Raw genomic sequence first — 57671 nt, forward strand, 5'->3', positions numbered from 1 at the left:
CGTAGCTTTGCAGCCCGTAAGGCGCCAGGAACTGGGCGAACAGAGCGCCGGCGTAGAGAATAGCCAGAACAATTAAGCTGATCCGAGCTAATTTATGCTTCTTGAATCTCAAATACATGAGCCGCCATTGCGAACTATATTGAACATCCTTACTTTCGAGAGGCTTGGAAATATGCACTTTCTGTTTTCTGTAAATCGGCAATGTTCTCATAGGCTAGTTACCCCTGAACTCTGTACGAATTTTTGGATCTAGCCATGCCAGTAAAATATCCGACAGCAAAGTTCCCAGTACCGTTAACAATGCCATGAACAACAACCAACTGCCAGCCAAATACATGTCCTGACCCAGTAAGGCATTAAACATTACCGGCCCCTGTATGGGCAAATTCAATACGATAGCGGTAATTGTCGAGCCGGTGAAGATGTGGGTCAATGACCAGCCGAACGTACTGACAATAGGATTTAAAGCTGCGCGCATCGGATACTTAAAGAGGATTTTCCTCTCCGACAGCCCCTTGGACCTGGCCGTTACCACATTAGGCTTATTCAGTTCGTCCAGCATTTGTCCTCTCATAACCCGAATAAGGTCCGCTGTGCCCGATAGTCCGATGACAATTACGGGGATAATCATATGCTTTGCCAAATCCATTGCCTTGTCCATTGACCATGGCGCATTCACGTACTCGCCCGAAAATAAACCGAGCAACGGATCGCCGAACCAGGTGTAGGAAAGGAACATTAATATAACGGCGAGCAGGAAGTGAGGCGTGGCCATTCCCAGAAAACTTAAGCCCGAGAAGAAATAATCTCCTTTGGAATATTGCTTTACCGCACAATAGATGCCGACTGGAATCGCCACGGCGTATTGAAAAACCATCGTCACCAGTGAGACGACCAGCGTCAATCCCATGTACTGCTCGATCACTGCTGTAACGGGCTTGTTATAGTTGAAGGAGTATCCGAAATCCCAATGCACAACAATATCTCTAGCCCAAATAAAATATTGTTCGTAAATCGGACGGTTCAAGCCCAAATCCGCCCGCATAGCCTCCATGTCTTCTTGCGTAAACACTTCGCCCGCAACGGACATTTGCGCCGAATAATTGGATACATAATCGCCGGGCGGAAGCTGAATGATGTAGAAAACGATAAATGAGATCAATATCACGACAGGTATGGTCAACACGATTCTTTTCAAAGTATACTGGAGCATCTCTTGTCCTATCCTCTCCTTGACAATTCAGAGATATGAATGCCTTCAAAATCTTTGGAATAAAACCGATAATGGAGAGATCTTTCCCCATTATCGGTTTTACGGTATAATCCGGCTGCTATTGCTTGATATAGAATTGTGCAGGATGGCCTGCGCCCAAAGAGCGGAACTCATCGGCCCATATCATGGATTGCGGTATGTTGCGTATATTGTTCGATGCTGCAATCAACGTTGGCGTCGGGCCTGCATAACCGATCACCCATTGATTTTTCATATGCAATTTAATAATTTCATTACCCCATTGGGTAATTTCCTCTTTTGAACTGGCTGCCTTAAGCTTATCCCAATCCTCCAGGAGCAAAGCAACATCGCCTTCCGGCTTAACTCCCTCTTTGCCGCCCGATGAGGTATACAATCCGTATTGGCCATACCACGGGGTAAGCACACGGAGCGGTACTAGCGCATCAGGCCGGAATGCCACATTAACAACAGATATGTTTTCTATGTTCGCAGGGACTTGATTCGAATACTTCAACTCCTGCAGAGTTGCCTGATCGACAACCTTAAGATTGGTCTTAATCCCCATCTCCTCGTAATACTTCTTGAGCAGCTCCAGGTATTTCGCCGAATCTTCAGAGGAATCCATAATCGTGATCGTCACATCCGAACCGTCCGGGAATAACCGGAAATTGTCCTTGTCCCGTTTCGTTAATCCGAGCTCATCCAACAGCTTATTGGCCTGGTCTGGATCATATTTAGCCCATTGATCTGCCCAGCCTTCCTGATATCCGACGAGACCTTCCGGTACTGAAGCCTGAATCGGGTCGGCAATTCCGTTAGTTACGATCTCTGTGATCTCTGTACGGTCTACCCCGAGAGAAAGCGCTTCCCTAAATTTGATGTCCTGGAACAGCTTTCGCAGGTTAGGATCCTCGATCGTCTGATTTAACTGAATTCCCGATGTTGACCACGCTGGCTGCTGCCATGGAATAACCCGGTAATCACCCTTCTTCTCATTTTCCTTCAAGACAGTGAAGTCCTGTGCGCCAAACGTGGAGAGATTGAAATCTCCCGCCAATGTGCCGAGCACTCTTTGACTGGGATCCTGAATTTTCGTCGCGATGAGATTATTCATATAGGGGAGCTGGTGACCGTCGACATCCGTTTTCCAATAATAAGGGTTGCGTTCCATAACGAACTGGTCACTCTCGGGATCATTCTTGGCTACCCAAGCCCGAAGTGTCGGGATCTGCGGATAAATCCAGTAATAATAACCCGTTTCCTTCAGGAAAGATGCCGTATCCGCGAAGCCCCACTGTTTGGCGATTTCGAGTGCTTTATCTTCGCCTACAAATTCCGGCAGGATTGTCTTCTGGAAATGTGCCGGTGCAAAGAACCACTTATTGTCGATCGCAACTCGCTCAAGGAACTGGACGCTTGGATATTTATGTGTAATCTTGAACGTGAAGTCATCAATCTTTTCCACTTTGGCCAAAGCTTTTTCTCCACTTACCGGATCAATCGAGTAGTAAGCATCATATATTTTTTTGCCGAAGGTTTCTTTGGTCAGCATATGCTCCCAATAGAACAGGACATCATCTGCTGTAAATGGTACGCCATCCGACCACTTCATGCCTTTCCTGAGGTGAATGGTAAATTCCGTGGAATCTGCGTTCACTTCATAGCTTTTGGCTACATTAGGTTCAACCCCGCTGCCGTCCTTGTTGAAGCGGAACAGCGCTTCTTCGGTTGGCTGCCCAACAGCCCATTTGTCACTGGATCCCATCCAGGCCATTTTCCAATCTCCGCCGTATTGTCCGATCTCATCAACAACAGGCTCAACCATGATATCTGCCGGAGCTGGCATACGATCTGCCAAAGCAGGCAGTTTGCCTGCGGTTACAAGGTCAGTCAGCATAGGAGCCTCTTTGGCATCCGATTCCGTGGTTCCGACCGGTGCATCCTTGACCACTGCCGTTTCGTTGGTTTCTTTAACAACATCAGGTTCCGATGCATTATTTGTGCATCCTGCAGCAATAATGGCAAAAACGACTAACAGAACTATAAGGAACCTCTGCTTTTTCAAGTTAACCCCTCCAAAAATCTATTCATTTCCATTCCGTTGGCCCTGCTGTTACCATTGCTGTTTTCTTCCTCGCTGGCTCAATGCAGTCTCCGCAAACTCACCTCCGCCATTTATTAAACCGGTTTAATTCGTAGATGTCTATTTGTATTCATTAGGTAAAATAATAGTATGTATTCTGCATTAAACCGGTTTAATGAAACAAGGAATTGTAAGCGCTTTTATTGTATTCGATATATAAACAAAACACAATATTTATTTAGCAACCTTTCCAGTTGCTGTGAGGTCACATGCCAGGCTCTAAGACCTCGGGAGAGCTTTTTCCTTTGCCCCATTGCTTGCTGGCGCCGCAAAGAGACAAAAAAAGATCACTCCCGCTAAGAGGAATGACCTTTTTCTCCGTTCCTTGCTGTTGATCGCTTCGCGTTTGCGCCAAACACTTCCCTTTAACCGGCCTTCTGAATCGACTCCAAGTGCTCGACCAGTCTGTCCCAGGTATCCGTGATGCCCTCCAGCATGCCCATATCCAGAACCTGCTGCAGTCCTTCAACCGTTGCGTATTCAGAACGGCTAATGATCTTTGTCCCGCCATCCGTCTCGATAAAGGTCATGTCTACGACCGTTGCCGGCATATTTTCCGCCACGTTTCCTTCCGCATCGGAGAAATAATCCACATACCCGATCTTCTCAGGTACGATGATTTCACTATACACACCCTTCCCCCATGATTCCATGCCATAGTATTCGCCCTGGTTCTTGTCCTCGCATTTCATACAATAATGCCAAACTCCCCCAACGCGGAAATCAATATGGCATACCGGGAGCGACCAGCCTCTTGGCCCCCACCAATGCTTCAGATGCTCAGCCTGCGAGAACGCCTCGAACACGAGCTCCCGGGGTGCCTTGAATTCACGCTCCAGAACAAGCACCTTTTCCTCTACCTTGGATACCATTTGATTTGTCATTTTAACATCCTCCTCGATTAGAATAGTTGATCGAAATAGTCCTGCTGCTCTCTCCGTGTTTCCTTGCCCTGCAGCTTCAGCAAATAGTCATCCAGGCGGCCGAACCGCCCCTCCCACATGACACGGCAGCCCTCCAGCCAATCGTCCAGCTCCCGAAAAGGATCCGGCCGCAGCCCGTAAATCCGGCGATTCGCGTCCACATGAGCCACCACGATGCCAGCCTCGCCGAACACACGCAAATGCTTGGATGCTTGAAGCTGGTGCAGCTGTTCAGCGATTTCCCCTACAGTGAGCGGACGTCCGCGTAAAAGCTCAACAAATTTCAGGCGGTGTGGCTCTGCCAAGGCTCTCATGACGTCAGCATTCATCGTCATCATCCATTAGTAACTGGAGTTTTTTGCTGAAATAAATATACCACGACAGGAATATTCCTGTAAAGGAATATTCGAAAAGAATGTTCATTAATTTTTAAACGAAAGATTTAACCCTTTATAGGAACCCTAACTCGGAATACAAGACAAGCTGACTTTGTGTTTTTTACATTTTCCTCAAAATCCGGACGCCTTCAGCTCTTGATGAGGAGTGGCATGAAGCTATTCCCTTTCAATTAGACGAAAACAACCAATTATGGATGCGCTGCCCTCTTCGAATAAAGTTAAAAAAAAGAGACCCGGAGTCTCTTTTTTGGTATCCGTATCCTGTCGTGCGGAAGTCTATTCTGCAGATCCGGCACCCGCCGCCGCTCGCTTGGAGCCTGAACGAGAGTGTCTTCCAGCTGCAGCTGCAGGTTCGCGGAAACTAGTCCTTCCCTTCCCGCTTCTCAAAATAGTGGATAGGGCGGACCTCAATGCGCCAGCCGAATTGCTCGCCCGCACCTACTTGCGTGGCTGGATGCAGCGAAGCAATCCGGATGGCATCCTCCATGTCACTTGCTTCAATGAGAAACGCGCTGCCAATCATCTCCTTGGTTTCGATAAAAGGACCGTCGGTAACCTTCACTTTCCCCTTTTCACGTCGCAAGACTTTGGTCTCATGGGCGAGGCCTGCATCGATGATCACTTGGCCGCTCTTGTAGAGTTCCTCGAGATGGGACCCGCATTCGCGCATGACAGCATCGATCTCCTCCTTGGGGCGGGAATCCATTTTCTCTCGATCGAAGTAACCCAAGCACAGGTATTTCATTTTAATTCTCCTTTACATGGGGATTTTGTCATTCAATCATTCTAGTACAATTAACGAGCGCCTCCACACTTTCAAGCAGCAAGGTTCCCTGGTCAATTCGACTGGTTTTATTATTGCCTCTATATAAGTCGACGAACAGCATACAGCAAAGTCGACAGATCCTGAAATAATTTTTAAGTACCCTCTCCAAAATCTTCTGGTCATAGCCATCAACACAGGAGCACCGCAGCAATGCATCCCGAGGACTGACACATTGCAGAACCTGAATCGTTTGTCGGGTTATTCCATGCGGGTTATCGTTGAATTATTATAGGCTCGGTATGTACTTTTCTCGAATGACATTCAGGTGATGAAGAGCATGCCCGATAATGAAGTATACGATTGCAGCGGCTGTGGTTGTGGTATTGTTGATCACCCCGGCACGGCGTAATTCTTCCTCGTTCAGTCCATTTACCAGTGATAGTGTAGCTGCCCGCACGGCTTGAAAATCGGCGATCAGCTCGGTGTGAGGACGGCAGTCGAAGCTCGTGCCGTTCACGAATAAGTCCTGATGGCGCGGCAGCGGTGTCTTGTCTCCTCTGGCAACACAGAGAAGCCGATAACTCATAATCCGTTCAGTGTCGTTAATATGGCCAAGCACCTCTTTAAGGCTCCATTTCCCCTCGTCGTAACGGTACAAACTTTGCTCTTCAGTGATGGAGCTGTATAATGATTCAAGGTCCTGCTCTTGGTCTTTGAGCAGCTGCGCCAGGTCGCCTTCTGGCACTCCGTGGATGTAATTGCCCCAGTGCGGGTTGAAGTCTCCTTCTTTCGGCTTGAGTATATGCATGTTTGTGTGCCTCCTGTTAGATTCAGATCCCAATAACCACATAAAGAAATAACATAAGCCCGATTGTGATGAACTGAACTGCCCTGTCGTTCAATAATACCTATTTTCCCCTGCGCCGTGAATAGGGCCTTTTGACCGGTGGGGCTGAGTTCCGAACGTGTAAAAAATCTGCTGCCAAGGTAGTCTTCCTTACTGGCAGCAGATTATGGGCTTTATACATATATTCAAATTGGCCTTATTCGCCGTTTTGGTGTTTTTCAAGAGCGATCCCTATTCTGCGATGGAGCATGCTGTCTCATCAAATGCTGTAAATCTCCAGTTTATTCAGACTCACTATCCTACTTCCCCATCATCCTGCTCAAATCTAAATTCAAAATATAGTTGTACTTGCTTGCATGTTTCAGTTCATCCGTCAATATTTCAAATGCCATATCCCTGTAAAACCGGTCCGGTAGACCGGCGCGTATATCACGGTAGCGTTCAACTGCCGCAAGCTCTCCAAATAACGCCTTCCTGATTCCGTCTACGTATGATTTTGGTTTCTCGAACATGATATCAGTCGGAGCCATTATTGCTTGACCCGTAAGATCCTGATAAATCGTCCGAAACATTTGATTATGTTTTCGTTCATCGTTGCGGATACTTTGAATAATATCCTTTTCTTCCTGGGACGGCGCCACTGAAATCAAATAATCATAAAATAATTCGTCTTCTCTTTCGCCTGCGACAGCCTGCATAATGAGAGTAAGAGCTTCTTGCAGCGATTTATAGGACATCGGCTGTTGCCTCATATTTCCGTACTGATAATACTGTCTTGCTGGATAGTTTAAAGGTTTATAAGGAATGGACATGCTATATGCCGATTTATACAAATGATTCGCCTCCGTTATGGTTACTGCTTCATTAACATATTCAGAATAAATCCTTTTGTATCGCGTCCAATCCAAATATCTTGGTTCAAGAAATATTTAATTTGATCCCCAGCCTTCAACCCGAAACAGCCTTTGCCATCCAGTGGACAGCAGAGGCTGTTTTGTTTCTGCATCTATTACTGAATGGCAAAAAATTATCGTTTATTATTCAAATTGCATGTTTCATAAATCAGCAGAGATCCGCGATCGTCATCCGGCACGGCATAAAGCCGCAGCTCCTGACCCGCATTCTCAAGGAATACCGGATTTCGGGTAATCACATGCCCTTGAGGAGAAAACTCAGTGATGGGCACCTCATGAATCGTATTCAACGTATTCATTTCGATCAGGGCTAATCCGCCCAGCTCGTACGGCTTGGAATTGCCGCTTGAAGAATGGGCCAGTTCAGAGATGCCACTCAAAATCATTTTCCCTTCGCCTGCATATTGACCATCTTGATAATCAACAAAGTGACTCGAATTTTCTTTCACAAGCAGCAGCTGTCCATTTTGGTCCCATTTATAGAACTTGCGCGAACCCCAGCTGTTACCTGTAAGCTTTCCGTCTTGGCCATCGCGGACCATCCCCCCGATATGATCTGGGACTCGAAAGAACTCTTCTGCTTTCATAGTCGTGGGATCCACTTTGTAAACTATGGACTCGCTGTCAGGCCGGTATTCGGCAACTGGCACCCAAATCTTATCGCCATCAAAATCAATACCGCCCGGGTGATAGATATCCCCCTCCCCAAGAAGAATATCCTGGACAAGCTTCCCCTGTATATCAAAGACAAACAGATGACCGATTCCTTTTCCTGGAGTGCGGTCGTAGCCGAGCCGAGGCTTGTCAAATCCAGCGGGCTTTTCAATAAGTTCTACCGAGGACAGATAGAAGAGGTCCCCAATCCGAACCATCCCTTGTGAATGGTGATTGTTGAACTGCAGATCAATCTTATTGGTTAGCTCCCATTTCGTGCTTCGTGCAAGACTTTGGAATTGGGCAATGAGCTTCTGATTATTCATAACATTTCATTCCCCATTCCTCAATTATAGAACGCATCGAATCTTCACTGCCTTCCATTATATACATCGACTCTGACTGAAACGGTGATGGGCTGGTTATTGTTTGGATTGAGCCAAACGGATGACATTCCACGATTGATGCGGAAGCTCGGATATCAGGACGCCGTCGCTCAACCGCGAACCCGTATAAGACACCGGACTTACCTGTTCGTCCTTCGCTGTGTTCACCGCCTTCAAATCGTCATGCCGGACAACGAGATGCTCGATTAGACGATAGCCTTCGAAATGACGAAGATCGCACTCCAGTGGGAGCCTCTCCTGCAAATGACGGTTCACGGCGAAGATCGTAAGCTCGTCCTTCTCTTCATTCCAGACGACGGCGGTCTCAAGATACGGCACATCCGTAAATTCCTTGCTGTCATATTTGGGAGAGGAAACCATCGGCCTTAGCGCGATACCCCGGCCATAGACGGAAGCATGCAAATACGGATAGAATATCGTTTGCCTCCAGGCTTCCCCATTGTTTTCCGTCATAATCGGTGCGATGACATTCACTAATTGTGCCATGCAGGCAACCTTGACCCGATCTGAATGTTTCAGAAGCGTAATCAGAATACAGCCGACAAGCAGCGCATCTTCGAGATTGTACTCGTCTTCCAGAATAGGAGGCGCAATCTTCCAGGGCTCGCGCCGTATCCAGCTTTTATCCTGCTCTTTGGAATGGTACCATACATTCCACTCGTCAAAGCAGAGATGGATCGTTTTTTTGCTTCTTTTTTTGGCTTTTATATAATCGCATGTGGAAATAATGGTATGGATAAAATCATCCATATTCATCGATTTCGCCAGGAAATTGGCGGAGTCCTCCTCGTAATTCCCATAATATTGATGCAATGAAAGATAATCCGCATGCTCGTAAGTATGGTCCAGTGTTGTCGCTTCCCACTCCGGGAAAGTAGGCATCTTGGAGTTCGAGCTGCCGCAAGCGATCAGCTCGATGCCGGGGTCTACAATTTTCATCACTTTTGCCGTTTCTGCCGCCAGCCGGCCATATTCTTCTGCCGTTTTATGACCGATCTGCCAAGGTCCGTCCATTTCATTGCCCAGACACCACATCTTAATGCCGTGCGGCGTCTCGCAGCCATGCTGCTTCCTTAAGTCACTCCAGTAGGTTCCTCCCGGATGATTGCAGTATTCGAGCAAATTTCTGGCGGCATCGATACCGCGTGTACCCAAATTTACAGCCATCATGACATCCACATTTGCTTTCCTTGACCAGCTGACAAACTCATTCGTCCCAACCTGATTCGTCTCCACTGATCTCCAGGCCAGATCAAGCCGGCGGGGACGGGTTTCTTGAGGTCCGACACCGTCTTCCCAATTATACCCGGAGACCATATTCCCGCCAGGGTAACGTACGACAGGGACGTTCAACTCCCTGACCAATTCGATGACATCGTTACGGAATCCCAACTCGTCGGCCAGCGGGTGATCCGGCTCATATATCCCTCCATAAACCGCTCTTCCCAGATGCTCGATGAAGGATCCGTATATTCTCGGATCTACCTCTGATATACGAAATTCCTTGTCAACGATCATAACCGCCTTAAACTGAGTCATCCTCTCGCCTCCATGGTTAATATAAATGTTATTTAATTAACATTTTAACAGTATGATACACGACTTTAGTTTGTCAATTCATGAACATAAACACTTTCGGAACACGGATCAACATGATTCCACTCAACGCGAGATTTCCGAAATTGTGCATCAAGTCATTATTGCTGCCGCAGGCCGGTTTTTAGTTTCCTATGCAAAATGAACGAAAGCGGTTCGTCATTGTACATATGGTGCATGCAAGGGAATCTTGTTTGTTGAACAATAGATCCAGATTCCTTATCGTAATGGAAGTACGGAACAACTAGCGAAGGAGGGAAGCCTTGTATGGAGAAGGCAGACATGGATTTGGATCTCCTCAGTACGGACCGGGTGAGCCGGTCCAAGGGGCGGTCGGACTCCTCGTCGTTATGGAAAGCTTGCGTTAAGAATAAAACCTTATACTTGTTCTTGCTGCCGGCCATCATCTGGTATATCGTGTTCTATTACGTCCCCATGTACGGAATTACAATCGCTTTCAAGGACTTCACGATTGACAAAGGAATTTTGGGCAGCCCCTGGGTGGGCATGGAACACTTCAAGACGATGTGGAACTCGCCTGAGTTTACCAGGGTACTTAGAAACACGCTTGTCATCAGCGGATTAAAGTTACTTTTTGTGTATACTTCCGGAATTGTATTGGCGCTGGCCCTGAATGAAATTTTCCATGAGAAGTTCAAGAAGCTCGTACAAAGTGTCACTTACCTGCCGCATTTTCTGTCCTGGGTCATAATCGGCAGCATCATGGTTGAGCTCCTCTCTCCTTCCAGCGGACTGATCAATAAAATCATCATGCTTTTTGGAGGGAATCCCATTTATTTTCTGGCGGAAGAGAAGTGGTTTGTGCCTATTCTGATTCTGTCGGACATCTGGCAGAGCTGCGGCTGGGGCTCCATTATTTATTTGGCCGCTATTGCAAGTATCGATCAGCAGCTTTACGAAGCGGCTACCATGGATGGCGCAGGCAGATTGAGGAAGATGATCAGCATCACACTGCCGTCCATTGCCAACGTTATCGTAATTATGATGATCTTCAATATCGGCTATATCATGAACAGCGGCTTCGATCAAATCTTCAACCTGTACAATCCGCGCGTCTACGAGGTGGGCGATATCCTTGATACCTATGTCTACCGGGTCGGGCTCGTCCAGATGAATTACAGCTTCTCGGCGGCGGTAGGCGTCTTCAAGAATGTCATCGGTCTGGTGCTGGTTCTGTTAGCCAATCGATTGGCTCGACGTTTTGGGCAAAAGGGATTATGGTGAGGGGGATATGACATGTCAATTGCCGGACAGCGGCAACGCATGAATGTGCTGGATTATCTGAATTATGCGCTGCTTATTTTTTTATCGCTTTCCGTCTTATATCCGATCCTGTATTTGTTCTTCCTGTCACTCAGCTCGCGGGAAGCGATGGCGGGTTCAGGCGGCAGCGTATGGTTCTGGCCGCAAGGCTTCACTCTCGAAGCGTATAAGGGCTTTTTAAGGCAATCGTTTATCTACTCCGGTTATTTCTATACAATTTTCAGGACGGTGGTCGGAACCTTCCTGTCCGTACTGCTCATGTCGTTTGCCGGTTACGCCATCTCCAAGGCCATTCCTTTCCAGAAATCCGTTACACTGTTTTTCGTATTTACAATGTTCTTTACCGGAGGGCTTATCCCCACTTATCTCGTTATTAAAAGTCTGGGATTGATCGACAATCCATTGGTCTATATATTGGCGCCCCCCTTTCTGTACAACACGTTCTATATACTGATTCTGAGAAACTTCTTCATGACGATTCCGGATAGTCTGGAGGAATCAGCCCGGATAGATGGAGCCAGCGATACACGTATTTTCTTCAGCCTGATCGTCCCGCTGGCAGCACCGGCCATCGCAACCATTAGCTTGTGGGTAGGCGTTAATCACTGGAACTCCTGGTTCGATTCCCTGATCTATGTCCAGAACCCGGACCTTCAGGTTATCCAGGTTCATATCCGTAAGCTTGTCATCGAACAAAGCGCCTTGCTCATGAGCGACGCCTTGAGTTCCATAGACAAAAAGAATGTCCCCTCGCCGGAAAGCATGCGGGCAGCAGCTATATTGATCACCATGCTTCCGATTTTGTGCATTTATCCGTTCATCCAGCGTTTCTTTGTCAAAGGGGTTGTCATGGGAGCGGTCAAGGGCTAGACACGTCCCGTCACGCCGCTTTCGCATGATCTGAAGGAGGTGATGCCTGGCAAGATAGACGCAGCGCTGCACTGAAGCAGATGTACAGATTGAAAAAGGAGGGGAACAAGCCGCGGCTAAACTGATTCCATCCTTTCGGATCTTTCAGGAAAAGCCGGTCCGAAGCACTATAAACAAGAGCGCCTCATACAGACAATGCGGCTGTTTCAAATCGAAAGCACCACTGTTGCTCCCAGCAAGGATATCGACAAGGTATAAAAATTCAGTCCACACCAAAACGGAGGAATCACGATGCCGAAAATGACAAAAAAATCAATGATGATGCTGTCGTTAGTCGTGTTCTTAATCTTCCCCGCTCTGATCGGCTGCTCCAACAGCCCGGGTTCCAACACCGGCTCCGGCAGCACCGACAGCGGGACGGAAGCAGCGCCGGATGCAGAAGCCAAAGACCCCGCAGATCCGCTCTCCGAAGCGGCCGACAACAAAATCATCGAAGCCGATCTGGCGAAGGTCGAGACACCCGAATATTTTGCAAACAGCCCGCAATATGAATATACGATTCAGCTGGGGCCTACCCCGCTCAGCGAAGGAACGTATGGGCAGCGCTATTTTGAGAAGAAATTTAATGTGAAGCTCAAGTTCGTCAATATTGACGAATCCAACCGGAAGGAACAATTGAATTTGATGTTTGCGACAGGCACGATACCAGATATCGTTCAAGTCGCGCTTCCGGATGTATCCGATTACAGCAAGCAAGGTCTGTTGGCCGAAATTCCGGTTGAGATGACCAAGGAAAATATGCCGAACTATTATAAAGTCATAGAGAAGTACGACCCGCAGCTGCTCTCGATCACCAATGTCGATGGGAAGAACATGGGACTTGCCCGCTTCAATCCCAACGGCGGAGTTCCGCGTCCTGCAAGCATCCGGGCGGATTGGCTCAAGAATGTCGGCATTACCAAAGTGCCGCAGACCATTCAGGAGCTTGAAGATGCCTTTGTGAAATTTCGCAACGACGACCCGGATCAAAACGGGGCAAAGGATACGTATGGGATGTCCAATCCCAGCGATTTCGCCGGAAACCAATGGTTTCAATCGATATTCGGCGCCTATAATACCAATCCGTTCAACTGGGTGGAACGCGATGGCAAGCTGCAGTTCGGTCTGACCACGCCCGAAACCAAAGAAGCGCTGAAGCTGCTCAACAAATGGTATAAGCTGGGCTTAATTGATCCGGAATTTATCACGGATAAGGGACGAAGCAGCGATGCTCTGGATCTGGCCACCAAGTTCGCACAAGGAAAGCTCGGATACATCGATAATCTGAATTTCGACGACGTTCAGTGGGATAACGACGGACACCTCAGCTTCCGCTGGGTAGCCAATCAACCGGACTGGCAGAAGTGGTTCGAAGCGAATAAAGACGATAAAGCCAAACTGTATTCAACCAAGATCTACACCGATTTTGACGAGAATGCTCCAGGACCGATCTACATTACCATGCCTCCGGTCAAAGGGCCAAGCGGAGCAAGCGGTTATCAGCGGGAAGGGTATCAAAACTCCGTCCTCGTGTTCGGCAAGCAGCTGGCAACGGATCAGGACAAGTTTGTGAAGCTGCTGAAAATCATGGAATACCAGCATACGGACGCGGACGCTTATCTGCATCTAGGCTATGGTCCCGAGGGCTTGATGTGGATTACCGACGATAAAGGCAATAAACTGTTGAATACCGATTGGCCCAAGCATGAGCTGTTCCATCCGCAATTCAAGAAACTGGGTGTCAACTGGATCACCAACATCATGACATGGACCAATCCGGATTTCATGGCGATCTGGGGTCCTCAGACAGAGCAGCGCTACGAGCTGACAGGCGACATCATCCGCGAATTCCCTTATTACGAGAACCAGCTGAAGGTCGTTCTGCCGTCTCAGGGAAAATATACGGAGCTGCTTGACACGAGAGTCAAGGAATACGTGATCAAAACGGTTACCGGCGATCTGGATATCGACAGCACCTTCGACAAGACCGTGGAACAATGGTACAAGGATGGCGGAGAGGCGCTTACGAAAGAAGCAAATGATTGGTACAGCACGGTCAAATAATCCGATTAGTGAGGTGCAAAGCAGTGAAAGATACGTTAAGCCCCGAGGAGTTCAAAAAGAAATATCCGAATATTCATATCACAACCAAGGATCACAAGCCCTATTCGGGGGCTCATGTACTGGATAATCCGCCGAGTTTTCATGAGAAGCTGCTCGATTACGGTGAACGGCCCTACTGGTCTCCGGACGGCAAAAGAATAGCATTCGTCGGAAGCAATTACGGGGACATATGCGAGATTGATTTCGAAACAAGGGAAGTCCGCAACCTCACCAGGGACCTGGGAGAGCATCACTCCTTTCTGCGTGTCCTCTTCCTGCCCAACGGAGATTACCTGCTGATCGGACCGAAGAAATTTAAAAACCGCAGCATCAGCAGACATGTGGAATCGGAGCTCTGGATTATGGATAAAGACGCATCGTCTCCGCCCAAAGCACTCGGGAGAGCCATGTATGAAGGCTGCGGCGTCTCCGCCTTGTCCAACAAAATCACATATTCAATGAATGGCAATCATGATCCCCGGCTCAAATCGCCGCTGGACTTCGAGGTTCATGTCACCGAGATCGAATATGGGCCGAACGGACCTGAGCTTGGCCTTGATAAGATCATCCACCGAACCGACAGCGGAGGCCGGCCCGAGCCGCAGGATTTCCGCCATAACGATACGGAGGTGATTATGGCGGAGTATTATAATAACGCTTCCACTTCACCCGAGGACTGGAACGCCAAGGTAAAGGGTATCAACATTGCAACGGGGGAAGTGCGGACCTATATAGACGAAGCGTTGACCCACAATGAGTGCGAAGGAATCTTCCCGGATAACGAGCATATCTGTCTGGAAAGCTCACGGGATTTCGAGAACTCCTTCCCTCCCATCGATCTCTGGAAAATGAAGCTTGACGGAACGGGCCGCCGGGTAAGGATGACACGTATGTTCGAGCACCCGCCATGGCGGATGAACAACTCCAACGTTAGCCCGGATGGAAAATGGCTGGCTTACATGGTCAATACGCTGACCGATGAACCCGGCTATGGCAGAGGACTGGGACTGTTGAATCTGGAGGAATGGGAGAAGAGCGATTGGGCTCAGCAGTGGGAGCTGCCCATTCCGAGAAAATAGCCATCATAATCGCATCATTTTAAGGGCTGTCCCCTGCTGGAGCAGCCCTTTTCATTATTTCCGGTAATCCCCGGGCGTGATGCCCTCGTTGTTCTTGAACATCCGGATGAAGGAAAAGGCATGGATATATCCAACCTTCAAGGCCACCTCATGAACGGGATCTTTGGTTTCCCGGAGCAATTCTTTGGCCTTCTCGAGGCGAACCCTGACAAGATAATCCACAAATTTCTCGCCGAATTCATCTTTGAACAGACGGCTCAAATACCGGGTGCTCAGATTAAATTCATCACTCAGCTGGTTGAGCGAAAGATCAGGATTTGCATAATTATCTTTGACGTACTGTTTGACTTTGTGGATGATTTGGTGCGTGCTTCTGTGCTCCCTGAGCTTTCCGATTTCCTGAAAGCTCATGTTCAAAACCAGCCTGGCGCTGGCTTGAAATTCTTCCAGCGTATCGAGATTATCGAGCAGTTTGTTCAGCTCAGGCAGGCTGTCCTTTTTCCAGTAATCGCAGATGGATTCGGACAATCCCATTACTTCACGATCTAAATTATAAATTAGGTTGTGCAGGATATTCGTCACATCGTCACGAGAGATCATGCTGATCTGGATCGTGTGAAACAGCTCCTCGAAGCGGGCTTCCCATTCCGATTCGCCCAGCTTGAAGGAAAGAGTTACGGTCCTGATCAATTGGATGGGCTGAAACATATCCGTCCTGCGTTTGGATGGCATCTCCTGACTGAGAATAATGCGGGAGCTACCCAGCACAGCTTTATATTTCAGCGCCTCCACCGCATCCTCGTAAAGGAGGGGAATATCATCAACCAGATCTGAAGTCCCTCCCATTCCGATTGTAACGGTAAATTTCAAATGACCGGTCACCCAGTGAATAAATGCAGTGCAGGCCTCCTCGATACTGTCTTCTTCGATTTGCTGTTCATTCTCACCGGCATGCTCCAGGAGAAATACAATTCCGAGACGGGAGCTGCCGATATATTGGGTCCATGCCCTGATTCTCCGCTCCTCTGCAAGCTCGGTAAGGACGCTGCTTATGACAAATTTAAGCAAATACTGGTCGCGTTCAGAATAAGAGCTGCAGAAATCGGCATACTTGTCGATCTCCATCACGGCGACCTTCGCCCGTTTGAACTCATAATTCAGTTCCAGCCGCTCCATCGCCAATTTCCATTCTTCAGCACCAATCTGTCTGGTGCCGTCAAGAAGCTCATTAAAAAAATGCCGCCGCATGCTGACTTGATCCTCTTCAACCCTGCTCTGCAGCTTGACTGACTGCTCCAGCAGCTTGTCGATGGCTGTAGATATGAACCGCATTTCATCATCATTGTTCCTGGATAAAAGCTCGCTGCTCTTATTGACGAATATTTCATTGATATGCCCGACAATCGATTCAATCGGTTTGTAGTTCCTTCTGGTTACATATACGATAAATACTGATCCGGCAACAATGGATAAGAACCCCAAGGTTACCCAAATATACGGAAATGAAGAGAAAAACTCAAAGGCGTGTCTTTGCTTCAAACCGCTTTGCACATTCCATCCCAGATAGGGGGAATGAGTGAGTGAAACTTTATTACGCGGATTGTCCTGTACCTGTGTGCTTCCTTCTTCCGTACTGACAATCAGCTGCTCCTGCGCATCGATAAAATCCACATAATTGATTTTCAGACTTGACATATTCATTGTAAAATCACGAATCGAATTTGTACGTATGTTGACTACAAACAATCCCTGCTGGCCGGAAATGATCGGAACTCTCCGGACGAGCGAGACGACATCCTTGGTGGTAAAGGTTCTCGGGTCCTGATAAGACCTTTTTCCCGTCCAGGAAACAATGCTGGAGGTTTCCAGCTGATCCAGCAGAAATTCGCGGTCTGCAAACGTATCCGCGTGTGTGAACATATTATTGGTCAGAACCAGTTGGTCCGACAATCGGTACACATAGATGGAATCAATGATCGGGTAGCTCGCAATCATATTATTGAGCGCCTGAATGCTTTGATAGATCATATAAGAGCTGTTTTCATCTTCAAAAAATTGGCCGATCGTATCATTCGTCATAATTTCTTTTATGATCAGTTTATCAACGGGCTTCAGCAGGTTTTCCACGGATTGGGCGATTTGTACATTAAAAGCCTGAGTTGCTTTATTGGTGGACTCCTTGACATATTGGCTGAAAGCCAGAAAGAACAGCAGGAACAAAATCGAGGTTATGACAAAAAATATCGGAAGATATGAAAATAAGGAGCGATAAAACCAGGTTCTGCTGTTGCGCATTCTGTTATCTCCTCTTATTTAACCTCCCAATCCTGGCCACTCAACCCCCGAGCCGGAGAACAAGGTAATGGTATATCATTCTATTTTCGACGGAAAGTTTTGGAATCCTCCATTCCGGGGCCGTGAGTCTTGCCTGCTTAACGGTTGAAACTAGAAGAAACGGTTATGCCATCCTTTTGGCGGCAGAGTGAGTTTCTTCCATTAGAAATAGAAGCAAAGTATAGGTTAAATTTTATATTTCATCTATTTTTTTAAAAAAAAGGCGACAACCGGCTCCTTACAGCACGGTTGTCGCCTTTTACTTTAACGGGCCGAATCGTCCGCCCTCACCTGAGCTTGATTTCGCAATCGGCCATCCCCGCTTTGATAGCCTCCAGTCTTTCTATCGTTGCGCCGTCGTAAAAGCCGTACGCCAGACCGTCTGCCCCGCCCAGCGCAACCGTACGTATTCCTTTGCGGATCAGGTCCGGTGTTGCCTTGGCGCGGGGAGCGATGCTGTCGATGATGATCTTATCCTCGCCCACCTGACGTCTGACATTGGCAAGCCATTTGCCTTTGTTCAGCACACGCTCTTCATCGCCGGTCTGCTCGGCATAGTCCATGATCCGGATCGAATCCACATATTTGCCGATCTGCGTCAAGTCCTGTCCGATGAATTCAGCCTCTGGCCAACAGGTGTTGAACCGGAAGTCGACCTTCGCGTTGGCGGCATGGATGGCCTCCGATAATTCCTTGAAGTAGCGGGTAATCGAATCGCAGCGGAATTTAAGCCATTGGTACAGCTCCGGGCTTTCCAGCAGGAACATGACTGCTGACGAGCTGCCCCTCTGCAGCAGAAGCCAATCTTCATTCGCCTCCAGGGTCGCTCTTTTCATAATATCCGCATAATGCCGGACCGTGGCCCTGATTTTGTCCCAGTCCAGCCCCGCCTTGCGGGCTTCCCGCTCGCAGTTCTCACAGAAGCAGCCGCCAAGCGTAACGCCAAGGAAGGGATGGATGGATAGCTGCCCTTGATTAAGCAGGAACGAGCATGTCTGAATCATGTCGATATCGTAATGGGTGACCAGGTCGGTCGCAATCGCACACATGTACGCCCTGGCATCCGGGCTGTTCCAGCAAAGCTGCTGGTTCGAGAAATAGCCGTGACCCGGCGGATTTCCGTAGATGTCGCGCTGGATGCAGTCGGCGAACTCTCCCGCTCCCCGCACAGAATCAAGCGGCGTATGGGAAATTTCGGCTCCGGGACTCATCCCCCGTTTGCGAAGCGCCGTAGTGAAGATTTCCAGCCAATCCGTTCCCTGCAGAAATTCGCGGTCGCTTGGCAGCGGCTTGATCCGGGAATTTGTGTACGATTCCGGGTGAATGGTGAAATAGCTCCGGCTGTCCTCGGCCAGATAGCGCTTGCGCACGGGGTTGTGATGATAATAATTGTCATGAAGCGGACGTTTCTCATGATGCATGACGGCGAGCATATACGCTGCGTTGTTGCCTGCATGGTTTTGTAAATGATCTAAGATATTTTCAATCCCTTCGTCGTGCATATCCCATGGATAAATTCCGGTTGTCAGTTCCTTCCAATACATGCCGATTACCTCCGATGGATGATCTGGATTTTCTTGGCCCATTGACTCCTCAAGGTCTATTTCGCATTAAACTTGGACGGCGTAATCCCGTAGAATCTTTTGAAAATTTTACAAAAATAATAGTAATCGTGATAGCCGGTCATACCGCTGACCGTATCAACTGAATATTTGCCGGACTGCATCAGCTCTGCAGCCGTCTCCATCCGCAGCTTTGTTACATAGTAACGGAATGTATAGCCGGTCGCTTTTTTGAACAGCTCGCTGCAGTAGCTCATGTTCAGGAAGAATTTGTCGGCCAGCTCGCTTAGCGAAAGCTCCTTGGCATAATTTTGATTCACATGCTCAAGCAGCGCCATAAAGTTCCCGTTGTAGCTCATATGACGGTCCGGCGCTTCCGCCGGATGGCAGACGTTTCTGATCATACCCGCAATGGCAGCGCACAGGGAGGACAGGCTCCCAAACCGGCTGACCAACTCCTCATAGTCAAGAAAATCATTGACAGCGGCAGCCTGACCGCATTCCTGCCTCTGACTGATCATGACGGCGAACTGATTCCATAAGCAGGCGGCGTGATAGATGCCATAATTCTCCTCCCGGAAGAGACCGGGAAGACTCTCCATGATTGAACTGATCTCCTCATCGTTTTTAGCCAGCATCAATCTTTCCGTCTTCCTGACCACTTTATCGAGTCCGGCGCTGCCGGCTGCGGTGAATTTGACGGCACCCGGCTGCCCGCCGACAAAGTAATGGGATGCCGCCATATCAGCCTCTTTGATCAGCCTTCCCAGATTCCCGATGTCATCCGCGGCGCTGCTGATTCCGACATACGCGCTTGTCCCTCTGGCCCAGCTGTCCATAATCGGGATCAGCTCCTCTTCATCCTCCTGCCTGTCGCCATTGAGGATCATCATGGTCCTGGCATCCCCGACCGCAACGGCAAGATGATGGACAGACGTGATGAATGGCGGCAGCTTGCCGTTGTCATCGGGCGATTTCCCTGAAACCATGATAACCTGCCAGTATTTCCCCTTCGGTATAAATCCCCTTGTCTTCAATACCTCCAGCGGGCTGCCCGAACCGGAAGTCAGCTCTTTCATCATGTTCGCACCGGCGCTCCGCTCCTGCTCCAGATTCAGATCGAGCTGCGCCTTCAGCTTCTGAAGCAGCAGGCCGGCTTCATCCGGATCGATTGGCTTGAGCTGATAGTCGAAAGCGCCTCGACGCAGCGCTTCCTGCGCATATTCGAATTCGGCAAAGCCGCTTACGATCACAAATTCACTCTGTATTCCAGCCTTTCTCGTCTTGGTCAGCAGTTCAATGCCCGATATCTCAGGCATTCGGATATCGGTAAATACGACATCCGGTTTGGTGCTGCATATGAGATCGTAAGCTTCTGACGCATCGGTTACCTGAGCTGTCACTGTAAAGCCTTGTTTCTCCCAGTCAAACAGCTTTCTTATTCCTTCCAGGGACCATATCTCATCGTCAACCAACAGAACGCTGTACATATGCAACCCCCAATTTATTTTCTGATTTCGATTCCCGCCTCCTGCATTCCCTGCTTCACCGCATCCAGCAGCTCGAAGGTTGCGCCGTCATAGTGTCCCAGCGACAGCCCGTCGACGCCGAGCGTACTCAGAATCTTGATGCTTTCCCGCACCAGCTCCGGCGTCGCGTTCGGTCTTGGGGCGAATGCCGCGATCAGATCCTTGTCGTAGCCGATGCCGCGTCTGATCTTGAGGATCGTATTCTTCTTTCGCTTAAAATTGTCGGGAGCGCCGTACTGCTCCGTATAATCGGAATCCCGCACCGAATCCAGACTGTCCTTCACCGAAGCGAAATCGAGTCCGGCAAGCTCGGGATACTTCAGGTAATTGTTGTAGCGGAAATCGACATTCTTGTTGGCTGATTTAATCGATGCGTTAATTTCGGTGAACAGAGCGGCAATGGACTTCATCCTGAACTCCAGGAATTGATAGAGGGACGGATATTCAAGCAGCAGGCCCGTTTCCAGCAAATCGCTTCCCATCAGCACATGGGCATCCATGACCGCATCAAGGTTGTTATAGGCGCTTGCATGTACAAAACGCTCCAGTTCCTTCAAGTCGCTCACGATCTTATCCCAATCGTAGCCCATATGGATGGCTTTCGCCTTGCAGTGGTTGCAGAAGCATCCGCCTTTCAGCACGCCGAGCAGGGAGCCGACCTTGTTCTCGGGATCGTTCTCCATGAACCAGGGGGCTTTGACGGGTTCGCCTGTCGCGAACAGCATCATGCAGGTCTGGATAAAATCGATATCATGATTCTTGACCGTATCGTAAAAGATAGCTTTCATGTAGGCTTTGACATGGTCGTTATTGCAGCAGAAATGGCGTTCAATAATGCCGCCGTGTATATTTTTTTGCAGCACATCGGGAAAATCGGTCTTCGCTTTCTCGCAATCGTAGAAGGTATGGGAAATTTCGGCCCCGGTTTTCAGGTTATTTTTTCTTCCGTATGCGGTAAGCTCGTCAAGCCAGTCTTTCTCCTTCAGAAAATCCCTCGTCGAATACAGCGGCTTCAGCGGTGTATCCGCAAAATTAGTCTCATCCATTCTGTAATAAATGCGGCTGTCCTCGGGCAGATAGAATTTCCGCTTCGGATTATGCGTGTAGAACAGGCTGGTGAGCGGTCTTTTCTCCTTATGCATGATGCCTACCAGATAGACACTGTTGACAAGGCTGTGTTCCATTACATTGTTCACGCAGGTCTCGACTCCTTCGTCGGCGAGGTCCCACGGATAGAGGCTGGATGCTACTTCTTTGATATACATAACGCATTTCTCCTGTCTGTTTTTATTTTTGTCCGCCCGGGAAGAATTGATCGTAGCTGGCGGCAAATTCGGTTGCGGACTTGATTACATCGGGATCCTGCAGCAATTTCTCTTGATAGGCCCTGAATTCATCCATGGATATCGCGCCGGTGATTGCCTTTGCCTCCATGGATTCAAACTCATCCTGCACTCTGGACCATGCGCTGCTCCACGAATCGGATTGCAGCACATTGAACAGTTCCACCTTTGCATCGATATCGTAAAGAGCCTTCATCTCTTCCCGGGTCTGCAAATTGTAGGACATCGGGGCAAGCGGGCTGTCGACCTTGGCGAATTCGGCTGTGGAGAAAATAAACGGCGCGTTAAACGAGCTGTTGACTTCCTTCTTGCCCAGATCAGTCAGCGAAGGGAAGCCATCCTGCATGGTGTAGTTGACGCCTTCAATTCCGAAATTGACGAAATTATAATATTTCTCGTCTGTCGTCGCATTGAAAAATTGCAAAATCCGCTGCATTTTCTTCTCGTCCACTTTCTTGGAGATTACCATCCCGCCAAAGTAACCCAGATCATAGATGTGCGCGTAGCCCTTGGGCCCTTCCAGATAAGGAATCAGCGTCAGCTTCGCTCCCGGCTGGGTTTTCTGCAGATCCTGCTCCATATCGTATTTATGCCAGGCGTTCTTGACAAAAGTAGCCGAACGGCCTGTCGTGAACATCTCCTGCTGCTGCGTGCCGTTGATCAGAGCAAATTCCTTGGGAATGGCCCCGTCCGCATAGAGGTCTCTCATGTACTGAACATAGTCCGCATAATTAGAGGTTAAATTCGCATGGATGATGCCGCCGTTGCTGTCCCGAAAGGGATCTCGCGTGCCGAAGGCGGCTGCGAAGAAGCCCGAAACCGGTATCGTGCCGATCGTATCGATCTTCCCGTTGCCGTCCGGATCGCTTTGTGCAATGACCTTCATTACATTCTCGAACTCTTCGATAGTGGTCGGTACCTGCAGATTCAACTTGTCGAGCCAGTCCTGCCGGATAAACAAGGCGGAATCGAGATTTCCGCGGGTCCGCGGGATAAAATAATTCTCCCCGTTCACCTTGCTGAGCACCCAGGCATTCTGATTGGTGTACTGCTTGAAGTTCGGATACTTGCTAAAATCGCCCAATTCCGTGGTCAAATCCCAGAATGCGCCTGCTTTAACCGCTTTCAATACACTTGGCGCCGTAATGCTGGTGACCTGCATAATATCGGGTATGTCGCCAGATGCCAGCACCAGATCCAGCTTCTGCTGATAATTGTCCGCCGGTACCCAGTCCACCGAGTAATCCACATTAAACTCCTTCTCCATGCTCTTCCAGAAGTCGCTGTCCTTGGCAGGCGCCTGCTGGTAGAGATTGGCCATTCCTTTGAGCACGAGCGGAGCCTCCTGCTCGCCATTCTCCGCTGCCGCGCCTGGCGCATTCGTTTCCTTCGGATTGTTGTCCGAGGCGCTTGGCGTGTTCGTCGATGTCGAGCTGCAGGCCGCCAGGATGGACAACGTAATCGTGATGCATGTCACAAGCAATAACCTTTGCCGCTTCTTCCCCATTTCGCTTTCTCCCTTCGTACTTGAGATGAAATTCATATCGAGCTCAGCCCTTGATAGAGCCAAGCATGACACCTTTAATGAAATACCGCTGCACGAAAGGATATACCGCCATAATCGGCAGCATGGCCAGCACCACTGTCGCCATCCGCACCGTCTCGGAAGGAAGATTCAGCATATCCACCGAACCGGTGCTGCCCGCACCGCTTGTCGAAGCGTCGACCAGGATGGATTTGACGTAAAGCTGCAGCGTTGTTTTCTGGGAGTCGGTCAGATAGATAAGCGCACTGAAATAGGTATTCCAATGGCCGACCGCGAAGAAGAGCGTAAGGGTGGCGATGGAGGCCTTGGACAGCGGAATAATAATGCGGAAGAACGTCCCGATCTCGGTGCACCCGTCGATCTTCGCGGAGTCCTCAAGCTCCTCCGGGAGGGCATCGATGAAGCTCTTGGCGACGATCAGGCTCCATGAGTTCGTCAGCACCGGGAGAATCAGCGACCAGAGACTGTTCATTAATCCAAGATTTTTGATCAACAGGTAATTCGGAATAATCCCCGCGCTGAACAGCAGTGTGAAAATAACAATGCCCATGAACAAATTCCTGTGCGGCATCTCCTTCTTCGTCAGCGCATAGGCCATCGTGTAGGTAAACGCAATATTGAGCGCCGTTCCCACTACCGTTATGAACAGGGTGTTCTTCACCGAATTGATGAAATTCGACGTCGAGAGAATATACGAATAGGATGCGAGCGATAATTTTTCCGGGATAATATACAGCTTAAACGGTACATAGATCGATGGATCGGTTAACGACACGCTGACAATGTAGAAAAAGGGAGCGATACAAATCAATGAGATCAGGCCGGACACGATATAAATGACGACATCCGCAACCGACATTTTTTTGGAATGCATATCACCTCATCTCCTTCAAATCCATTATCGCTTTTCAATAGATACCGGTATGCCCCATTCTTTTGACAATGCGGTTGGAGATGATGACCATGATGAGTCCGGCGAGGCTCTTGAATATGCCAACTGTCACCGCAATGCTGAAATTCCCTTGATTGATCCCCTGATTGTACGAATAAGTATCGAATACTTCCGCAACGTCCCTTACGAACGGATTGCCCATCAGCAGCACCTGCTCGAAGCCTACATCCATGACCTGCCCGAGCCTCAGTATAAAGAGCACGATAATGGTGGGCAGTATCGATGGCAGCGTAATCCTCAGCAGCCTCTGCATGCGGGAAGCCCCGTCAATGGTCGCCGCTTCGTACTGGGAGGGGTCGATCTGTGTGATAGCCGCCAGAAAGAGGATCGTTCCCCATCCGACCTCCTTCCAGGTGTTCTGAACCAGCAGCACCCACCAGAAAAGCTTCGGATTGGAAAGGAAGGCCACGGGCTCGCCGCCCGCATTTACAATAAACTTGTTCACCAGCCCGATATCGGAGCTGAGCATGAAGAAGGTAATCCCTGTAATCACTACCCAGGATAGAAAATGGGGCATATAAATAATGGTTTGATTCAGCCGTTTGAACTTGGCGGAGCGAATTTCATTGATGAGCAGTGCAAGAATAATGGGAGCCGGGAAGTAGAAAATAATATTCATCAGGCTGATGACCAGCGTATTGCGGAACATCATATAAAAATAAGCGCTGGAAAAGAAATCAACAAAATATTTAAAACCAACCCACGGACTGCCCCATATCCCTGCGAAGGGACTGTAATCCTTGAAGGCGATAATCAGGCCCCACATCGGCGCAATTTTAAAAATCAGGAAATAGATTAATCCGGGCATGACTAAAAGATAGACATAGCGGTATTTGTAGTACAATCCTTTTCGTTTATCCCATTTATTCTTCAAGATGCGCTTTTCGCTGCCTGCACGTAACGGATACACCTATACTTTTCACCTCCATTCATCTATGGTCATGCCATCAACGTATGAAACCGCTTTATTAACAATCTAATCCAATCCGGGCAGCATTAAAATGTACGGTTTTCGGAACTATTGGACAGATTTCGGTTTTCGGTTTTGGCAGGCAGCTCGATCACCACCTTGGTTCCTACCAGCTGGATGCTATTGATCGACAGTCCATAACGAGTGCCATACAACAATTTAATCCTCCTGTCGATGTTAATAATGCCGATGCTTTTCTTTTTCATAGCGGCAGGCAGCTCATCCAGCATGTCTTTTTCAAAGAAGCTGCTTCTTATCTGCTCCAGCACCTCCGCGGACATTCCCTTTCCGTCATCCTCGATAGTAAACCGGATCGTGCCGCTGCCGTCCGCATGCCCTCGAATAATCAGGGTCCCTGCTCCCTTCTTCTGCTCGAGACCGTGGAATACGGCATTCTCCACAATGGGCTGCAAAATCATCTTTGGGATGATGCAGTCCATGATCGCTTCATCTACCTCATAGATGATGGTAAATCGGTTCCTTTGGCGGATCTGAATGATTTTAAAGTACTCCTTGATACAGCCGATTTCATCTCCTACCCGCACATCGTTGTTTTCCTTGATGCTGTACCGGAAGATCTTCGCCATGGCGGTTGTAATCTCGATAATTTCCGGCACCTCCCGGGTTAAAGCGATACCTCGGATGCAATCCAGCGTGTTGTACAGAAAATGCGGATTGACCTGACTCTGGAAAGCCGAGAACTGCGCATTCTTCTTGGCCAGCTCCGCTTTATACAGCTTCTCCTGCGAGGTTACCACCGCTCCGGTCATCGTATCGATATTATCCAGCATTTTATTCAGCGCTCTGGCCAGCAGGCTTATTTCATTGGCCGTATGGATGGTCAGCCGCTGACTGCTGTACCTGTGCCCGATCGAATTCATGAAGCGGGCCATTTTTATGATCGGCGTGGCAATGCTTTTGTTTATCGCAAGTCCGAATCCCGTCAGGACGATGACAATTACAACTCCCATGAGAAGCGCAAACTGCTTCAGCGCGAACAGATCCTTGTCAATCTCGACATTAGGGATAATCCCGATAACCCGCCAGTTCAAATTGCTGACCGATCTTTGGTATACCAGCGAATTTTTACTGCCGTTAAACCCTCCGTCGAGGCTAGCCGTCTTCTTGTCGGCCAACGCGGCGCGGATCAGCTCCATGTCCTTCTGCTTCAACTGCTTGTGGTTGGAGGCCACAATGTTATCTTCGGCATCTGCAATAATAAAGAGTGAATTATAATCGGGCTGCAAGCTTGAGACGGTACTGATGAAGCTGTCCGCGTTATAAATGACGACGGTAATAAATTTGTCGTTCGTTACCTCCGAGATGAACGACTTTGTTATACATACATAAAATGCTCTGCCGTTCTCGCGGTCGTTCAGCAAATAATGGGTAGGCTGCTCTAACTGGATAGTGCCGTTATTGAAGCGTCTCTTGATTTCATTCAGCACCCGGAAGTCCTCGCTTCGATTCGCGCCGATATTGATCATATCGAGATCACTAATAATAATGCCGCTGATACTCCTGTTCGAGAGCATGATGGATTCGATCATGAGCTGCATGTCATTGCTGAATTTGAGCAGCTCATCGATACGCTGTGTGTTTATAAATTGGTTGGTAATATTGTTATAAGAGGTAATGTTGGCAATATTGTTAATATCCGTTGTAAATGTAACCGCTTTCGTAACTAATTGGTTTGAGGCCTCTTTCAGAAATTCCGAATAGTTTCTTCTGTTGATCGAGTCAAACCAGCTTAGCGATATCGCCTGGAGCATGATAATAATGCCGATGGATATGCATATCAGAATCAGCAGCTGAGACTTCAACTTGATCTTGCTAAACATTCATGCGCTCCCTCCTCTAACGCTGACACCAGTTTGCTGACGGGGACATGCGGGAATTTAATCATCTCCATTCCGGGACTTGGCTGTAGAGGCGGGCCGGACAGGCATTGAAGCCGGCAGCACGCCCCCCTATCCCTTGGCTGCATTTGACAGGGGTCAGACTGATGTGAGGCCAAAAAAGAAAAAGCTCCCGGCCTTTGTGAAGGATCCCGGGAGCATGAACAATTTGACAAGACCAAAATACTATCTTTCGAATATTCTTGCAAGACTTATTTTCCATTTTCGTATTCCGCGACTGCCGGCTGCACCGTTATTCCAAACAGAATTCCACCTGCGCTTTAAGTCCAGTCGCCCAGAAGGTCCCGATAAGCATTCATATAATCCCCGACAAGCCCCTTTGCAAGCGAGTACGAGTTGACAAGCGGATGGACGGTGAGCGCCTGAACCGCCAGCTCGCGCGAGCGCCTGGCCACAGCTTCGACAGTCAGCCGCTCGAACAGCTTCACGTTTTTCATCAGCAGCGTCATATCCTCCGGTACCGATCCTATGAACACGGGCCTCGCCCCGTCCTTCGTGATCGTACAGGAAATCTCCACTACATCGTCGTCCGCGAATCCCTCGATGGCGCCTTCATTCGGCACCGACAATACGATATTATTCTCTCTCCCCGTCTGAAGCGATTCGACAAAATCCAGCATAACGCCGGCATAGCCCAGCGAATCCGGCAGCTCCAGCTTCTCTGCCGCGGGAATGGCCCTGGCTTGCGAATTGGTCTCGATTGCCATATAAGACGCTTCCCGTTTCTGCGTATAGTACAAATAAGTTTGAATGGCGGCGTCGGGATTAGCCCCGATATCCATGTGGCGAAGCTGCTCCAGCATGGCTCTGTTGTTCTCGGCAATCATTCCGCCCCGCGTCATCTCCGCGTCCCGGATATTCGCAAAAGCCTTCTCGCGATGATAGTAATAGTACAAATATTCGTTGGGCAAATACGGCAGCGTATGCAGCAGATCGGGATCGAACATCGCAAATTCGCTGACCCGGCTTGTGAACCCGATATCGTTCTTCAGCTCCGGCAGCAGATCCCGGCCGCGGTATACAGCCTTGCTCATCCATGACAGATGATTCAGCCCGAAAAATTCAACATGCAGCTCCCGCGGATCGAATCCAAGGGTTTCCGCCATTCGCAGTTTGGTATGGCTGGGCGTATCGCAGATGCCGATAACCCGGTCGTAACCGGCACTTCGCAGCGCCTGGGTTACAAGCCCGGAAGGGTTGGAGAAGTTGAAGATCCAGGCGTGCGGAGCAAGCTGTTTGGCAATTTCACAATACTCCATCAACACGGGAATCGTCCGGATGGCCATCGAGAAACCGGCCGGACCAGTCGTCTCCTGCCCGATGACGCCGTGCTTCAGCGCAATCCGCTCATCGGTGTAACGGGACTGCTCTTTGCCGACACGGACGGTCGTTACGATATAATCGGCGCCGCGAATCGCCTGCCGGCTGTCGGTCGTCATCGTCAGCTTCAGTGCGATGCCGCTCCTGTCGATCACAATCCTGCACAGCTTGCCGATAATGCCGAGCTGCTCTTCATCTGTATCGTGCAGCGTCAGCTCGGTAATTCCGGCATCCTCGGCTTTGAGCGTCAGACTTTTTGTGAAAAGAACAGCCCGCACACCGCCTCCGCCTATCAATGTCAGCTTCATGAGGAGACCTCCTGGTTCACCGATTGATCCTGGTTTGCGCGAATGAAAGCCTCCAGCTCCGCCCGGTCGGGCGCCCCCCCGCTTCCTCCGTACGAAGCGACCGAAAGCGCACCGCATGAATTGCCATAGCTGAGACAGGTGCCCGTGTCCAGCCCGTTAAGGAACCCGTACAAATACCCGGCGTTGAACGAGTCTCCCGCACCCGTGGTATCTACCGCTGTTACCGGATATGCGGGACGGTGCATTCTGATACCGTCCTTATGTGCAATCGCGCCCTTGGGTCCGAGCTTGACTACAATATGATTGCTGAATGCCGACATATGCTCCAGGCTGTCTTCAACCTGTTCAAGACCCGTATAGTGCAGCCCTTCGGTCTCGTTCATCAGAAAAACATCCATATAGGTCATCAGCTCAAAAACGCCCTTATTCCATTCGCCCGTATCGTCCCAGCCAACGTCGCAGGACAGCGTTACGCCCTTCGCCTTCAGCGCCCTTGCCAGCGCAATGACCGCAGCATGGTTGCGCGTTCCTTTATAGCAGGTCAAATGAACGTGCTTGCCCTCCGTAATCCGGTCGAGATCAAGCTTGCCGACGTCGAGCTCCTGATTCGAGCCTGCGTAAGTGATGAACGACCGGTCCACCTGCGGATTGATGGCGATCGTAACGCCGGTATTGTAAATTTGACTGGTTCCCAATAAACTGGTATCGATACCATATTGAACGAACTGATCCCGGATAAAGTGTCCGTAGCCATCATCTCCGAGAATCCCGTTGAAAGCAACCTTCATGCCGAGCTTGGCGAAGGAGATGGAGAACAATGCAGCTCCCCCGCCAACGTGCATCATCATGTTGTCCACGAATATTTCCTGCCCCGGCTGGGGGATTTCATTGCATCCCACCACTACCAGGTCGATATTGGCATCGCCGATCACAACCGCATCGAATTTTTTCACTGCACTCTCCCTCTTCCGCTCCAGGTCTTTGTATGACCCCAGTTTTTCATGTCTCTTGCTGTTTGACGACGGGTCTGCAGCTGTCCCGGACAACCAGGCGGTGCTTTAAAATCAGATCCTTCTTGAAGCCCGTTTGTTGTTGCGTCATGAAGTCGATCAGGGAAAGAACCGTCACCTTGCCCATTTCCTCAATCGGCTGCTCCATGGAAGACAATCGCGGTCTTACCAGCTCGGTCAATTGAGAACCGTCAAATCCGATCACGGAAATATCGTCAGGGACCGAGAGCAAATGGTCGTTAATACAGTTCATCGCGCCTGCCGCCATATCATCGCTGACCGCGAATACCGCCGTCGGACGGACGCGGCTCGCCAGCAGCTCCTTCATCCGCTCGTAGCCGCTCTGCGGCTTGTAATCGCCGAACCGGATGTAATCGTCCTCAATGGGAATATTGTTGTCTTCCAGAGCTTTCCGGTATCCGGCATATCTGCTTTGCCCGGACGTTACGTCCCGCATATCGCCTCCGATAAAAGCGATCCGCTCATGGCCAAGGCCGATCAGATAGCAGGTCGCGTCGTAAGCCGCGCTGTAATCGTCGATTATGACCGACATAAACTTCTGGTCCGCCGGTCGGACGCTGGAAAAAATAACGGGTATATCCAGCTTGTCGAGGAACGCGCGGATCTCGTCGTCCAGCTTCTCGTGCATGATGACGATCCCTTCCACACGCATTTCCTTGAATATGTTCAAATATTTCAATTCTTTGCCGGTGTCCTCATGAATATCGCATACGAGCAGAAAGTAGCCAGCTTGGCTCGCCGTCTGTTCGACGCTGCTCAGAATGGTGGCGTAGAAGCTCGAAGTCAGATCCGGAACGATGATCCCGATCAGGTTTGTCTTCTGGCGGACAAGGCTTCTGGCGATATGGCTAGGTGAATAGCCCAGCTCGTCAATAACGCGCTGCACCTTTGCTTTCAGATCATCCTTGACATATTTTTCACCGTTCAGCACTCTTGAGACCGTCGTGGTCGATACTCCAGCCTGCTTGGCGACATCCTTGATTTTCGGTTTCAACCCTCTCATCCTTCCCGTCTAAGCACTACTGACAAACAAACTATATTTTACTCCAGATTATTCCTTTATGGAACCAATCATTGCGCCTTTGGCAAAATACTTTTGAATAAACGGATACACGCAAATGATAGGCGCAACGACGACCATAATGGTCGCCATCTTGAGCGAATCGCCCGTAAGCTGGATTTTGGCAAGCAAATCCTGTTGATTGGATCCCGCCGCCGTCATCAAATATTCGCGGATCGCATCCTGCTTGGTCAGCATCTCCTGCAGCAGGGTGGATAGCGGCCGGAGATCGGCTTTTCGTACGAAAAAAGAGCCCGTAAACCAATCATTCCAATGGCCCACCGCCGTAAATAGGGAAATCGTCGCCAGAACCGGCTTGCTGAGGGGCAGGATGATGCGCCAAAATATGCTGAAATCGTTGCAGCCGTCAATTCTGGCCGCTTCCTCAAGACTTATGCCGATTTGCTGAAAGAACGTCCGCATAATGATGATATTCCATGCGCTGTACAAGCTGGGGATGACATAAACCCATATCGTATTTGTCAGATGCAGACTGCTGAGCAGCATATAATACGGAATAATTCCACCGGAGAACAGCATGGTGAAGAAGATCATCAGCGTGATAAATCTCACGCCCGGCAGCGTTCTGCTCTTCAAGGCGTATGCCGCCATGGCCGTCAGGAAAACGCCCGCTGCTGTACCCAGCACCGTCCTGAACAGGGAGATGGCAAAAGCTCTGCCGATGTTCGCGGAGGTGAATACCTCCTGGTAGTTCTCAAGCGTCCAGACCCGCGGCCAGAATGAGATGCCTCCGCGTTCCGCATCTTTGCCCGCATTAAAGGAAAGCGCCAGAATGTTGAAGAAAGGAAGCACAATTGACAGGCACAGGAGAATGATCAGCGCGTAATTGACGAACTTGAACAGCTTCTCTCCGGTTGTGAGCTTGTAAAATTCGTTGCCCACGTCTTTCCCTCCTCATGCGATCGGCTGCGTTCCCGGCGTTGCCCGGACAGGAACGCAGCCCTCTTTAGGCTTTTATGATGAACCGGTTACTGCAAAATGAGCTTTGTTTTCGGATCGGAATCTTTTTGATCCAGCAGCTTCTCGTAATCTTCCAGTCCGGCCGCCTTCAGCTGCTTCGCTGCCGAGTCCATGATTTCCTTGGCTTTATCCATGCCTTTCGCATAGAAAGCGCGGATCATGCTGTCATTGTAGTTGTCCAGCGCCGTCTGCAGATCGGTTCCCGACGGGAATTCGTTGATAAATGAGAGCGGACGGTAGCCGTCGACCACGACCTCCTGTTTCTTCTTCTCGTCATAGCCCCAGTAATCCGCGATTTTATTTTGCGACTCGTAGAGATTCGGCATAACCGACAATCCGTATTCCGCCTCGCCGAAGTCATCGAACCGATTGGCGTCGGTCAAGCCCAGGTACTGCCCCCAGTTGTTACCCGCTCCCTCAAACCCCAAGGCCTTGGCTGCTTCCGGATCCTTTGCCTTCAAGTCGAGAACCTCCTGCTTTACAACCGGATTGCCCTTGGCATCAAGTGTATAGTCTCTGCCTTCAAGGCCGTATTGCCAAAGCAGCTTGCCTTCGCGGCTTGCAAGGAAATCGGCGAAGTCCATCACCTCTTGCGGTTTTTTCGTCGTGCTCGGAATCGCCCATATGAAGGAACCTTCCTTGTACGTCCTCGTCATCTGGAACGGACCGTCGACGTAATTGATCGGTCCAAGCGGAAGATAGGTCATATCTTTATTGAAGTCCAGGTTGTTGTGCATTTCGCTGATGATGCCGAACGACCCGTTGATCGCCCCTTCTGTCGCCTTGCTGCCTTCCATGGCGTAATAATCAGGCGCCATCAGCTTCTCGCCCAGCATCTTCTGAACCAGCTCGATGCGTTTCATCATATAATCGGTCTGGCTTTCGTGAATGATCTTGCCGTCCTTGTCCTTATAAAACTTCTGGTCAACCTTGCCCCAGGTAACATCCCGGAAGAGCGTGCCGACCTCATGGTTGCCATTCCCCCAGTACTGCGGACCAACCGGAATGACCGCCTTTCCGTTTGCATCCTTGAAATTGCCGGCCTTGATTTTCTGTGCCAGCTCGTAGACTTGCTCAGTCGTCGTAATCGTGCGCGGGTCGATGCCAAGCGCATCAGCGATATCTTTCCGGATAAAGGGACCGCCGAAAAATTTGAGGCCGTCATGGGGCTCGCCCTTGGCTATGCGCATATGGATGAAGTAGCTCGAGCCATTGAACTCGGGGCGGAACATGATTCCATATTTCGTATCCAGCGGCAAGTAGTCGTCTTCCAGATAATTCTTGTAAACCTCGGTGTTTTTCATCAGGGGCGTCAGGTCAGTGAGAACGCCTTCCTTGGCTGCCTTCGCAAGGACCGGCATTTCCGGACGGGCGCTGTTGTCCAGGTAGGAGACGATAAAGTCCGGCAAATCGCCGGAAGCGAATCCGGCAATCATCCCGTCAACCGCGCTGCTCGCATTTACGGCTTCCAGCTTGAGGGTAATGCCGGTCTTCTCTTTGATGACCTTCGCAATGTCCGGATTGATATCTTTGCTCACATCGTCGCTGTCGATGAACAGCAGCCCCGTTACTGTCCGGTCGGCAATCCATGTCGCCGGCTTCCCGGCATTGTTCTCGGCCGTTTGACCCTCATTGTTTGCCGGCTTTGCCTTGTCCGTACAGCCGGCCAGCAGCATGACGGCCGTCAGCGGCAATGCAATCCATTTGCCCCATTTTGTAAGCATACTCATCCTCTTTCCTGTCATTTTTTTATGATGATTCGGAATGGTATCGCTACCATATCGATTCGTCAAGAAATTTTTTGGAGGCGCGATTGGCCGAAACAACCAAAATCAGTCCGATCAACCCCTGCATGAGACCAACTGCCGTGGCATAGCCGTATTGTCCATTTTGCAGACCAACCCGGATAATATAAGTATCGAGGATATCCGCCACTTCCATATTGCCCGGCGTTCTCATCAGATAAATCTGGTCGAAGCCCGCCTGCAGAATGCTGCCCAACCCGAGAATGAACAGGATCGCAATCGTCAGACGTATGCCCGGCAGCGTAATATGCCAGATTTCATGCCATTTGTTGGCTCCATCAATCTTGGCTGCTTCGTACTGCTCCGGGCTGATGCCGGCAATGGCAGCCAGATAAATGATCGAATCCCAGCCGATACTCTGCCAGATATGGCTGCCGAACATGAGCGGATAGAAATAGCTGCTTTCCATCATGAAGAAGGTGCTGCCCTCTCCGCCGAAATACTTGATCACTTCGTTGACAATGCCGGTATCCGGAGCGAACACGCGCTGCATCAAGCCGATCACGATAACCCAGGAAAGGAAATGCGGCAGATAAGCGATGCTCTGCGTGATGCCCCGGAACCGTTTGCTCCGTATTTCGTTGAACATGAGTGCGAGAAGGATGGGAAACGGCAAGCCCAGGAACATTTTGACGCAGCTTATAATAAGGGTGTTGCGGATCAGGGCTCCACTTTGATAGTTGTCGAAGAAGGATTTGAAGTAAGTGAACCCGACCCATGGACTTCCCAGAATCCCCTTATTGAATTGGTACTCCTTGAAGGCCAGAATAACGCCGCCCATCGGGATGTAGGAGAAGATAATGAAGAATGCGATACAAGGCAGCAGCATCAAGTATAAAATTCTATGCTCAAGAATTCGCTTCATCAGCTTTGACTGGATCTTCATCTCCGCTTTGCTTCTGCCCCTAACCGGCAGCTCGGTTTGCATGGTCGATCACCGTCCCTATTTTGGTCTGCCTGGCAATGGTAGCGATTTCATGTTGCTCAACAGCTGCCTGGCTTTTGTGAATCTGTCATAATTCAGATCGAAATCCGTATCCTTCCGTCTCTATCGTTGACTCCCCCAGGATGGGACAAACGCTTTAACCCGTCATGGACAACACCTCCCCAATAAAGTAAATAAACGCAGTCCGACAGGATAGAAGGATACTGGAATCGATACCAAAAAAAAGCGGCAGCGGGTTATATCTTTAGATTACATAGGCTGTAAGGCTGCGGCTGCGGATATTGAACACGAATGTTACAACAGTATTCTCGCATTCGATTTCCAGTGTTGACCGGGTTTCCGATCCGCTGCGCGGATAATTGTCGATCGAATAGAGCTGGGACAGCGTTCCGTATGGCGCTACGGCATATTCGAAGGATCCCCGGAATGGAAAGACGAAGGAGCGTTTATAGATGCCGTCTCCAACGTAGTACATCCGTGTTGTTTCACTGTTGGAGTCATGGTTGATCGCGCCCAGGTGATGCTGGAAGCTGCCGAACAGGATGACGCGGGCAGGCAGCTTGATGCCGGTTTCCGGGTCATAGCTGTCCTCGGCTCCATAGGAAGTGTTTGGCAACGGGTTGCCAGCCCTCTGCCGCAGGTCGGTTTCCGATTGCCACAGTCGTTTAATCGTCTCTTCCTGTCCAAAACCGAGCGGACATCCTTCGCCTGGCGTATTCGCCTGATAGCAGCTGCTTGAGCTCTCTTCTCCCGTACCCCAAGCGGTAATCTGAATCCGGCAGCTGCCCAGTGTCCTTCGCACGGGCATTTGCAAATACGCGTTGGTATTGTTCACAGCCGTCCATTTCAGGGCATATTCGAGAAACCGGTTGCGGCTCTCGTCATCCTGTGAAGCAAACCATGAGATCTGATCATAACCCCACCATTCCATCCATGCCCGGCGCTCTTCAGGAATCCCTTCCTTCTCATCGAAGAATTGTCCGCCCCAGTTGTCGAGCTCCATTATCACCGGCAATGCATCGCAGCTCCAGCCGCTTGGCGTTAACCCGCCTTCGCTGAATCCTTCCTGCACCAGCGCGAGCTTGTCGCCCGGCTTATCGAGGATCGGCATCCGCGAATACGGCATGGAGTGGAAATCAAACAGAAGTCTGCCCTTCACATTCACCCCGTGCGTATGCGCGTCGAGCAGCACAATGCCGCGTCTCGCATTGGATTTGGCATAGTCCCGTATTTTTTCGAATAACGCCATTGTTTTCGTGAATCCGGTATCCTCGGCGGTGTACAGATGAATCTGTCCCATATGAATGGCCTCGAAACCGGCATCGATATAGCTCGCGGCCCTATAGAAGAACCACAGCCTCGTCTCCTGCTTTTCAATATTCGGAATTCCGCCATTATCGTCCCAGACGTATCCATGCGGCTTCCCATCAAATAACATATCTGCAAAACGGAACGTCCGGCGTTCAACCGGCAGCTGGAATGCCTTGAACACCCAGTCCGGTATTTCAATGTTTTCTACCCCTTTGAATATGGCCTCAAAAATGCATGTCTGCAGCATAATGTCCGGATCAACCTCATGTACGCGTTCCGCCAGTGTCCTGGACTTTCTGAAATGCGCTTCATCATCGGGCTCCAGCGTCCATACACCGGAAGCGCGGCCGAGAAACTTGGCTCCGATGTTCCTGATCATTCTCAAGTCATCGTCCAATGTGTCGCTGTTGACCAGATCTGCGGCCGTAATCGCCCTGGAGAGATATCGTTCCAGAGCTTCCCGGCTTATGCTGCCGTTAAAATTAGAGTGGTTCATAGATGCCTCCGTTTATCGATTTGGTAATCACCCTATATGGTATCGATACCATATAGAGCAATATAAGAACATTTTACCTTAGATCCAGGTTTAAAAGAAGAGAATGATAGGAAGTTGGTATCGATACCATAAAAGCGTTTTCAGTGGGAATTGATTTTAGTATAGGTCACCTTTATACGCTTGTAAACATTTTTTTTCTATGCATTTTACGATGCTTATGATAATACTGGCATGCAGCTGCCGTGCGACCGGCTGCAGTTTGAAAAAAAGCGGACAGCCTTATGCAACATACGTTGCTTTCAGACTATCCGCTTTAGTTTCATCTATAGATTTCACACATGCAGAACACCTGTCCGGAGTACTCTGCGGTCGAAACAGCCTTTCATCCTGAAATGGTTTGCAACGAGATTCGGGAAGGATTAATTTGATCCATACAGCTGCCCGCAGGCTGCATTAATATCTGATCCAAATTGGGTTCTGACCGTGACATTGACTCCCCTTGACTTCAGGATCTGAACGAACTTATTGACACTGTTCCGGTCAGATTGGCTGTAGCTTTGGGCTGTCTCATCGGTCGAATTGTACGGTATCAGGTTAACATGATAAAGATGCTCCCATGCCCCCCTTCCCCGCAGCAGCTCAGCAACGGCTTCCGCATGCTCTGTTGAATCGTTGATTCCCCTGAGCAGTATATACGCAATGTACACCTTTCTTCCTGTATGCCGGATATGATTATCCAACGCATCCATCACTTCTTGCAATGGGAACCGGTCATTGATGGGCATCAGCCCGCTTCTTTGCTTGTCGAAAGGCGAGTGCAGCGAAAAGGTCAGGTTGACCTGCGGGAAGTCCTTCATCAGTCTGTGTATTCCCGGCAGTAAACCGATTGTAGAAACCGTAATTCTGCGATGGCCTAAACCAAATAGTTGCGGATCGGTCAGCATTGCCAGCGCGTCAAACAGATGCGGATTTGCAAGCGCCTCCCCCATTCCCATAAAAGAGACACTGTCCAGGGTATGGCCGTTCAAGTGAAAATGCAGCAGCTGGTCGGTTATTTCATCGGTTGTCAGATTTCTTTTCAAGCCGATCGTTCCTGTAGCACAGAAGCTGCAGCCAAACCCGCATCCACACTGGGAGGATATGCAATACGATTCCCAACCGCGTTTATAACTTAACCGGACTGCCTCGATACGCTCGCCGCCGGCTATACCGAACAAAATCTTGCTGACCTGGTTTGACGATTTCTCGATTAATGGCGTGACGCTGGATACCTGATTTCCAAGCTCATGGATCAATTCGTCACGCAAAAACTTGGGTATCATGGTCATGTGCTCAAATTCACCGATTCTTTGCTTGAAAATAGCGTCAGTGACTTGAAGATATCTGTAGCCCGGCTGTTTCAGGGCGGCAATTATTTGCTGAATCTTTTCATATTTTGATTTTGGCTTCATTATTTTCTCCCTCTTGCACGGAGAAAAAGCGCAAAAACACCAGCATACCCGGTGTTTTTTGCGCTTTACATTAACCAGACTATACGATTAAAAACACCAGGCGAATATCGATGTCATCGCGTAGTGAATCTATATATAGAAGGATAAAGCTCCGGTAGCTGCATCGTTATTTTGTGAACCATGTCAACGATCATGTTAAATGACAGGTCCACATAAACATCTACAACCTCAATCATCGCGTTCATCCTCCTTTAGTAGTTGCATTGACTAAATACGTCAACAACCTAACATGAATCCTCACCATAGTCAAGCTTCAAAGAAACTTAATGTTCATCAAAATCACATTAGAGTTCAATAGTTTTTGTAGCAATATTTTTGCAAAATTCACTGTCATGCTCCACAAAAAGAATGGTTGGCGAGTACTCAAGCAGCAGCTCTTCAATTTGCATGCGGGAAATAATATCAATAAAATTAAGCGGTTCATCCCAAATATGCAAATGAACCTTCTCACAAAGACTTTTGGCAATCAGCACTTTCTTTTTTTGGCCGCCGCTAAAGGCGGAAATATCCTTTTCAAATTGAACCCGGGAAAAATCAAGCTTTCTTAAAATCGATTTAAAAAGGCTCTCCTCAATCCCGTTCCTGGCAGCATAATCAGATAAATTGCCCTGTAGATGGGATGTGTCCTGTGAAACGTAGGATATTTTCAGCTGACTGCCCTTTCTGAAAGTACCCGTATAGTTGATATCCTCACCGTAAACAAGCTTGATAATGCTTGATTTTCCGGAACCGTTTTTACCTGAAAGCGCAATTCGGTCGCCCTGCTCAATCGTAAAGCTTATATCGGCGCAAACCATCTTCTCATCGTAGTAGATCGATACATTTTCAAGCTCAGCAAGCTGGTTTTTGTGAAAAGCAAGCTGCGAAATCTTTAAGCTCTCCGAGCCTTCGATATTTCTAAGAAGCTTGGACTTTTCGTCAATGGCAGATTGCTGCCTTTGCTCCATCGATTTGGAGCGTTTCATCATTTTAGCAGCCTTGTGGCCAATATACCCTTTATCGACCTTGGAACCGGAATTTCGTGTTCCGTTTTTTGTCTTTTCCACCTCATGTGACCAATTGCCCGTTCGTTTGGCGGATTCTGACAAGTGCTTGATGTCTTTTTTCAGTTTATCGTTCTCTGCAAGCTCAAAGTTATCCTGACGCTTTTTATTTTCCCACCAATCGGAGAAATTCCCTTTTTGAATTTCTACGTTGGTTTTATTGATCGACAGTATATGGTCCACGCAGTTATCAAGAAAGGATCTGTCGTGAGAAACCAGAATAAATCCGCTTTTGGTTTTGAGATAATCACTGACAAGTTTTCTTGCATCCATGTCAAGATGGTTGGTTGGCTCATCAATTAACAGGAAACTGTTTTCCTTAAGGAACAATGCAGCCAGCAGCACTTTCGTTTGTTCTCCGCTCGATAGTGAATCGAAGGGCCGGTATAAAACATCCTCAGAAACCTTCAGCAAGGAAAGCTCACGCATTAACTCCCAGTGAAGATAATCCGGAAAAATGTCGTTGATTACATCAAGGGTATTGTTTTCCTTGTTTTGGACATGGAATGGAAAATATTCAAAACTGACATTAGCAGAAATATTTCCGCTGTATTCATATTTGCCAAGCAGCAAATGAAGAAAAGTCGTCTTGCCTCTGCCGTTTCGTCCCGTAAACCCTAATTTCCAATCGGTATCGATTTGAAAATTGACGTTTTCAAATATGTTATCGTAGCTGCCATCATAGGCGAATGTCAGGTTGGTAACATTTATTAATGACATGAAATACATCCTCCTGTATACAAAAATAAAGAGCTGCAAGAAAGTTACTTCTCGCAGCCCAAATAAATACAGTTAATCCAACCCCCTGTGGAGGTAGATAAGGATATATTGTTTGAGTGAAAAGAATGTAACTTTCTTGCCCATAAAAAATAAAACATGCGCAAAATACCGCTTTTATTGTTTTATTATTTGTTATGGTTAGCAAGAAATATTACATTATTCTTTTCAACTCCAATCACTAAATTACAGGTATCTTATCATACCCCTTTTTCGATTTCAATAAATAAATCATGGGCATTAGCGGATTGTGACCCCATGTTAATTCTTTTTTAGATCAATTTGGGCAATCGAAGCACCGATTCCCGGTTGATTGGGCGAATTGGTTCCACGGTCGACGTCAAAATTGCTTGCGTATAAGGTACGGCCCACAAAATGAAGGCTCGCCGGGAACTCCAAGGGTCCATTATTGTTGTTGGACGTTATCTCCGCTACTTTGCCCGACCGCGATATTTTTACAATCGCATTCCGTTCATTGGCTGCGACATACAGCGCGTCATGGGGACCAAAAGCAATGCCGTCAGCTCCGTAAAGCAAAGGACTTTTCGCAAACCGTTCAACTTCTCCGAAAGCACCGTCCTTGCCAATCCTGACGCGATTAATTTCACCTGAGCTGGTGTTGGAAATGTACAATCGCCCGTCCCGGCCAAAAGCCAGTCCGTTGACCACGATTGGCTGCTCCGGTCTCTCCGCCGTAATTCCGCTCGCCCAAACAGTGCGTTCACCTTCAGGAGTCACAACATAGATATTGCCGGTAGCTCCGCCGCTGACGTATAAATTCCCTTTCCGGTCAAACGCCAGCCCGTTTGCACCGTCTACACCTTCGGCGAACGTTTCCACTTTATCCGGACTGAACGGTCCTTTTTTCAGATTCTCTGAAGACACGCGGAGAATAACCCCGCCTTGTCCTGCTCCTCCACCGCTTGCCATATACAGATTTCCTTTTTTATCAAACGTCATGCCTGTAGCCTGTCTTGGCAGAACCGTCAGCGTTTCCGTCGTGCCTTTGCCCGGCATGATCCGCAATAATTGCCTGGAATCCAGGTCAATGGTATAAAGTCGTCCTTTCTTGTCACCGGTAAGCCCTTCAATTCTCATCCCTGCCGCACTGGCCGGATCCAGATCTGCTGCAATGGACACTTTAACCTTATCCTGCTTGTTTGGACCGCCGGAAGCAAAAATTGCGGAATTTAGCGACACCAACCCTATCAACGCCACCACCAATACCACCATGACCTTTTTACGCACTTCCATCATCTCCTCCTTCAAAATGAGAGTTAAAATCCTGATTACCATTTTACCCGATATCCATAAATATGAAACGAAAGCCGCAATCAATCACATACTTGAAAAACAGGGTTATGGATGATCTCATATCTTTGTGGATCATATGACCGCTTCCCAAGTCTTGGATAAAGCCGCTTGTTTCGAGTATATTATGAGGAAACCTAACACATGAGAAGGTGGATAAACAATGACTTTAACCAAATTGCCCCCGAAAGAGAAAATTCATGAAGCATATAGCGCGATTGCAGATGGCAGAGTCATAATTGAAGGAAATTCAGCCAAGGTATCATCATCCGATCATACCAAAATATACACCGTACAATGGGACAACGAAGTTTATTCATCCAATGACAGTGCTTCCTATTGGCAGGGATACCCTGGTTATCCGATCCTTGCTGTTTTAATGCTTCAAGGTAAACTGTCTCTTCATGCAGCCACTGCAGGGTATTTCAAGGGGATCAATTGGAAACAACTGAATGCCGAGCATAAAGCAAATTATGCTGCTGCGGTTTCGGTCATTATGGAGGATCTTCGGCAGACAGGCGTGGATGGCACTGCGATTCAAGATGAAGTTGAGAAAGTATACAGTGAGTTAAAGGAATTAGACATCAAAACGAAACGAAGCTCAGCCCGTCCGCCACATTGACAGGCAAGGGAGACATTCTAATCATTTAGACTTGCTTCGTGTAATTGGACGGTAGAAGCTCCCCGAGCATGCAGACAGGCAAGCTGAGGAGCTTTTATAATAACGAACCGTAAAGCGAAAATGTTCGGCTACACGACTTTAATAGAGGTTACAAGACCGTTGGTAAGGGTAAGCTCGACTGATTGTCCCAATTTCAGCAGGGCCGGGTTCCCGACAATAACGACATCAGGAGAGACGTTCAGCACAATCGCTGATGTACTGTTGTTCGCGTTCTTGGTGATCGACAGCGTGTTAATCTTACCCTTATCATTGAGTGCGATCGAATTATATTCCCCTGTTTCAGTGGTTACAGTCGGTTGGACCGCCGTTTTGGTCACTTCAATAAATACGGCTTTGTTCAAGTAAGTACGGACGAGCACTTCATCGCCTGCGGCCATAGCCGACGGTGCCGACTTCACATCATGACGGAATATGAACACGCCCGGGTCGAGCGGGATTGCCACTTCCGTATTGTCCGGCTTTACGATTACGATCGAGCCGTTGGCTGGAGCCGCTTTCAACTTTCCGGTAATGGCTTGTCGATCGTTGTCCGGCAGCTGCTCGTCCGTACGGTCCAGCAGTGCAGCCAGCTCCCCGCGCGTAACCGGTTGGTCGGGGCGGAACGTATTGTTATTGTAGCCTGTGATGAGGCCCTTCTCCAATGCAACGGCAACATAGCCCACTGAAGCGGCCGGGATTTTATCCGCATCCTTGAAAGACAGCTGCGTATTTACTTTCGCTTTCGCGTCCGCTTCCAGACCCAGCGCTTTCACAAGCAGCGTCGCTGCAAATAACCGCGTTGCTGGCTTGTCCGGCTGAACAACCATATCCGTTTCGGAGAACAGGTCTTTCTCCAGCGCCACGGCTACATAGCCGACAGCCCAAGGATATTTGCTCGCCAGCTGGTCCGCGTCCTTGAAATTCAGCTTTGTGCTCATTTCCGCTTGGGATTCGGCTTGTTCGCGCAGCCCCATCAACCGGACTGCCGCAACGATTGACTCTATGCGGGATATGCTTTGCTGTGGTTTGAACGTACCATCGTCATAGCCGTTGAAGACCCCTTTGGACGCAAGGCGGATAATATGCTCGAAAGCCCATTTAAGCTCCTTCTCGTCCTTAAAGTTCAATTGAATATCGATACCGGCTTTTTTGCCATGACTTTGCGCTTTTCCATGATCGTCGTTATTATTATGTCCTTTGTCTTTGCCGTCTGCAAACGCGCTCGTTGCGCCGCCAGCAAGTGTTAGTAACGCCACCGATGCAGCTACTGCCCTCTTCAACATTGCTTGTTTCATCGTGTTGCCACTCTCCTTTACGATTTGCGGACCAGGCCGCTTCTGCTTTCGCATATAACGTTCGGGAGTGGTCAAGGGATTTTGGGGGGTGGTCGCATAAACTTAAATGGAATCGTCCGCTGGGTTACAGCCGCTGGACATTGACTGATTTAACCTTGTAGTGTCTGAAAACCATTTGGATAACGACGCTTCACTCTTGTTGCCAATGCAAAAACACCTCCAAAGTTGTCCCCAGCATCTTACGACATGGGATCATACTCTTGAAGGTGTTTTTAATTTGTTTCACGTCAGGGGGCAGCCCCAACTGGCAAAATAATAGTCCTATGCTTAGCGAGCCGGGGGAATGCTTTGCGGATTATTAAACACATTTTTAGGGTCATATTTAGCTTTTACTCTCCGTAATCTCGGGAAGTTCGCCCCATAGTAAACCGGACCGGAATTTTTAATCCCCTGGTCTGGAACGTTAATATAAGACCCTACGATGTAGGGCGCAAGCTTCCGGCGCGTATTGCGAACGACGGCAATATTTTTAGCAGCTTGGGATGGCTTGATCCATGAGCTGTTCCACTCAACGTAAAATTTCGCTTTACGCCAGTAGAATGCCGTAGCTCTGGGCGCCACACGGCTTACGGCTCCGCCCCAGTTGAGGAAGAAGAATCCCGCGTCTTTGCCTTCTACCTGCTCTAAAAACTGGCGCATGGACTTGATGGCCTTATCCGGGAACGGACGCCGGCCGAAACCGCTGGAGAACTGGTTGCTTTCCCTTTGCGTAAGGACAGGATCTGGAGGCAGCAGGAAGTCCACGACTTTCGGGTAGGGTAATAAACGAATGAGTTTGCTCGTTGTCGTTCCGACGCTCGTCATGGGCTTTAATAGGCGGATGGCCTCCGTTTTGGATCCAAGGAACAGACCCTCCATGCTGACGTTGCCGCCTTTTTTCGGACCGATCGTTAATTCGCTGCCCAGCCTGGTATTGACGCAAGGCGCCCATTTTTGCCAGGCTTTGAGTACCTCCTCAAATTGCTCCCATGGCCAGGTGATGCGATATACGGTAGCCTTGTCCGGAGCGGGATGCACTCTGAATTTGTACCTGGTGTATACGCCAAAATTGCCGCCGCCTCCCCCTTTGGAAGCCCATAGGAGATCGGCGTTCCGATTTTTGTTGGCACGAATAACCCTTCCCTTCGCGTCAACCATTTCGAGTCCAATCAGATTATCGCTGACGAGGCCAACCGTCCGTTGAAGCGGCCCGATTCCTCCGCCGAGCGTGATTCCGCCGATCCCAACGGAAGGGCTGTCTCCGAAAGGAGCTATATAACCTAGCGGCGCAAGCGTTTTAGCGATTCTTCCCACTGTATTGCCCGATCCAACAATTGCAGTGCTCTTTTTTTTGTTTAGCGTAATTTTCTTCATTTCGCTTACATCGATGACAAGGCCTCCGTTGACCTGTGAAAGATTGACTTCCAGCGAATGTCTTCCGCTTCTCGGCCGAATGGGGACATTATTCTCGCGGCCCCATTTTATGGCATTTGCCACATCCTGTGTTCGCTGGGCAAAAACAAATACTTTGGGGAATCTGTTCGTATGGGGATCCCAATTCTTGCGTGCCACTTCATAGCCCGGGTCACCTCTAAAGATAACTCGCCCGGTAAGCTTCGTTTTGGATTTCACTTATCCAACTCCCTTTGAGCAATTTATTTCACTGTATCCAAACAATAGTGACCATATAACGTATGAAGGACATCAGTCTAAAGAGTGGGCTGATTTAGAATATTACGGATATAAGGTTGATCGAAATTATGTTTTATTCATCGAAGTAAACGTTAAACAGCCCCCACCATGCGGACATGATGAGGGCTGATGCTATCCAATCGCTGTTGTTTCAGTAAGCGGCAAGCTAAAGGCAGCGCCTGTGGCCGCGGAAGCAGCTTGTCAATTGCTTCGGAACCGCTTGGGTCCATCAAGGTTGCTGCATAATTAAATTCCTCCATTTAGCTCAATCAGGTTCCCGCCAGGGTCACGAAAGTAGGCGACACGGTGACCCCATTCAGGCGTGTCATGTGGTTCCTTAACAATTTCAACATCTCTGCTCTTTAATTGATCGTATACTGCGTCAACGTCATCCACTCTGAAGATGATGGCAACCTGATCATGGGCGCTGAATTCATGGGGCCTGCGCATGTCCTTGACGGGTTCGCTTCCCATCCGGGGCTCTAATGCGATATTGATGTCCCCCGTCCGAAACTCGGCATACGGAGTGTCTTCATTTCCATGGAGGACTTCAAGTCCAATGATGTCTCTGTAAAACAAAAAACACTCTCGAACATTCGGCACTAATAAGCGTACATGTGAAACTTTCAAGTTATTCCCTCCTAAGAACTTATTGTTCATGTCAGATACGTTCGGATAACACAAAACCTGAGCAGATTTCATTATCCCTCTTTACTGTCAGAATAACATGCCGCCGGAACAAGGATTTCTTATAGATTGCGGTGTTTTGATAGCCGCTATCCCGGCTGGTTTCATAAAAGAGTTGAAAGCCATCACGCACCTTCACACCACGCGCGGGGAGTCGCGCATGGTGCCGACATGACAGGGGGCTCGCTGACGATAAAATCCATCCACGCAGCATAACAGGTAAGGATGCGAATCTTCAGACTCTTGCTCAAACCGCCTCGCCGCCAAGCGTGGACGGGAACGAAACAGTATGAGAAAAGCCAGTCATATGGACGGCGCTCAACATGGCGGTCCTTAAGCCTGGACGGCAGCCGCCTGCTGCTCCGCCTCTGGCTGAGGCGTCAGCACTTCCCGCTTCATGAACCAGCAGATCAGGAAAGCGCCTGCGGCGAATACCGCTCCGATCAGGAACATCTCTTGAAACGCCTCCGCGAACACCGTCTTGATGCTCAGCACCAGATCGGCCGGCAAGCCTTGCGGGATGCCACCGTTCATGATGGAAGCCGCGGAACCGGCCGGGAATTGGTTCGACATTCCGGCAATACCGTCGTGAATATGGCGGGAGAGCATACTTCCGAAGATGCTGAAGCCGAGGGTCGCACCGAGCGATTGAAACAGCTGCACCGTTGCGACGCCTACGCCGGTATGCTCCTTGTCGACGGTCTCCTGCACGATCAGGTTGTCGCTTCCGAACAGGACGCCGATGCCAAGACCTAGAACGAAGAAGGCGACAAGGATATAGATGACGGTCGTTTCGACATCGATGCGCGAAAGAATGAGATATCCGGCGATCGGCAAAATAAAGGATACGATGAACAAATACTTATAAGCAACACGCGTGATGAGGAATCCGCACAGGACGCTCATTGGAATGGCGCCGGCCATGAAGGCGAGCGACAAGTAACCGGAAGCCGTCGGGGTCAGGCCCATGACGTTCTGCGCGAAGAACGGGAATCCCGACATGCCGCCCATAACGCCAAGCATCGTAACAAACACGATCAGCGACAGCACTACGACGGAACGGTTGCGGAACAGCTGCAGCGGAATGATCGGCTCCGCGGCTCTCGCTTCGATGCGGACAAACAACAGGATGAACAACGCGGATAGCACGAGCAGGCCGATCACGACGGGAGACGACCAGGAATAGCCTTTGACATCGATCAGAACCGGGGCGAACAGCAGCGACAAGATCGCGAATACGAGCGTCGTTGCGCCGGCCCAGTCGATATGCTTCTTCTCGGGGCTGACCGATTCGCGCAGCCCCTTGGCAACGAAGAATGCCGCAATGAGACCGACCGGAATGTTAATCAAAAAGATCCAGTGCCAATCAATATGGCTGACGAAATAACCGCCGATCGTCGGTCCGATCAGCTGCGGCAGGATCAGCATCGGCCCTACGAGGCTCTGTACCTTCGCGCGCTGTTCCAGCGGAAAGGAATCGCCGATGATAATCATCGCGAGCGGCATCAAGCCGCCGGCGCCAATCCCCTGCACGCATCTTCCGAGCAGCAGCATCGTCATGGATTGGGATAAACCGCAAATGATGGAACCGGCCATGAACATCGCAACGCACATGAGGTAAATTCGTTTGCGGCCGTACAGGTCGGCCAGCTTGCCGAAAATCGGCATGAAGACCGTAATGGACAGCATGTAAATACCGGCTACCCAGCCGAACAGCGACAAGCCGTGCAGTTCCCGGATAATCGTCGGCAGTGCGGTCGATACCGCCGTCTGGTCCAGCTCGGAGAAGACGAGACCGAGCAGCAGCCCGATCATGATAAAGCTTTTGTTCGTGGATTCATTAATCAATTGGATTTCACCGCTTTCTTCGATGTTAAGCTTACTTGAGGAGCAGCCGGATCATGAAATCAGGCGTGGGACGCCGATAGCCTTCCAGGTTATCGGAGCGTATATTCATCAACCCGGATAGCGTGCTCAAATACCACATACTCAGTTCGCCCGGGTCACCGTCGATGAACTCCCCGTTCTCCTGCCCTGACTTGATGATGGGTGCCAACGCGACTATCATCGCAAGAGGATCGTAATCTGACATCAGCTTCGCCACTTCGTCCGGTACGTCGCGGGCTGTCATCACCTGCTGCATCAGGATGAAGGCATGGTTGTCTTCCTGCAGAATTTCCTGGGCCATCATACGGATCTTGTCCGTAGGCGTACCCGGCATCGTTCCGACGAGCGCGAACGCTTCCTTGGCGCCTTCCACCGCAGATTCGACGAGCTCGGCCAGAATCTCATCCTTGGATTTGAAATACCGGTAGGACAGCCCGTCGCTGATTTTGGCTTCCTTGGCAATCATGCTCATTTTTGTACCGATCAAGCCGTGCTGGGCAAATACCTTCAGTGCCGCCTTCTTAATCTGTTCCCTGCGTTCGTCGCGAATATGTTCCGAATCGATGGTCATGCGCCTTCCTCCCCTTCATTTTAATTTGAGTGAATAATTCATTCATTCACTTTGTGAAATTATCTTATTCATTTTCGGGACCAATGTCAATCCTTTTTTTCGCGTAAACATATTTCAGATTGATTCGGTCGTTCCGCCTCTGGAAGCGCGCCCTGCTGATGATTTTCTTGTGCAGCCGCACCGTAGTCGGCAATTATGGATAACCGGCATCCAGGCAATAAATAGCCTGTCCGCCACCAGCTCGTTCGCATGCTTTCCCGAATGATGAATACATTTAAGTATTCGATAATCAGGAGGAACCAAGCTATGGCACAACCGGGGCAAACATTCATGAGAGGTACGCTGGTGTTATCTGTTGCTGCTTTTATCAACCGTATTCTCGGCTTTATCAGCGGCATGTATGTCGCTCGCGTATTGGGCGCGGAGGGAATCGGTCTCTTGATGATGGCACATCCTCTCGTGCCGCTCGTCATAACCATTACGGAGCTCGGCTTGCCGGTGGCGATATCAAAGCTGGTCGCGGAGGCCAGCGCCCGCAATGAGCGTGTGAAAGTAAGGCGCATCCTGCATGTCTCGCTCGCTGTCACCGGCGTCTTGAGCGTGGCGCTTACGACCATCTCGTTTCTGGGCTCCGAGTGGATCGCATCCATCCTGCTGAGCGACCAGCGCGCCTATTACGCGATGCTCGCGATCACGCCGATCGCGCCGATTGTCGCCGTCTCTGCGGTGCTGAAGGGATACTTCCGCGGCATGCAGGAGATGAAGACCATCGCCGCTTCCGATGTGCTGGAGCATACGGTTCAGATCGCCTGTGTACTGGCAATGGTGCATCTGCTGCTGCCCTATGGCATTGCGTATGCGGCTGCGGGCGCAATGGCCGCCTCTGTCGTCAGCGAAGCGATCAGCCTCTTATTCCTGATGACCAGCTACAAGCTATACGGTGAATCGAAGGCCAGGGGCGAGACCTGGGGAAGCCACCTGAAGCAAGGTAGAAGCACACTTTCCGAGCTGCTGAAGATCGGCCTGCCAACGACAGGCCATGGCGTTATTCAATCGCTATTCGGCGCATTCCAGCCGCTGCTCATTACAACAAGCCTGGCGATGGCCGGTATTGGCACGGTGCTCGCCACCAAGCAGTTCGGCATGTTGGCCGGATATGCCTTTCCGCTTCTGTTCATGCCGAGCTTTATTACGCAATCCCTGTCCACCGCGCTCGTACCGGCCATTGGCGAGGCAGCCGCGAACAAGAACGGTCTGCTTATTCATGAACGGATGAATCAGGCACTGGGCCTGGGACTTCTGATCGGTGCGCCGGCGACCGTTATTCTGTTTGAATGGGCAACTCCGCTCACGACGCTCGTCTATAATGCGCCGGAAGCGGGATTGCTGCTGAAAATTCTGGCGCCGATGTTTTTCCTGCATTATTTCGACGCACCGCTGCATGCGATCCTGCTCGGACTTGGCCGTGCGAATGCAACGCTGTGGAATTTCGTCGTAGCCACCGTATTCAAGGCAGTCTCCATTTTCGTATTCGGCAGCCAATTCGGCATCATTGGCGTCACATACGGCATCGGTATCGGCATCATCATGCAAACGCTGCTGAACTTTTTATCGATTTCAAGCTCGATCGGATTTTATTGGAGCATCCAACCCTATATCAAGGCTGGCCTCTCCATGGTGCTGATGGCGTTATGCGGGCGCTGGACCTTCGACTATCTGACCCTCCAGGAGCTGCCGCTGTTATGGAGCGTAATAGGCTCAATTGCCGCTTCTTTGCTTCTTTACTTCGCTGCGCTCTTGTTGATGGATACGTTGAAGTGGAAATACACGCGGGGTACGATTTCGATACCGCGGTAAGCGGTTTGTAACATGGCAAGGTACGGTGTTGGAAGGAGCGGGAGTCTCAAGCTGCGGCGTGATTCCCGTCCCCCTCTTCCGGTTCTCGCATCCATTTCCCGTCTATTCAAAAAACCTCCATTCACTAAGAACAGAAAAGCGGCCTGCTCAAAGAAAATGCTAATGAGTGCCGCCAGGAATGCACTTCGAAACCCGCTCGGCGAGGCCGGCGACAGTACGTCCGAAGATCAGGTCATCCTTGAGCGCTCTGGCAAGAATTAAACCTCCCTGGATCCCGCCAACCGCCTCCTCCGATACAATCGCGGCGGTTTCGCGCGTGGTTCCCGCCCGTACTAGAGCTGCACACAAGGCGTCGATCCATCTTTTGAAATATTGACAAATGACCGCGTCGAAGCGGTCTCTGGTCTCGTCAAGGGCAAAAGCGCCCACCAGACAAATCCGCTTTCCAGAATTAAAATACGTTTCAACCTCCTGCCACATTTCTGAAATAGCCTGCTGAGGATCATGTTGTTCGAGAGGCTCAAACACCTTGCTTACGAACCAAGCATCAACATGCGCAAGAATCTCGGCTGCCATTTCCTCCTTCCCCCCCGGAAAGAAGTAATACAGGCTTCCTTTCGAAAGGCCGGTTCTTGCCGTGATTTTGCTCATGGATGCGCCCTCGTAACCGAGCTCCCGAAAAACCTCGGCAATAAGCGGAACGACATCGGTCTTCTCGAAAACGGTACGAGTCATAGATTATTCCCCTCTTTATTCGAATTGTTCCAGTATAGACTGATCGGTTTAGAGATGCAAGTGTTCCAATCGCCCATCCCCCAACGGATCTTCCGCTATATCCAACGGCAGAAAATTTAAACAGTTGCTTTTTATAAACCGATCGGTCTATACTAGGACAATCATATTATTTAAGGAGTGATTGTATGGCTGCTCTTGTACCGCCATTCACGCGGGGAACCGCGATGGCTAAAGTTCGCTTGGCTGAAGATGGCTGGAACAGCCGGGATCCGGAGCGTGTGTCAATGGCTTATTCGGAAGATAGCCGCTGGCGGAATCGCGCCCAGTTTCCTGTCGGCCGGGCCGAGATCGTCGCGTTTCTCACACAAAAGTGGAACAGGGAGCTGGAATACCGGCTGATCAAAGAGCTTTGGGCGTTCACCGATGATCGAATCGCGGTCAGATTCGCGTACGAATGGCATGACGAGAGCGGACAATGGTTCCGCTCCTACGGGAACGAGAATTGGGAGTTCGATGCTCACGGTCTGATGAAGCGAAGATTTGCGTCGATCAATGATTTGCCCATTCAAGAATCTGAACGAAAATTTCACTGGCCTCTCGGCCGCCGGCCTGAGGGGCATCCCGGTCTCTCCGATCTTGGCCTATGACACACCGGGCGGTAGAGGTATCCATGACTTGTATGTCAAATCAATCTGGTTTGTCACGTTCGGCCAAATGCAGGAATCGGTATTAAAAAAAAGCTTGCCTCCTCCACAGGATGCAAGCTTTTTGCCCGAATTTCTTTTTCAGAGAAAATGAATCTACTTCTTGCTATCCTTCCTGCTGATCGAAATCCAATCCGCCAGTTGTCGGATATCTGACTCTGAAGCGCAGCGTAAAGTAAATTTGGCAGCTCCTCTTCCGGCAGCAAGAGCGATTTTCAAATTCGCAAGCTTTCTTTGTTCCTGAAACGGCGTCTGCGACATTTGAACCCATTGAATGCGGCGTTTCGGTATAAGCGCCTGATGGAGCGAGAAACCTCCATATCGAACCGCAATTTGCCCGTTAGCGGCCGACCAACCCATCTGTCTGTAAGCCATTTGCTCCGTCAGCAGGATTACGGCCGGAAGCAGGAGCGTTAGCCAGCCAAGACTTCCCGGAATCCAAATGATCGCCGGAACGGCAGCAATCAAGCAGCAAAGCACCGGCGTAAAAACAAAATAGCGCCATGCCCTCGGCTGAAGTCCCCTCCATGCTTCCGGCAGCGTAAAAGATGGAATAAACCTGTTCAATACATCGGCGGCTTCTCCGCTTCGAACAATCGGGAATATGAGGATCGATTTCTCCTGTTTCTCGGTTTTACCTGCTACTACCGCCCGGATACTCACCCATCCGAATGGCCGGTGAAGCCAATGCCGGACCAGATGAACCGCCTGAATGCGGTCAAGCGGTATCGTCAAGTGCTTTCTTTCCAATAGACCCCGTTCTATGGTCAGCTTGTCATTGCTCAATTCCAATTGAAACCCGTAATCTCTGAGAAAGGTCACCGTCACCGCGAGTAACCAGGATACGACAATCAACAGACCCAGGCTTAAGGACACCGTAATCCATCCGGAATCCAGCCAATCCGGAAAACTCTCCCACAGCTTGAGTGATTTCATTATATCTTCTCCATACTTGAACAGGAGAATGATCAGGATAATGAATACATACCCGATCATGCCGGATGTCGCGCTATGAACGAGGAGCCTCTGGAATGAGAAAATCATCTTCTGATCCCCGGACGGATCATGTACGGATGCCGTACCAGCTGCAGCCGGGATATTCAAATCAGTTTCCTTCCGGTCAGGAACAGAATCAGGATGCACGAGCGGCGGCGCGGCCGCAAATCCCAGCGATTCCTGAATGCGGCGCGCCTCTGCTGCCGATATGGAGCTGAGCACCGCTTCCGGCTTTTCGCCGCCTGCCGTCTCCACCTGCAATCGGACCAGCCCCATAACGCGGTCGTAGATGCTTTCCGTCGTGTCGATCGACTGGATCCGGTCCCGGGTAATCCATGTTTTCTTTTTCACCCAAATGCCCTGCTCGATATAGATGGCCCGATGCTCAATTCGATACTTAAAGCGCAGCCAACGCTGCCAGCTGAATAAAGTCAGCAGCAATAACACGAACACGATTAGCCATACCGATAACCAAAACCGGTTAACCGACTCTCCTAACAAAGTGGGCGCAGATACCACAATAATTGGAATGACTGGCAGGAGCCCATATAATTCCTTCAGGATTTTGGCGACAAAATAGAGCATGGCTGCCGGATGTAGTCTCTTGTAATCATGGGTTCCATGACGGTCAGATTTCTTCATCGATAAGCCTCGCTAACGTGGCGATTTGTCTGTGCACTTGTTCCGCCGTACTCTCCGTCAATGCTGGTATCTCGTGGCTTCCTGCCGCTGTGGAAAATGTGAGGGTCGTAAGGCCGTAATGCTTCAGGATCGGCCCCTGCTTGGCATCGATATGCTGGATACGGACCATCGGAATCAGCGTTCGTTTCCGAAAAAAAAACCGTGCCAGAGCTCAATTTCGTGCTCGCTTATCAGATACCGCCACGACCTGTACCTCATGCGGGGCAGCAAAACGATTTCAAAAGGAATGGAAACGACCGTCCAGGCAGCTGCGGCGATGACAATCCACAGGGTCCAATCAAAACGGATAGTCAGCCCTGACAATACCGCAATAATGACAACATAAATGGAAATCGTTATCCAGCCTTCAAGCCTTCTTGCTTGAATTACCTTGGGATCAATCCGTAACATGGCGGAATCAGGATTCATATTGCCCCCTTGTGCTTTTTTTTGATTATTCCTCTTCCTCAAGACCAGTCTAATCAGGCTGCCGGCGGGTAGCCAAATCAAAGAGAGTGGCCATTTCCAGTGTATACGCTTCGATATCGAACGCCGGATCGGCCAGCAACGAACCCGCACGGTCGATTGCATTTCGAATCGTCATCGCCATTACCCGGGCTCCGAATTCCGAAAACGCTCTGAAGCTCCCTTCTTCCTGTCCCCACCGTATTATCGCTTCCAACGGAACAAGAATCGCATCATTTGCGGGCTTTGCATAAAGCAGCTTCCCATCCTCCGTTCTCGCGTTCCATACAATTTCCATTACTGCCGCAACATGCTGTTTATGGGCTCCGATGAATGCCAGGTTCGTCTCGATATAGCTCCGCAGCATGCTTGCCGGAGTCGTTTCCTCTGCAATCCTGGACATAAAGGCTGCTCCGTCAACATACAATGCGGTCACTATATGATGCATAAGCTCTTCTTTGCTGGAGAAATGATAGGAAACAACTCCCTTGCTGATGCCGGCACGTTTGGCGATTTGTCCGATGGATGCCTGCGCAAACCCGCGTTCAGCAATCGTTTCAATCGCGCATTCCATAATTTGGGCTCTTCGAGCCTTTTCGATAAAGGACTCTTTACTATGACCGGTCGAAATGTTTTTTGTTTCCATGGCTATACTTTAGTACGGTCGTACTAAATTTGCAATGGGTTCTGTTCCTCTCCAGCCAGAAAAACCTCCTGGACCTTGAACCGCCAATTCCGGTTGGCGGTCATTTTTTATAATAATGACAAGACTTGTCACTATTGCGAGCTACAATTGGATTCAAGCCCGGCATACACGGGCTGGCGGACAAAAACGTAAAAGGAGACATTCATGATGATTTCGCATCAAACAATCGGCATTAGAAAATTTTTCAAATCAGGTGGTATGAAGCTTTCCTATCTTGATTTTGGTGGAGAGGGTCAAAAAATACTGCTGCTGCTGCATGGACATATGGGAAATGCCCGGGAATTTTCCACACTGGCATCCAGATTCGACGATTGGCGGGTAGTCGCCCTGGACCAGCGCGGCCATGGCTGGAGCGAGCACCCCGCTGACAAAGATTACTCAAGAGAAAGCTATGCAGCGGATATCTATAACCTGATTCACCAGGAACTGGGCGGAACGCCTGTAACCCTGCTCGGTCATTCGCTGGGCGGAGTTAACGCTTATCAGTTTGCTGCCCTGTATCCTGAACTGGTCCATGCAGTTGTTGTAGAGGACATCGGCGTCGAATTAAAGCATGATATATCTTTTGTAGTTAAGCTCCCGGAGCGTTCCGCTTCGCTGCAGCAGCTGAGAGAAGCACTTGTCCGTACAGGATTCAGGGCAGTCGATTACTTTTCCGAGAGTGCGTTTGAGGATGAATCAGGCTGGGGATTCCGCTTTGATATTAAGGGGATGGCCATCTCGACCCAAAGCATGAATGGAATTTGGTGGGAGGATTGGCTGGCTTCCACTTGTCCTATTTTGCTCGTCCATGGTAAAAAAAGCTGGGCTCTCCGACTGGAAGAAGCGGAGCGCATGGTGTCACGAAGACCTCATACCAGGCTGGAGGTTTTTGAAGAATGCGGTCATGGTGTCCACTCTGATGACGTCAATGGTTTTTATCAGGCCGTAAAGAATTTTTTGGACGAGCTGCGCCTGGAATGAAACAAATAAAAATATACTTGATGTTAGCCGGTTTTGCGGTCTTCACGGGACCCTCTTTTAATCTTGCGAAGTATGCGGTAGGCTATTTTTCTCCATTCGCCGCCGCCGCATGGCGCTTTGGGTTTGCCGCTGCGGCCTTGCTGATAATTTTAATCGTTACGGAAGGTATTGATAAACGTCAGATAAAGCGCAATGCCCTCTGGTATATCGTGCTTGGGGTTGTTGGAATTTTTGGATTCAGCACTTTATTTTTTGTGGGGCTCCAGTATACATCGTCTGTCAATGGTGCGCTTATTATGGCGCTGAATCCTTTACTGACCACTATTTTAGCCCGGATTATTTTAAAAGACAGGATTACCAAAAAACAGGCGGCCGGTATATGCCTGGCATTTATTGGTGTATTGTTAGTCGTTGTGAACGGATCAGCCGATACGATCAAGACGTTGTCGTTTTCAATCGGAGATGTAATCATTTTTGGCGGAAACTTGTGCTGGACCTTTTACGGCGTATTTGGACGTCGACATATTCAGGATGGAAGTCCCTTATCCACAACCACGTATACGATGATCATTGGCGCTGTATGTTTAATCGCGGTTTCTCTGTTCACGACTGGCCCTGTAACGCTGCCTGACATTCCGGTCAGGGCTTGGGGAGCAATCTTATTTATGGCCTTTTTCACCAGCGTATTGGGCTATCTGTGGTGGAACAAAGGGATGAAGGAAATCGGGGCAAGCAAAACATCTCTATTTTTCAATCTCGTCCCTGTCGTAACCATGATTGTTTCGTTTGCTGCTGGCATTTCTGTATCCGTTATCCAAATATCAGGCGCAGTTTTGGTGATACTCGGGGTACTGACGGCTTCAGGGGTATTTCATAAGCAGCGGCATCCACAGACATGAAAGGAATGTCCGGAGATGGACTGCCGCTGCCACCATTTCACGATCACGCTTCCGGACTATTCCGGATGTTCGAGGCGCACATTCACCCATGCCGGACGTTTTTCTCCAGGCTGAAGCGTAATGCAATTGTTATATCGGAGGCAATCGTCGATGTCCGAGAACCTGGAGCTGGAGGGCTCCAGAGCCACCGTATACATGTCGTTGTCATTTTGCGACCAGTAGCGCAGGCAGGGAAATGTGTCGCTGTCCCATTGGAGCCGCAGTAAAAAAGGCAGATTCGGATTGTAAATCCCTGCCTCCCCGTGCGTAAACCCAAACAAAGGCATATAACAGCTTTCGCCGCCGGGTTCCCGGGCATCGACCTTCAAGAGGTTTTTCCGCTTGCCGCCAGCCAGTGTAACGGAGGTTGTCTCCTCCTCGAACGATTCGATCGGTTCTTCCCTGTTTTGTTCATAGCGCCTCATATTAAATGCCCTGCTGCCTTCCGGAAGAAGCAGCTGCGAGCCTTCGTCGACCAGCGGACTGCCAAATGCCGGATGATGGGTCCAGATAAAATGAACCAATTCCCCGCTGATATTCGTGATCTCTTCGGCTATGTACAGCTCGGGCTCTCCGGTTCTTATGCGGAATGTCTTCTCTATCGACAGGGGGGTATAAGGCAGAGACACCCAGCAGCGCAGTGAAATCTCTCCCTCTTGCCGCTTGATCTCATAGTCCCATGGAATCCCGCAGGATTCCCCTTCCCGCTGATGGCCGACTTCCCGATTGCCGAAACGGGCCCGATTCGGAATGATGTCCTGCCAACCGCCCGGATACGGATCCGCGTAGTGAACGAGCCTGTCCTTTCGCAGATCTCTCCCGCGCAGCGGCTCCAATCCGGGTCCGGTTCTCATCAGCAGGCTGATATTCAGCGGCTTATAAATGAGCTCCCAGATATCCGTTCCCTTGCCGACAAGGATGACGGCTTTCAACCATTCATTTTCCAGACGGACCGCTTGAATGCCCGTGATAATCTCTTCTGAAGCTTCGCAGGCTCCCCGCATGATGACCATGCCTCCATTCCGCTCACATCATGTCTGGCTGCCGCAGAACGGCGACACCGTAACCTTCCAGAGCGATTCGTCCATCGCTCAGACTGCGCTGACCAATCAAGTCAAACCAAGGCTCCCTATTCGCTGTTCCCATATCAATCTCTGCAGGAGCGGCATTGTGATTCAGTACAAACCAATAGCGGATGCCATCCTGCTCGCGTACGGTAATTTCCACACCGAGCGGCGCATCCAGGCTCAGTGATTCGACCCCATGGGCGGAGCTGATGTCCAGAAGCAGCTCTCTCAGGAAGGCTTCCCCGGGATGAGTCGCCACATAATAGGCTTCGCCTTTCCCGTATCTATGACGGGTCACGGCAGGCATCCCGGCATGATAATCCTCCCGGAACAGCGCCAGCGCCTCGGCGCCGCGCAGATGGACCACTTCCGCCCATTTCGCAGCTTCGTACGACTCCGGCACGACCGAGCCTGT

General features: G+C 49.7%; 49 protein-coding genes (2 of these 49 running past the window's edge). 9 read left to right on the top strand and 40 right to left on the bottom strand.

Features of this window, described 5'->3' with window-relative positions; all coding sequences use genetic code 11:
• From ACFOLF_RS00755 to arfA, 10 genes are all read right to left on the bottom strand, one after another.
• Positions 1-211, bottom strand: partial view of an ABC transporter permease gene (locus ACFOLF_RS00755; RefSeq protein ID WP_210040872.1) — the beginning only. Its footprint begins 935 nt before the window's first position; the window shows 211 of its 1146 coding nt (coding positions 1-211); it begins with the start codon at positions 209-211; its stop codon lies off the left edge, out of view.
• 3 nt (positions 212-214) lie between these two features.
• Positions 215-1213, bottom strand: a complete 999-nt coding sequence (locus ACFOLF_RS00760) for an ABC transporter permease (protein WP_210040870.1) — start codon at positions 1211-1213, stop codon at positions 215-217.
• A gap of 118 nt (positions 1214-1331) precedes the next feature.
• Entirely contained in the window at positions 1332-3299 is a 1968-nt protein-coding gene (locus ACFOLF_RS00765; protein WP_210040868.1) for an ABC transporter substrate-binding protein, read from the bottom strand.
• A gap of 443 nt (positions 3300-3742) precedes the next feature.
• Positions 3743-4261: an SRPBCC domain-containing protein gene (locus ACFOLF_RS00770; protein ID WP_210040866.1), complete on the bottom strand. Its 519-nt coding sequence runs from the start codon at positions 4259-4261 to the stop codon at positions 3743-3745.
• 17 nt (positions 4262-4278) lie between these two features.
• Complete coding sequence (locus ACFOLF_RS00775) at positions 4279-4629, bottom strand: ArsR/SmtB family transcription factor (RefSeq protein ID WP_210040864.1); 351 nt, start codon at positions 4627-4629, stop codon at positions 4279-4281.
• Positions 4630-5059: 430 nt separating this feature from the next.
• Positions 5060-5443: a YciI family protein gene (locus tag ACFOLF_RS00780; protein WP_210040862.1), complete on the bottom strand. Its 384-nt coding sequence runs from the start codon at positions 5441-5443 to the stop codon at positions 5060-5062.
• A 307-nt stretch (positions 5444-5750) separates the two neighbouring features.
• The gene (locus ACFOLF_RS00785) at positions 5751-6272 is read right to left on the bottom strand and encodes a DinB family protein (RefSeq protein WP_210040860.1); all 522 of its coding nucleotides are present in this window, start codon (positions 6270-6272) and stop codon (positions 5751-5753) included.
• A gap of 338 nt (positions 6273-6610) precedes the next feature.
• Positions 6611-7144: a ferritin-like domain-containing protein gene (locus tag ACFOLF_RS00790; RefSeq protein ID WP_379113817.1), complete on the bottom strand. Its 534-nt coding sequence runs from the start codon at positions 7142-7144 to the stop codon at positions 6611-6613.
• Between the two features lie 194 nt (positions 7145-7338).
• A complete protein-coding gene (locus ACFOLF_RS00795) occupies positions 7339-8205 on the bottom strand; it encodes a DUF6454 family protein (RefSeq protein ID WP_210040858.1) in 867 nt (288 codons plus the stop codon).
• A 96-nt stretch (positions 8206-8301) separates the two neighbouring features.
• Entirely contained in the window at positions 8302-9825 is a 1524-nt protein-coding gene (gene arfA / locus ACFOLF_RS00800; protein ID WP_210040856.1) for an arabinosylfuranosidase ArfA, read from the bottom strand.
• Between the two features lie 324 nt (positions 9826-10149).
• On the opposite strand from arfA, the gene ACFOLF_RS00805 reads away from it, so the two are divergent.
• The 4 genes from ACFOLF_RS00805 (at position 10150) to ACFOLF_RS00820 (ending at position 15257) form a co-directional block, all read left to right on the top strand.
• A complete protein-coding gene (locus tag ACFOLF_RS00805) occupies positions 10150-11127 on the top strand; it encodes an ABC transporter permease (protein ID WP_379113819.1) in 978 nt (325 codons plus the stop codon).
• 12 nt (positions 11128-11139) lie between these two features.
• Positions 11140-12036 (top strand): carbohydrate ABC transporter permease, encoded by an 897-nt coding sequence (locus ACFOLF_RS00810; RefSeq protein WP_210040854.1) that lies wholly within the window; start codon positions 11140-11142, stop codon positions 12034-12036.
• 291 nt (positions 12037-12327) lie between these two features.
• Entirely contained in the window at positions 12328-14139 is a 1812-nt protein-coding gene (locus ACFOLF_RS00815) for an extracellular solute-binding protein (protein WP_210040852.1), read from the top strand.
• Between the two features lie 23 nt (positions 14140-14162).
• Positions 14163-15257, top strand: a complete 1095-nt coding sequence (locus ACFOLF_RS00820; RefSeq protein WP_210040850.1) for a PD40 domain-containing protein — start codon at positions 14163-14165, stop codon at positions 15255-15257.
• Positions 15258-15311: 54 nt separating this feature from the next.
• On the opposite strand, the gene ACFOLF_RS00825 is transcribed toward ACFOLF_RS00820, so the two are convergent.
• From ACFOLF_RS00825 to ACFOLF_RS00910, 18 genes are all read right to left on the bottom strand, one after another.
• On the bottom strand, positions 15312-17552 hold the full coding sequence (locus ACFOLF_RS00825) for a helix-turn-helix domain-containing protein (RefSeq protein WP_210040848.1): 2241 nt from the start codon (positions 17550-17552) through the stop codon (positions 15312-15314).
• A gap of 326 nt (positions 17553-17878) precedes the next feature.
• Positions 17879-19135: a hypothetical protein gene (locus ACFOLF_RS00830; RefSeq protein ID WP_210040846.1), complete on the bottom strand. Its 1257-nt coding sequence runs from the start codon at positions 19133-19135 to the stop codon at positions 17879-17881.
• 56 nt (positions 19136-19191) lie between these two features.
• On the bottom strand, positions 19192-20643 hold the full coding sequence (locus tag ACFOLF_RS00835; protein WP_210040844.1) for a response regulator: 1452 nt from the start codon (positions 20641-20643) through the stop codon (positions 19192-19194).
• Positions 20644-20657: 14 nt separating this feature from the next.
• Positions 20658-21947: a hypothetical protein gene (locus ACFOLF_RS00840; RefSeq protein WP_210040842.1), complete on the bottom strand. Its 1290-nt coding sequence runs from the start codon at positions 21945-21947 to the stop codon at positions 20658-20660.
• Between the two features lie 22 nt (positions 21948-21969).
• Positions 21970-23532 carry an extracellular solute-binding protein gene (locus ACFOLF_RS00845; RefSeq protein WP_210040840.1) on the bottom strand — a complete coding sequence of 521 codons (1563 nt, stop codon included), beginning with the start codon at positions 23530-23532 and terminating at the stop codon, positions 21970-21972.
• A gap of 43 nt (positions 23533-23575) precedes the next feature.
• On the bottom strand, positions 23576-24445 hold the full coding sequence (locus tag ACFOLF_RS00850; RefSeq protein ID WP_210040838.1) for a carbohydrate ABC transporter permease: 870 nt from the start codon (positions 24443-24445) through the stop codon (positions 23576-23578).
• Between the two features lie 34 nt (positions 24446-24479).
• Entirely contained in the window at positions 24480-25433 is a 954-nt protein-coding gene (locus ACFOLF_RS00855; RefSeq protein ID WP_379113821.1) for an ABC transporter permease, read from the bottom strand.
• An 86-nt stretch (positions 25434-25519) separates the two neighbouring features.
• A complete protein-coding gene (locus ACFOLF_RS00860; protein ID WP_210040836.1) occupies positions 25520-27334 on the bottom strand; it encodes a sensor histidine kinase in 1815 nt (604 codons plus the stop codon).
• Between the two features lie 338 nt (positions 27335-27672).
• Positions 27673-29040, bottom strand: a complete 1368-nt coding sequence (locus tag ACFOLF_RS00865; protein WP_210040834.1) for a family 4 glycosyl hydrolase — start codon at positions 29038-29040, stop codon at positions 27673-27675.
• Positions 29037-29993 carry a carbohydrate kinase family protein gene (locus ACFOLF_RS00870; protein ID WP_210040832.1) on the bottom strand — a complete coding sequence of 319 codons (957 nt, stop codon included), beginning with the start codon at positions 29991-29993 and terminating at the stop codon, positions 29037-29039. Before ACFOLF_RS00870 ends, ACFOLF_RS00865 begins: the two co-directional genes overlap by 4 nt.
• 46 nt (positions 29994-30039) lie before the next feature.
• Positions 30040-31065, bottom strand: coding sequence for a LacI family DNA-binding transcriptional regulator (locus ACFOLF_RS00875; RefSeq protein WP_210040830.1), 1026 nt, complete (start codon positions 31063-31065; stop codon positions 30040-30042).
• Positions 31066-31122: 57 nt separating this feature from the next.
• Positions 31123-32034, bottom strand: coding sequence for a carbohydrate ABC transporter permease (locus tag ACFOLF_RS00880; RefSeq protein WP_210040828.1), 912 nt, complete (start codon positions 32032-32034; stop codon positions 31123-31125).
• Between the two features lie 86 nt (positions 32035-32120).
• Positions 32121-33836, bottom strand: coding sequence for an extracellular solute-binding protein (locus ACFOLF_RS00885; protein WP_210040826.1), 1716 nt, complete (start codon positions 33834-33836; stop codon positions 32121-32123).
• Between the two features lie 49 nt (positions 33837-33885).
• On the bottom strand, positions 33886-34845 hold the full coding sequence (locus ACFOLF_RS00890) for an ABC transporter permease (protein ID WP_379113823.1): 960 nt from the start codon (positions 34843-34845) through the stop codon (positions 33886-33888).
• 262 nt (positions 34846-35107) lie between these two features.
• Positions 35108-36670 carry a hypothetical protein gene (locus tag ACFOLF_RS00895; protein ID WP_210040824.1) on the bottom strand — a complete coding sequence of 521 codons (1563 nt, stop codon included), beginning with the start codon at positions 36668-36670 and terminating at the stop codon, positions 35108-35110.
• A 419-nt stretch (positions 36671-37089) separates the two neighbouring features.
• Positions 37090-38121: a Cfr family 23S rRNA (adenine(2503)-C(8))-methyltransferase gene (locus tag ACFOLF_RS00900; RefSeq protein ID WP_210040822.1), complete on the bottom strand. Its 1032-nt coding sequence runs from the start codon at positions 38119-38121 to the stop codon at positions 37090-37092.
• A 344-nt stretch (positions 38122-38465) separates the two neighbouring features.
• Positions 38466-39944: an Lsa family ABC-F type ribosomal protection protein gene (locus ACFOLF_RS00905; RefSeq protein WP_210040820.1), complete on the bottom strand. Its 1479-nt coding sequence runs from the start codon at positions 39942-39944 to the stop codon at positions 38466-38468.
• Positions 39945-40262: 318 nt separating this feature from the next.
• Positions 40263-41249 (bottom strand): SMP-30/gluconolactonase/LRE family protein, encoded by a 987-nt coding sequence (locus tag ACFOLF_RS00910; RefSeq protein WP_379113825.1) that lies wholly within the window; start codon positions 41247-41249, stop codon positions 40263-40265.
• Positions 41250-41475: 226 nt separating this feature from the next.
• Here ACFOLF_RS00910 and ACFOLF_RS00915 point away from each other — a divergent pair, with 226 nt between their 5' ends.
• On the top strand, positions 41476-41934 hold the full coding sequence (locus ACFOLF_RS00915) for a hypothetical protein (protein WP_210040816.1): 459 nt from the start codon (positions 41476-41478) through the stop codon (positions 41932-41934).
• Positions 41935-42062: 128 nt separating this feature from the next.
• On the opposite strand, the gene ACFOLF_RS00920 is transcribed toward ACFOLF_RS00915, so the two are convergent.
• The 5 genes from ACFOLF_RS00920 to ACFOLF_RS00940 form a co-directional block, all read right to left on the bottom strand.
• Complete coding sequence (locus ACFOLF_RS00920) at positions 42063-43268, bottom strand: S-layer homology domain-containing protein (protein ID WP_210040814.1); 1206 nt, start codon at positions 43266-43268, stop codon at positions 42063-42065.
• Positions 43269-43595: 327 nt separating this feature from the next.
• Complete coding sequence (locus tag ACFOLF_RS00925) at positions 43596-44939, bottom strand: FAD-binding oxidoreductase (protein WP_210040812.1); 1344 nt, start codon at positions 44937-44939, stop codon at positions 43596-43598.
• Positions 44940-45245: 306 nt separating this feature from the next.
• Positions 45246-45629, bottom strand: coding sequence for a VOC family protein (locus ACFOLF_RS00930; protein WP_210040810.1), 384 nt, complete (start codon positions 45627-45629; stop codon positions 45246-45248).
• 390 nt (positions 45630-46019) lie between these two features.
• Positions 46020-47534 carry an MDR family MFS transporter gene (locus tag ACFOLF_RS00935; protein WP_379113827.1) on the bottom strand — a complete coding sequence of 505 codons (1515 nt, stop codon included), beginning with the start codon at positions 47532-47534 and terminating at the stop codon, positions 46020-46022.
• A 31-nt stretch (positions 47535-47565) separates the two neighbouring features.
• Entirely contained in the window at positions 47566-48144 is a 579-nt protein-coding gene (locus ACFOLF_RS00940) for a TetR/AcrR family transcriptional regulator (protein WP_210040808.1), read from the bottom strand.
• A gap of 306 nt (positions 48145-48450) precedes the next feature.
• Here ACFOLF_RS00940 and spoVB point away from each other — a divergent pair, with 306 nt between their 5' ends.
• Positions 48451-50001, top strand: coding sequence for a stage V sporulation protein B (spoVB, locus tag ACFOLF_RS00945; RefSeq protein WP_210040806.1), 1551 nt, complete (start codon positions 48451-48453; stop codon positions 49999-50001).
• 159 nt (positions 50002-50160) lie between these two features.
• On the opposite strand, the gene ACFOLF_RS00950 is transcribed toward spoVB, so the two are convergent.
• A complete protein-coding gene (locus ACFOLF_RS00950) occupies positions 50161-50736 on the bottom strand; it encodes a TetR/AcrR family transcriptional regulator (RefSeq protein ID WP_210040804.1) in 576 nt (191 codons plus the stop codon).
• A 185-nt stretch (positions 50737-50921) separates the two neighbouring features.
• On the opposite strand from ACFOLF_RS00950, the gene ACFOLF_RS00955 reads away from it, so the two are divergent.
• Positions 50922-51383, top strand: coding sequence for a nuclear transport factor 2 family protein (locus ACFOLF_RS00955; protein WP_210040802.1), 462 nt, complete (start codon positions 50922-50924; stop codon positions 51381-51383).
• Positions 51384-51536: 153 nt separating this feature from the next.
• Here the strand turns inward: ACFOLF_RS00955 and ACFOLF_RS00960 are convergent, their stop codons facing one another.
• Genes ACFOLF_RS00960 through ACFOLF_RS00975 form a run of 4 tightly spaced genes read right to left on the bottom strand, consistent with a single transcriptional unit; the run spans position 51537 to position 54156 of the window.
• On the bottom strand, positions 51537-53078 hold the full coding sequence (locus ACFOLF_RS00960) for a PH domain-containing protein (protein ID WP_210040800.1): 1542 nt from the start codon (positions 53076-53078) through the stop codon (positions 51537-51539).
• Positions 53065-53247 (bottom strand): PH domain-containing protein, encoded by a 183-nt coding sequence (locus ACFOLF_RS00965; RefSeq protein WP_379219385.1) that lies wholly within the window; start codon positions 53245-53247, stop codon positions 53065-53067. Before ACFOLF_RS00965 ends, ACFOLF_RS00960 begins: the two co-directional genes overlap by 14 nt.
• A 5-nt stretch (positions 53248-53252) precedes the next feature.
• A complete protein-coding gene (locus ACFOLF_RS00970; protein ID WP_379219387.1) occupies positions 53253-53546 on the bottom strand; it encodes a hypothetical protein in 294 nt (97 codons plus the stop codon).
• Between the two features lie 49 nt (positions 53547-53595).
• Positions 53596-54156 (bottom strand): TetR/AcrR family transcriptional regulator, encoded by a 561-nt coding sequence (locus tag ACFOLF_RS00975; RefSeq protein ID WP_379113831.1) that lies wholly within the window; start codon positions 54154-54156, stop codon positions 53596-53598.
• A 279-nt stretch (positions 54157-54435) separates the two neighbouring features.
• Between ACFOLF_RS00975 and ACFOLF_RS00980 the strand changes: the two genes are divergently transcribed.
• The gene (locus ACFOLF_RS00980; protein WP_210041030.1) at positions 54436-55251 is read left to right on the top strand and encodes an alpha/beta fold hydrolase; all 816 of its coding nucleotides are present in this window, start codon (positions 54436-54438) and stop codon (positions 55249-55251) included.
• The gene (locus ACFOLF_RS00985; protein ID WP_210040797.1) at positions 55248-56150 is read left to right on the top strand and encodes a DMT family transporter; all 903 of its coding nucleotides are present in this window, start codon (positions 55248-55250) and stop codon (positions 56148-56150) included. Before ACFOLF_RS00980 ends, ACFOLF_RS00985 begins: the two co-directional genes overlap by 4 nt.
• A gap of 56 nt (positions 56151-56206) precedes the next feature.
• On the opposite strand, the gene ACFOLF_RS00990 is transcribed toward ACFOLF_RS00985, so the two are convergent.
• Positions 56207-57202: a DUF4432 family protein gene (locus tag ACFOLF_RS00990; protein WP_210040795.1), complete on the bottom strand. Its 996-nt coding sequence runs from the start codon at positions 57200-57202 to the stop codon at positions 56207-56209.
• A 13-nt stretch (positions 57203-57215) separates the two neighbouring features.
• Positions 57216-57671, bottom strand: the 3' portion of a protein-coding gene (locus ACFOLF_RS00995; protein ID WP_379113833.1) for a beta-galactosidase trimerization domain-containing protein. Its footprint extends 39 nt past the window's final position; 456 of the gene's 495 nt are visible here — the last part of the coding sequence; its start codon lies beyond the right edge, outside the window — the gene reads right to left on this strand; it ends in the stop codon at positions 57216-57218.

It is taken from the genome of Paenibacillus sepulcri (assembly GCF_042647105.1).
Classification (GTDB): Bacteria; Bacillota; Bacilli; order Paenibacillales; family Paenibacillaceae; genus Paenibacillus_Z; species Paenibacillus_Z sepulcri.

Bases quoted from the DNA above. Each gene is read 5' to 3' on its own strand.
- ACFOLF_RS00835 (WP_210040844.1), bottom strand. From the start codon at position 20,643: ATGTACAGCGTTCTGTTGGTTGACGATGAGATATGGTCCCTGGAAGGA.
- ACFOLF_RS00990 (WP_210040795.1), bottom strand. From the start codon at position 57,202: ATGGTCATCATGCGGGGAGCCTGCGAAGCTTCAGAAGAGATTATCACG.
- ACFOLF_RS00775 (WP_210040864.1), bottom strand. From the start codon at position 4,629: ATGAATGCTGACGTCATGAGAGCCTTGGCAGAGCCACACCGCCTGAAA.
- ACFOLF_RS00900 (WP_210040822.1), bottom strand. From the start codon at position 38,121: ATGAAGCCAAAATCAAAATATGAAAAGATTCAGCAAATAATTGCCGCC.
- ACFOLF_RS00985 (WP_210040797.1), top strand. From the start codon at position 55,248: ATGAAACAAATAAAAATATACTTGATGTTAGCCGGTTTTGCGGTCTTC.
- ACFOLF_RS00830 (WP_210040846.1), bottom strand. From the start codon at position 19,135: ATGTATTGGAAGGAACTGACAACCGGAATTTATCCATGGGATATGCAC.
- ACFOLF_RS00760 (WP_210040870.1), bottom strand. From the start codon at position 1,213: ATGCTCCAGTATACTTTGAAAAGAATCGTGTTGACCATACCTGTCGTG.
- ACFOLF_RS00785 (WP_210040860.1), bottom strand. From the start codon at position 6,272: ATGCATATACTCAAGCCGAAAGAAGGAGACTTCAACCCGCACTGGGGC.
- ACFOLF_RS00850 (WP_210040838.1), bottom strand. From the start codon at position 24,445: ATGCATTCCAAAAAAATGTCGGTTGCGGATGTCGTCATTTATATCGTG.
- ACFOLF_RS00780 (WP_210040862.1), bottom strand. From the start codon at position 5,443: ATGAAATACCTGTGCTTGGGTTACTTCGATCGAGAGAAAATGGATTCC.
- ACFOLF_RS00960 (WP_210040800.1), bottom strand. From the start codon at position 53,078: ATGAAGAAATCTGACCGTCATGGAACCCATGATTACAAGAGACTACAT.
- ACFOLF_RS00970 (WP_379219387.1), bottom strand. From the start codon at position 53,546: ATGAATCCTGATTCCGCCATGTTACGGATTGATCCCAAGGTAATTCAA.
- ACFOLF_RS00940 (WP_210040808.1), bottom strand. From the start codon at position 48,144: ATGACCATCGATTCGGAACATATTCGCGACGAACGCAGGGAACAGATT.
- arfA (WP_210040856.1), bottom strand. From the start codon at position 9,825: ATGACTCAGTTTAAGGCGGTTATGATCGTTGACAAGGAATTTCGTATA.
- spoVB (WP_210040806.1), top strand. From the start codon at position 48,451: ATGGCACAACCGGGGCAAACATTCATGAGAGGTACGCTGGTGTTATCT.
- ACFOLF_RS00905 (WP_210040820.1), bottom strand. From the start codon at position 39,944: ATGTCATTAATAAATGTTACCAACCTGACATTCGCCTATGATGGCAGC.
- ACFOLF_RS00825 (WP_210040848.1), bottom strand. From the start codon at position 17,552: ATGCGCAACAGCAGAACCTGGTTTTATCGCTCCTTATTTTCATATCTT.
- ACFOLF_RS00815 (WP_210040852.1), top strand. From the start codon at position 12,328: ATGCCGAAAATGACAAAAAAATCAATGATGATGCTGTCGTTAGTCGTG.
- ACFOLF_RS00840 (WP_210040842.1), bottom strand. From the start codon at position 21,947: ATGTATATCAAAGAAGTAGCATCCAGCCTCTATCCGTGGGACCTCGCC.
- ACFOLF_RS00980 (WP_210041030.1), top strand. From the start codon at position 54,436: ATGATTTCGCATCAAACAATCGGCATTAGAAAATTTTTCAAATCAGGT.
- ACFOLF_RS00885 (WP_210040826.1), bottom strand. From the start codon at position 33,836: ATGCTTACAAAATGGGGCAAATGGATTGCATTGCCGCTGACGGCCGTC.
- ACFOLF_RS00965 (WP_379219385.1), bottom strand. From the start codon at position 53,247: ATGGTCCGTATCCAGCATATCGATGCCAAGCAGGGGCCGATCCTGAAG.
- ACFOLF_RS00795 (WP_210040858.1), bottom strand. From the start codon at position 8,205: ATGAATAATCAGAAGCTCATTGCCCAATTCCAAAGTCTTGCACGAAGC.
- ACFOLF_RS00770 (WP_210040866.1), bottom strand. From the start codon at position 4,261: ATGACAAATCAAATGGTATCCAAGGTAGAGGAAAAGGTGCTTGTTCTG.
- ACFOLF_RS00920 (WP_210040814.1), bottom strand. From the start codon at position 43,268: ATGAAACAAGCAATGTTGAAGAGGGCAGTAGCTGCATCGGTGGCGTTA.
- ACFOLF_RS00950 (WP_210040804.1), bottom strand. From the start codon at position 50,736: ATGACTCGTACCGTTTTCGAGAAGACCGATGTCGTTCCGCTTATTGCC.
- ACFOLF_RS00805 (WP_379113819.1), top strand. From the start codon at position 10,150: ATGGAGAAGGCAGACATGGATTTGGATCTCCTCAGTACGGACCGGGTG.
- ACFOLF_RS00955 (WP_210040802.1), top strand. From the start codon at position 50,922: ATGGCTGCTCTTGTACCGCCATTCACGCGGGGAACCGCGATGGCTAAA.
- ACFOLF_RS00890 (WP_379113823.1), bottom strand. From the start codon at position 34,845: ATGCAAACCGAGCTGCCGGTTAGGGGCAGAAGCAAAGCGGAGATGAAG.
- ACFOLF_RS00810 (WP_210040854.1), top strand. From the start codon at position 11,140: ATGTCAATTGCCGGACAGCGGCAACGCATGAATGTGCTGGATTATCTG.
- ACFOLF_RS00845 (WP_210040840.1), bottom strand. From the start codon at position 23,532: ATGGGGAAGAAGCGGCAAAGGTTATTGCTTGTGACATGCATCACGATT.
- ACFOLF_RS00975 (WP_379113831.1), bottom strand. From the start codon at position 54,156: ATGGAATGCGCGATTGAAACGATTGCTGAACGCGGGTTTGCGCAGGCA.
- ACFOLF_RS00915 (WP_210040816.1), top strand. From the start codon at position 41,476: ATGACTTTAACCAAATTGCCCCCGAAAGAGAAAATTCATGAAGCATAT.
- ACFOLF_RS00895 (WP_210040824.1), bottom strand. From the start codon at position 36,670: ATGAACCACTCTAATTTTAACGGCAGCATAAGCCGGGAAGCTCTGGAA.
- ACFOLF_RS00860 (WP_210040836.1), bottom strand. From the start codon at position 27,334: ATGTTTAGCAAGATCAAGTTGAAGTCTCAGCTGCTGATTCTGATATGC.
- ACFOLF_RS00865 (WP_210040834.1), bottom strand. From the start codon at position 29,040: ATGAAGCTGACATTGATAGGCGGAGGCGGTGTGCGGGCTGTTCTTTTC.